Annotated in this window: 39 protein-coding genes (1 of these 39 only partly in view); 31 read left to right on the forward strand and 8 right to left on the reverse strand. The window is 58.0% G+C overall.

Annotation, left to right across the window (positions count from 1 at the left end; all coding sequences use genetic code 11):
- The 28 genes from ACQR3R_RS12680 to ACQR3R_RS12815 all read left to right on the forward strand — a co-directional run.
- Positions 1–1,399: the 3' portion of an NADP-dependent isocitrate dehydrogenase gene (locus ACQR3R_RS12680; RefSeq protein WP_428272545.1), read on the forward strand. Its footprint begins 827 nt before the window's first position; the window shows 1,399 of its 2,226 coding nt (coding positions 828–2,226); the start codon falls outside the window, past its left edge; the stop codon is at positions 1,397–1,399.
- Positions 1,400–1,616: 217 nt separating this feature from the next.
- Complete coding sequence (locus ACQR3R_RS12685) at positions 1,617–2,063, forward strand: NUDIX domain-containing protein (RefSeq protein WP_428272547.1); 447 nt, start codon at positions 1,617–1,619, stop codon at positions 2,061–2,063.
- 59 nt (positions 2,064–2,122) lie between these two features.
- Positions 2,123–3,268 carry a tRNA 2-thiouridine(34) synthase MnmA gene (mnmA, locus tag ACQR3R_RS12690; RefSeq protein WP_428272548.1) on the forward strand — a complete coding sequence of 382 codons (1,146 nt, stop codon included), beginning with the start codon at positions 2,123–2,125 and terminating at the stop codon, positions 3,266–3,268.
- Positions 3,265–3,888 carry a high frequency lysogenization protein HflD gene (gene hflD, locus ACQR3R_RS12695; RefSeq protein WP_428272549.1) on the forward strand — a complete coding sequence of 208 codons (624 nt, stop codon included), beginning with the start codon at positions 3,265–3,267 and terminating at the stop codon, positions 3,886–3,888. The genes mnmA and hflD overlap by 4 nt, the downstream gene beginning before the upstream one ends.
- Before the next feature lie 126 nt (positions 3,889–4,014).
- Entirely contained in the window at positions 4,015–5,385 is a 1,371-nt protein-coding gene (purB, locus tag ACQR3R_RS12700; protein ID WP_428272550.1) for an adenylosuccinate lyase, read from the forward strand.
- Positions 5,386–5,471: 86 nt separating this feature from the next.
- Positions 5,472–6,641 (forward strand): JmjC domain-containing protein, encoded by a 1,170-nt coding sequence (locus tag ACQR3R_RS12705; protein WP_428272551.1) that lies wholly within the window; start codon positions 5,472–5,474, stop codon positions 6,639–6,641.
- Positions 6,634–7,059, forward strand: a complete 426-nt coding sequence (locus ACQR3R_RS12710; protein ID WP_017339601.1) for a GNAT family N-acetyltransferase — start codon at positions 6,634–6,636, stop codon at positions 7,057–7,059. Before ACQR3R_RS12705 ends, ACQR3R_RS12710 begins: the two co-directional genes overlap by 8 nt.
- A gap of 266 nt (positions 7,060–7,325) precedes the next feature.
- Entirely contained in the window at positions 7,326–8,087 is a 762-nt protein-coding gene (locus ACQR3R_RS12715; protein ID WP_428272552.1) for a secretin N-terminal domain-containing protein, read from the forward strand.
- A 476-nt stretch (positions 8,088–8,563) separates the two neighbouring features.
- Positions 8,564–9,889, forward strand: coding sequence for an isocitrate lyase (aceA, locus tag ACQR3R_RS12720; protein WP_428272553.1), 1,326 nt, complete (start codon positions 8,564–8,566; stop codon positions 9,887–9,889).
- Positions 9,890–10,518: 629 nt separating this feature from the next.
- Positions 10,519–10,932 carry an NADH-quinone oxidoreductase subunit A gene (locus ACQR3R_RS12725; protein WP_027616013.1) on the forward strand — a complete coding sequence of 138 codons (414 nt, stop codon included), beginning with the start codon at positions 10,519–10,521 and terminating at the stop codon, positions 10,930–10,932.
- 10 nt (positions 10,933–10,942) lie between these two features.
- On the forward strand, positions 10,943–11,617 hold the full coding sequence (locus ACQR3R_RS12730) for a NuoB/complex I 20 kDa subunit family protein (protein ID WP_008146035.1): 675 nt from the start codon (positions 10,943–10,945) through the stop codon (positions 11,615–11,617).
- A 72-nt stretch (positions 11,618–11,689) separates the two neighbouring features.
- Positions 11,690–13,474: an NADH-quinone oxidoreductase subunit C/D gene (gene nuoC / locus ACQR3R_RS12735; RefSeq protein ID WP_428272554.1), complete on the forward strand. Its 1,785-nt coding sequence runs from the start codon at positions 11,690–11,692 to the stop codon at positions 13,472–13,474.
- Positions 13,475–13,476: 2 nt separating this feature from the next.
- Positions 13,477–13,974 carry an NADH-quinone oxidoreductase subunit NuoE gene (gene nuoE / locus ACQR3R_RS12740; protein ID WP_008020715.1) on the forward strand — a complete coding sequence of 166 codons (498 nt, stop codon included), beginning with the start codon at positions 13,477–13,479 and terminating at the stop codon, positions 13,972–13,974.
- Positions 13,971–15,326: an NADH-quinone oxidoreductase subunit NuoF gene (gene nuoF, locus ACQR3R_RS12745; protein ID WP_428272555.1), complete on the forward strand. Its 1,356-nt coding sequence runs from the start codon at positions 13,971–13,973 to the stop codon at positions 15,324–15,326. The genes nuoE and nuoF overlap by 4 nt, the downstream gene beginning before the upstream one ends.
- A 137-nt stretch (positions 15,327–15,463) precedes the next feature.
- Positions 15,464–18,178 (forward strand): NADH-quinone oxidoreductase subunit NuoG, encoded by a 2,715-nt coding sequence (nuoG, locus tag ACQR3R_RS12750; protein ID WP_428272557.1) that lies wholly within the window; start codon positions 15,464–15,466, stop codon positions 18,176–18,178.
- The gene (gene nuoH, locus ACQR3R_RS12755; RefSeq protein ID WP_428272558.1) at positions 18,175–19,182 is read left to right on the forward strand and encodes an NADH-quinone oxidoreductase subunit NuoH; all 1,008 of its coding nucleotides are present in this window, start codon (positions 18,175–18,177) and stop codon (positions 19,180–19,182) included. The genes nuoG and nuoH overlap by 4 nt, the downstream gene beginning before the upstream one ends.
- 12 nt (positions 19,183–19,194) lie before the next feature.
- On the forward strand, positions 19,195–19,740 hold the full coding sequence (gene nuoI, locus ACQR3R_RS12760) for an NADH-quinone oxidoreductase subunit NuoI (protein ID WP_178076584.1): 546 nt from the start codon (positions 19,195–19,197) through the stop codon (positions 19,738–19,740).
- Positions 19,741–19,749: 9 nt separating this feature from the next.
- The gene (nuoJ, locus tag ACQR3R_RS12765; protein WP_428272560.1) at positions 19,750–20,253 is read left to right on the forward strand and encodes an NADH-quinone oxidoreductase subunit J; all 504 of its coding nucleotides are present in this window, start codon (positions 19,750–19,752) and stop codon (positions 20,251–20,253) included.
- A 3-nt stretch (positions 20,254–20,256) separates the two neighbouring features.
- Positions 20,257–20,565, forward strand: a complete 309-nt coding sequence (gene nuoK, locus ACQR3R_RS12770) for an NADH-quinone oxidoreductase subunit NuoK (RefSeq protein WP_203481540.1) — start codon at positions 20,257–20,259, stop codon at positions 20,563–20,565.
- Positions 20,562–22,415, forward strand: a complete 1,854-nt coding sequence (nuoL, locus tag ACQR3R_RS12775) for an NADH-quinone oxidoreductase subunit L (protein ID WP_428272562.1) — start codon at positions 20,562–20,564, stop codon at positions 22,413–22,415. The genes nuoK and nuoL overlap by 4 nt, the downstream gene beginning before the upstream one ends.
- A 40-nt stretch (positions 22,416–22,455) precedes the next feature.
- Positions 22,456–23,988 carry an NADH-quinone oxidoreductase subunit M gene (gene nuoM, locus ACQR3R_RS12780; protein WP_428272563.1) on the forward strand — a complete coding sequence of 511 codons (1,533 nt, stop codon included), beginning with the start codon at positions 22,456–22,458 and terminating at the stop codon, positions 23,986–23,988.
- 7 nt (positions 23,989–23,995) lie between these two features.
- On the forward strand, positions 23,996–25,459 hold the full coding sequence (nuoN, locus tag ACQR3R_RS12785) for an NADH-quinone oxidoreductase subunit NuoN (protein ID WP_428272564.1): 1,464 nt from the start codon (positions 23,996–23,998) through the stop codon (positions 25,457–25,459).
- Between the two features lie 233 nt (positions 25,460–25,692).
- Complete coding sequence (locus tag ACQR3R_RS12790; RefSeq protein WP_428272565.1) at positions 25,693–26,892, forward strand: colicin E3/pyocin S6 family cytotoxin; 1,200 nt, start codon at positions 25,693–25,695, stop codon at positions 26,890–26,892.
- A 16-nt stretch (positions 26,893–26,908) separates the two neighbouring features.
- Positions 26,909–27,160 (forward strand): pyocin S6 family toxin immunity protein, encoded by a 252-nt coding sequence (locus ACQR3R_RS12795; protein WP_428272566.1) that lies wholly within the window; start codon positions 26,909–26,911, stop codon positions 27,158–27,160.
- 71 nt (positions 27,161–27,231) lie between these two features.
- Positions 27,232–27,615 (forward strand): colicin E3-like toxin immunity protein, encoded by a 384-nt coding sequence (locus ACQR3R_RS12800; RefSeq protein ID WP_428272568.1) that lies wholly within the window; start codon positions 27,232–27,234, stop codon positions 27,613–27,615.
- 11 nt (positions 27,616–27,626) lie between these two features.
- Positions 27,627–27,884 carry a colicin E3-like toxin immunity protein gene (locus ACQR3R_RS12805; RefSeq protein WP_428272569.1) on the forward strand — a complete coding sequence of 86 codons (258 nt, stop codon included), beginning with the start codon at positions 27,627–27,629 and terminating at the stop codon, positions 27,882–27,884.
- Positions 27,885–27,916: 32 nt separating this feature from the next.
- Positions 27,917–28,126 (forward strand): hypothetical protein, encoded by a 210-nt coding sequence (locus ACQR3R_RS12810; protein ID WP_428272570.1) that lies wholly within the window; start codon positions 27,917–27,919, stop codon positions 28,124–28,126.
- On the forward strand, positions 28,072–28,599 hold the full coding sequence (locus ACQR3R_RS12815) for a pyocin S6 family toxin immunity protein (protein ID WP_428272571.1): 528 nt from the start codon (positions 28,072–28,074) through the stop codon (positions 28,597–28,599). The genes ACQR3R_RS12810 and ACQR3R_RS12815 overlap by 55 nt, the downstream gene beginning before the upstream one ends.
- Positions 28,600–29,635: 1,036 nt before the next feature.
- Here the strand turns inward: ACQR3R_RS12815 and ACQR3R_RS12820 are convergent.
- Genes ACQR3R_RS12820 through ACQR3R_RS12845 form a run of 6 tightly spaced genes read right to left on the reverse strand, consistent with a single transcriptional unit; the run spans position 29,636 to position 35,573 of the window.
- Positions 29,636–31,378 (reverse strand): hypothetical protein, encoded by a 1,743-nt coding sequence (locus tag ACQR3R_RS12820; RefSeq protein ID WP_428272573.1) that lies wholly within the window; start codon positions 31,376–31,378, stop codon positions 29,636–29,638.
- A 48-nt stretch (positions 31,379–31,426) separates the two neighbouring features.
- The gene (locus ACQR3R_RS12825) at positions 31,427–31,699 is read right to left on the reverse strand and encodes a DUF2160 family membrane protein (protein WP_428272574.1); all 273 of its coding nucleotides are present in this window, start codon (positions 31,697–31,699) and stop codon (positions 31,427–31,429) included.
- 10 nt (positions 31,700–31,709) lie between these two features.
- The gene (locus ACQR3R_RS12830) at positions 31,710–32,510 is read right to left on the reverse strand and encodes an ABC transporter permease subunit (protein ID WP_428272575.1); all 801 of its coding nucleotides are present in this window, start codon (positions 32,508–32,510) and stop codon (positions 31,710–31,712) included.
- An 8-nt stretch (positions 32,511–32,518) separates the two neighbouring features.
- Positions 32,519–33,385, reverse strand: a complete 867-nt coding sequence (locus tag ACQR3R_RS12835; RefSeq protein WP_428272577.1) for an ABC transporter permease subunit — start codon at positions 33,383–33,385, stop codon at positions 32,519–32,521.
- Positions 33,382–34,479, reverse strand: a complete 1,098-nt coding sequence (locus tag ACQR3R_RS12840) for an ATP-binding cassette domain-containing protein (protein WP_428272578.1) — start codon at positions 34,477–34,479, stop codon at positions 33,382–33,384. The genes ACQR3R_RS12835 and ACQR3R_RS12840 overlap by 4 nt, the downstream gene beginning before the upstream one ends.
- Positions 34,479–35,573 (reverse strand): ATP-binding cassette domain-containing protein, encoded by a 1,095-nt coding sequence (locus ACQR3R_RS12845; RefSeq protein WP_428272579.1) that lies wholly within the window; start codon positions 35,571–35,573, stop codon positions 34,479–34,481. Before ACQR3R_RS12845 ends, ACQR3R_RS12840 begins: the two co-directional genes overlap by 1 nt.
- Before the next feature lie 429 nt (positions 35,574–36,002).
- On the opposite strand from ACQR3R_RS12845, the gene ACQR3R_RS12850 reads away from it, so the two are divergent.
- Entirely contained in the window at positions 36,003–37,841 is a 1,839-nt protein-coding gene (locus tag ACQR3R_RS12850) for a sigma 54-interacting transcriptional regulator (protein WP_428272580.1), read from the forward strand.
- Positions 37,842–38,385: 544 nt separating this feature from the next.
- Here ACQR3R_RS12850 and cysS read toward each other — a convergent pair.
- Both cysS and ACQR3R_RS12860 read right to left on the reverse strand, forming a co-directional pair.
- Positions 38,386–39,768: a cysteine--tRNA ligase gene (gene cysS / locus ACQR3R_RS12855; protein ID WP_428272582.1), complete on the reverse strand. Its 1,383-nt coding sequence runs from the start codon at positions 39,766–39,768 to the stop codon at positions 38,386–38,388.
- A gap of 17 nt (positions 39,769–39,785) precedes the next feature.
- On the reverse strand, positions 39,786–41,483 hold the full coding sequence (locus tag ACQR3R_RS12860) for a glutamine--tRNA ligase/YqeY domain fusion protein (protein ID WP_428272583.1): 1,698 nt from the start codon (positions 41,481–41,483) through the stop codon (positions 39,786–39,788).
- A gap of 267 nt (positions 41,484–41,750) precedes the next feature.
- Between ACQR3R_RS12860 and ACQR3R_RS12865 the strand changes: the two genes are divergently transcribed.
- Entirely contained in the window at positions 41,751–42,254 is a 504-nt protein-coding gene (locus tag ACQR3R_RS12865) for a peptidylprolyl isomerase (RefSeq protein ID WP_428272584.1), read from the forward strand.
- 2 nt (positions 42,255–42,256) lie between these two features.
- Positions 42,257–43,003 (forward strand): UDP-2,3-diacylglucosamine diphosphatase, encoded by a 747-nt coding sequence (gene lpxH / locus ACQR3R_RS12870; RefSeq protein ID WP_428272585.1) that lies wholly within the window; start codon positions 42,257–42,259, stop codon positions 43,001–43,003.
- Positions 43,004–43,247 lie beyond the last annotated feature (244 nt).

A 43,247-nucleotide genomic window follows, 5' to 3' on the forward strand; every position in this document is an offset into this window, starting at 1 on the left:
AGACGCATTGGCCAAGCACGCTGACGTGCTGGCTCAGATCGGCTTCAACCTGAACAACGGCATCGGCGATTTGTACGCTCGGATCAAGGCGTTGCCTGCCGATCAACAAGCGCAAATCGAAGCGGACATCCAGGCGGTCTATGCCGCTCGTCCTTCGTTGGCCATGGTCAACTCCGACAAAGGCATCACCAACCTGCACGTGCCGAGCGACGTTATCGTCGACGCCTCGATGCCGGCAATGATCCGTGACTCCGGCAAGATGTGGGGCACCGACGGCCAGTTGCACGACACCAAGGCTGTGATCCCGGATCGCTGCTACGCCACCATTTACCAGGCAGTGATCGAAGACTGCAAGGCCAACGGCGCTTTCGATCCGACCACCATGGGCAGCGTACCTAACGTTGGCCTGATGGCTAAAAAAGCCGAAGAGTACGGCTCGCACGACAAGACCTTCCAGATCAAGACCAATGGCGTGGTTCGGGTGACCGACAGCGCGGGTCGCACCCTGCTGGAACAGTCGGTTGAAGCCGGCGATATTTTCCGCATGTGCCAGACCAAAGACGCGCCGATCCAGGACTGGGTCAAACTGGCCGTCAACCGTGCCCGCGCAAGCAGCACCCCGGCGATTTTCTGGCTGGACCCTATGCGCGCTCACGATGGCGTAGTGATCGAGAAAGTTCAGGCTTACCTGAAGGATCACGACACCAGCGGCCTGGACATCCGCATCATGTCGCCTGTCGACGCGATGGCTTTCACCTTGGGTCGTACTCGCGAAGGCAAGGACACCATCTCGGTGACTGGCAACGTACTGCGCGACTACCTGACCGACCTGTTCCCGATCATGGAACTGGGCACCAGCGCCAAGATGCTGTCGATCGTGCCGCTGATGAATGGCGGCGGTTTGTTCGAAACCGGCGCTGGCGGTTCGGCACCGAAGCACGTCCAACAGCTGCTGGAAGAGAACTTCTTGCGCTGGGATTCCTTGGGCGAATTCCTGGCCCTGGCCGCCTCCCTCGAGCATCTGGGTGTGACTTACAACAACCCTAAAGCGCTGGTATTGGCCAAGACTCTGGACCAGGCCACCGGCCAGTTCCTGGACAACAACAAGTCGCCATCGCGCAAAGTCGGCAACATCGACAACCGCGGCAGCCACTTCTACCTGGCGCTGTACTGGGCTCAGGCTCTGGCTGCCCAGACTGAAGACACTGCACTGCAAGCGCAGTTTGGTGAGCTGGCCAAGAACCTGACCGAGAACGAAGCAACCATCGTTGCCGAGCTTAATGCCGTTCAGGGCAAGCCAGTGGACATCGGCGGTTACTACCACGCCAATGCCGACTTGATCAGCAAGGCCATGCGCCCAAGCAACACCTTCAACGCCGCGATTGCTGCGCTGGTTTAAGGTTGTAAGGATGCAAAGAAGCCCCGGCCCAGTGCCGGGGTTTCTATTTGTAGATGCCACACAGATTTATCTGCAGAAACCGAATCCATTGTGGGAGCGAGCCTGCTCGCGATAGCGGATTATCATTCAACATTGATATTGACTGATCTACCGATATCGCGAGCAAGCTCGCTCCCACAGGGTCCGTGTTTCACTATTCAGAATTCGAGGAAGCTTTATGGACTGGAAACCCCACATCACCGTCGCCACCATCGTCGAAGACAACGGCCGTTTCCTGATGGTCGAAGAATCAAAGGGCGGACGAGCGGTGCTTAACCAGCCTGCCGGGCACCTGGACCCAAACGAAACCCTGATCGAGGCCGCCGTACGCGAAACCCTCGAAGAAACTGGCTGGGATGTCGAGCCAACGGGCGTGGTGGGCATTTACCTCTATACCGCCCCCAGCAATGGCGTCACCTATCAACGGGTTTGCTTCACCGCAAAACCGCTTAAACATCACCCGGACTATCAGCTGGACGACGGCATCCTCGGCGCCAAGTGGCTGACCCGTGACGAATTAATGCAACAACGTGCAAACTGGCGCAGCGAGTTGATCATTCGCTGCATCGATGATTATCTGGCAGGCAATCACTTCGGTCTCGAACTGATCCGCCCTTCTCTTTAGCCTTGTGGCCTTGGGCCTGCTAGAATCGCGTCCTTTTTCAAGACACTCGTTGAATCCCTATGCGTGATCCAGCCCCTTCTGACACACAAAAGAAGCGCGTCATTGTCGGCATGTCCGGCGGCGTGGACTCCTCCGTTTCCGCTCTCCTGCTGATCGAGCAGGGCTATGAGGTGGAAGGCCTGTTCATGAAGAACTGGGAAGAAGACGATGGAACGGAATACTGCACCGCCATGGACGACCTGGCGGACGCCCAAGCTGTTTGCGACAAGATTGGCATCAAGCTGCACACCGCCAACTTCGCAGCCGAGTACTGGGACAACGTGTTCGAGCACTTCCTGGCCGAATACAAGGCCGGTCGCACCCCAAACCCGGACATCCTCTGCAACCGCGAAATCAAGTTCAAGGCGTTCCTCGACTACGCCATGATGCTCGGCGCCGACCTGATCGCTACCGGCCATTACGTGCGTCGCCGCGACATCGACGGCCGTACCGAACTGCTCAAGGGCCTGGACCCGAACAAGGACCAGAGCTACTTCCTGCACGCTGTAGGGGGCGAACAGATCGCCAAGACACTGTTCCCGGTCGGCGAACTGGAAAAACCCGAAGTTCGCGCGATTGCTGAAAAACACGACCTGGCCACCGCGAAGAAAAAGGATTCCACCGGCATCTGCTTCATCGGCGAACGCCGCTTCAGCGACTTTCTCAAGCAGTACCTGCCTGCCCAGCCGGGCGAGATCAAGACCACCGAAGGTGAAGTCATCGGCCGCCACCATGGCTTGATGTACCACACCATCGGCCAGCGTCAGGGCTTGGGCATCGGCGGCCTGAAAGATGCCGGCGACGAGCCTTGGTATGTGCTGATCAAAGACCTGGAGCACAACGAGCTGATCGTTGGCCAGGGCAATGACCATCCTTATCTGTTTTCTCGGGCCCTGCTGGCTTCGGACATCTATTGGGTTAATCCGGTGGATTTGACCGAGCCGCGCAAACTGACCGCTAAAGTGCGATACCGCCAAAGCGACCAGCCCTGTACCTTGGAAAAAACCGCCAGCGGTTACCGCGCGACCTTCGACGACCCGCAACGCGCGGTCACCCCGGGCCAATCGGTGGTGTTTTACGACGGCGAAATCTGCCTCGGCGGCGGCGTGATAGAAGTGGCGGAACCGTGGACCAGCAAAGGCACTTCAACAGGCCAGCCACAATGAGCCCGACTCAGGAACAACTGACGGCGCTGGGGGGTGTATTCCTCGCCGCCGTATTGGTCGACAAGATCGCCAAGACCGGCCAGACCACCGAAGCAGGCCTGACCTGCATGCTCGGCAGCCTGTTGATTCGCGACCCCAAGGACACGCTGGAAGTGTACGGAGGCGACGACATCAATTTGCGCGAAGGTTATCGCGCATTGATCGGCGCCCTGGAACGCGACCCGAACACCCTCCAACGCGAGCCACTGCGTTACGCGCTGGCGATGCTGGGCCTGGAACGTCAATTGGCCAAGCGCGGCGAGATGCTGGAAGTGATCGGCAAACGCTTGCCGCAGATTCAGTCGCAGGTTGAACACTTTGGCCCAAGCCACGAAAACGTGATTGCGGCTTGCGGTGCGCTGTATCAAGACACCTTGAGTACCTTGCGCCAGCGAATTCAGGTTCACGGCGACATGCGCAACCTGCAGCAACCAAGCAACGCCTCGAAAATTCGCGCGCTGTTGCTGGCCGGAATTCGTTCGGCGCGGTTGTGGCGCCAGTTGGGTGGTCATCGCTGGCAACTGGTGATCAGCCGTCGCAAGTTATTGAAAGAGCTTTATCCGCTGATGCGCAGCAGCTGAACCGCGCCTGCAAGACTTTTTGTAATCTGTAACGCGTAATACGCTGGTCAGTTGGCAACGGACCCGCGAATTTTTTCATGTATGATACGCGCCCCATTTCGTTGCCCGACTGTCCGAGAACACCCCATGCAGCTTTCTTCGCTCACTGCGGTTTCCCCTGTTGACGGCCGCTACGCCGGCAAAACCCAGGCCCTGCGCCCAATTTTCAGCGAATACGGCCTGATCCGTGCTCGCGTTCTGGTTGAAGTGCGCTGGCTCCAGCGCCTGGCCGCTCACCCTGGCATCAGCGAAGTGCCGGCGTTCTCTGCCGAAGCCAACGCGGTGCTGAACACCTTGGCGGACAATTTCGCCCTGGAGCACGCCGAGCGCGTAAAAGAGATCGAGCGCACCACCAACCACGACGTAAAAGCCATCGAATACTTGCTTAAAGAGCAAGCGGCCAAGCTGCCGGAACTGGCCAAGGTCAGCGAATTCATCCACTTTGCCTGCACCAGCGAGGACATCAACAACCTGTCCCACGCCCTGATGCTGCGCGAAGGCCGTGATGATGTGATGCTGCCGCTAATGCGCCAAACTGCCGAAGCCATCCGCGAATTGGCGATCCGTTTCGCCGACGTGCCAATGCTGTCGCGCACCCATGGTCAACCGGCGTCGCCGACCACCCTGGGCAAAGAACTGGCGAACGTGGTTTACCGTCTGGAGCGTCAAATCGCCCAGGTCGCTGCCGTTCCGCTGCTGGGCAAGATCAACGGCGCTGTCGGCAACTACAACGCACACATCTCTGCCTACCCTGAAATCGACTGGGAAGAAAACGCCCGCGCCTTCATCGAAGACGAACTGGGCCTGGGCTTCAACCCTTACACCACGCAGATCGAACCGCACGACTACATTGCCGAGCTGTTCGACGCGATTGCACGCTTCAACACCATCCTGATCGACTTTGACCGTGACATCTGGGGCTACATCTCCCTGGGCTATTTCAAACAGCGCACCATCGCTGGCGAAATCGGTTCGTCAACCATGCCGCACAAGGTCAACCCGATCGACTTCGAAAACTCCGAAGGCAACCTGGGTATCGCCAACGCACTGTTCCAGCATTTGGCGAGCAAGCTGCCAATCTCCCGCTGGCAGCGCGACCTGACCGACTCCACCGTCCTGCGCAACCTCGGTGTCGGCTTCGCCCACAGCGTGATCGCGTATGAAGCCAGCCTCAAAGGCATCAGCAAACTCGAGCTGAATGCTCAGAAAATTGCAGCTGATCTGGACGCTTGCTGGGAAGTCCTGGCCGAGCCGATCCAGACCGTAATGCGCCGCTACAACATCGAAAACCCGTACGAGAAGCTGAAAGAATTGACGCGCGGCAAGGGCATCAGCCCAGAAGCGTTGCAGACTTTCATCGACGGCTTGGACATGCCTGCCGCCGCGAAAGCCGAACTGAAACTGCTGACCCCGGCGAACTACATCGGCAACGCCGTGGCACAAGCCAAGCGCATCTGATCGACCGCTGCACCCGTTTGAGACGCCCGGCAGCGCCGGGCGTTTTTATTCCCGTCTGAAAAGTGCATTTTTTCAATAGGTTACACATGAATCCTGATATTCCTCTTCAACTTCTGGGTGGCATCACGGCGCGCGAGTTCCTGCGTGATTACTGGCAGAAAAAGCCGTTGCTGATCCGCCAGGCAATTCCTGATTTCGAAAGCCCGATCGATGCCGACGAACTGGCCGGCCTGGCGCTGGAAGAAGAAGTTGAATCGCGCCTGGTGATCGAACACGGCGAGCGCCCTTGGGAATTGCGCCGCGGCCCGTTCGCCGAAGACGAATTCAGCAAGTTGCCAGAAACCGAGTGGACCCTGCTGGTTCAAGCGGTCGACCAATTTGTGCCGGAAGTCAGCGAACTGCTGGAAAACTTCCGTTTCCTGCCGAGCTGGCGTGTCGATGACGTGATGATCAGCTATGCCGCTCCCGGTGGCAGCGTCGGCCCGCACTTCGACAACTACGACGTTTTCCTGCTTCAGGGTCACGGCAAGCGCAACTGGAAAATCGGCCAGATGTGCGATTCCGAAAGCAAGCTGCTGCAACATGCAGACCTGCGCATCCTCGCCGACTTCGACGCCACTGAAGAGTGGATTCTGGAACCGGGCGACATGCTGTACCTGCCACCGCGCCTGGCCCATTGCGGTGTTGCGATCGACAACTGCATGACCTACTCGGTAGGCTTCCGCGCGCCAAGCGCCGCCGAAGTGCTGACTCACTTTACCGACTTCCTCAGCCAGTTCCTGACGGACGAAGAGCGCTACACCGATGCCGACGCCTTGCCGGCGGTAGACCCTCATCAGATCCAGCACGATGCGCTTGATCGCCTGAAGAGCTTGCTGGCCGAGCACATGAGCGACGAACGCCTGCTGCTGACCTGGTTCGGCCAGTTCATGACCGAACCACGCTACCCGGAACTGGTAGTGGGCCCGGAAGAAGTCGAAGAAGAAGACCTGCTCGCCAGCCTGGAAGAAGGCGCGGTGCTGATTCGTAATCCGAGCGCGCGCCTGGCCTGGTCCGAAGTCGATGACGACCTGCTGCTGTTCGCCAGCGGCCAGAGCCGTTACCTGCCGGGTAAATTGCGCGAGTTGTTGAAACTGATCTGCGCCGCAGACGCCCTGCACACCGACAACCTCGGCGACTGGCTGAGCGACGAAGACGGCCGCGGCCTGCTGTGCGAACTGGTCAAGCAAGGAAGCCTGGGGTTTGCTGATGAATAAAATCCACGTTCGTGTCGCAGACTGGCAAAAGGATAACGCCGAGATCCGGCGCATTCGTGAGACGGTGTTCATCGCCGAGCAATCCGTTCCACCAGAGTTGGAATGGGATGCTGATGACGCGACAGCGGTGCATTTTCTGGCCTTCGAAGGCGACTTTCCGATTGGCACCGCTCGCTTGCTGCCCGACGGGCATGTTGGCCGGGTATCGGTACTGAAAGACTGGCGCGGCTTGAAAGTCGGCGATGCGCTGATGCAAGCGGTGATCGGTGAAGCCGAAAAGCGTGGCTTGAAGCAGCAAATGTTGAGTGCTCAGGTACAGGCCACGGCGTTCTATGAGCGCTTGGGTTTTAGCCTGGTCAGCGAGGAGTTCCTGGAAGCAGGAATTCCACACGTGGACATGGTGCGGCACTCGGCATAACACCGAGGTGCTGCCATCGCGAGCAGGCTCGCTCCCACACTTAATCTCCCACAGGGAGGCCGGGCGGGGTTCTCCCACACTTAATCTGTGAACGACGCAGAACCAGTGTGGGAGCGAGCCTACTCGCGATGGGGCACTGAAGTACACCCCAAAACGCCCCGCCATCACCCGATGCCGGGGCGTTTTGCTGTCCGTGATTCAACTTGCACCACGCGGGGCCGACAAACTGGCAATATCAACATTTCATGTTGTCGGAGATAACGGATATGTCCCTACGCACCCTGCTCACCACGCTGCTGCTGACCTGCAGTTTTTCGGTCATGGCGGCCACCGAGATCGTGCCCCTCAACTACCACACCAGCGCCGATATGCTGCCCATGGCACAAGACTTTATCGGCAAGGACGGCCAGGTCAGCGCCTATGGCAACCAACTGATTATTAATGCGGATCAAAGCAAGATCAACGAACTTAAGGCACTTATTGCCCAACTTGATACGCAACCCAAACGCCTGCTGATCACCGTCGACACCAACGAAAACAACTTCCAGGGCGACCAGGGATATTCGGTAAACGGCGCCAAACCGAGCCAGACCCGAATCATCAACCGCAGCACCGAAAGCCGTGATGGAGGCATTCAGCAAGTTCAGGCCAGCGAGGGTGCGCCGGCACTGATTCAGGTCGGCCAAAGCGTACCGCTGACCAGCACCCAAACCGACTCCTACGGCGACCCGCGCAGCCAGACTGAATACCGCAACGTCACGCAGGGCTTCTACGTCACCGCCAGCGTTACGGGCGACATCGTTCACCTTTCCATCAGCACTAACCGTGATCGGATGAGCCAGGAACGTCCGGATGTAGTGAATGTGCAAAGCACCGACACAACTGTCACGGGACGCCTCGGCGAGTGGATCACCCTGGCCGGCGTGAATCGTCAAACCCAAGCCGACAAACAAGGCTCGACCCGCAGTTACTCTACTCAGGGCCGCGACGACATGACGCTGCGGGTGAAAGTCGACACTTTGGACTAAACCACCAAAAACTGACTGACAAGTCGTATTAGACCAAAGATGTAGTGCCTGAAAAAAAGCACTACAAAATGTTTGACGAGCCAAAAAAGCAAAGGCATGATGGCCTCGCTCCCGCTAATCAGGGGCCCTGGCAAGGGCCTTCGAGGCGATGCTCGCACCTACCCCGCGAGCCGCTTCGTGTCTGTACCGCCCACAAGGTGTGTTTGACGAGGTTGCCGACTGGAACGAAGTTGTCCCGAGGGACGGAAGCGTATTTAGGTAAACCCGGCACCACACTGAAGTTCGCACTGAGGCCCACGACGCCCGAATGCGCTCGCCAGTTCGCCCTTACCTGCTCACTTCCCCTCGAGCCCATCGTTCATCCCGTCGCCATCCCCGCTGAACCCGACCTGACCCAATAAGCTTCTGGTCAGCGAGCGCATGAATTTTCCAACCAAGAACGACTTTTCATACAAGACGCGACGAGGTTTACTCCCATGGCACTGACACGCGAACAGCAAATTGCAGCCCTCGAAAAAGACTGGGCTGAAAACCCGCGCTGGAAAGGCGTGACACGCGCTTACTCCGCTGCTGACGTCGTCCGTCTGCGTGGCTCGGTTCAACCAGAGCACACCTTTGCAAAACTGGGCGCCGAGAAGCTCTGGAACCTGGTCACCCAGGGCGCCAAGCCTTCCTTCCGTCCTGATAAAGATTTCGTCAACTGCATGGGCGCCCTGACCGGCGGCCAGGCTGTACAACAAGTAAAAGCAGGCATCCAGGCGATCTACCTGTCGGGATGGCAAGTCGCTGCGGACAACAACTCCGCCGAATCGATGTACCCAGACCAATCGCTGTACCCGGTGGATTCGGTTCCAACCGTGGTCAAGCGCATCAACAACTCGTTCCGTCGTGCTGACCAGATCCAGTGGAAAGCCGGCAAAGGCCCGGGCGACGAAGGCTACATCGACTACTTCGCACCCATCGTGGCTGACGCTGAAGCCGGTTTCGGCGGCGTACTGAACGCTTACGAACTGATGAAAAGCATGATCGAAGCAGGCGCCGCCGGCGTTCACCTCGAAGACCAACTGGCCTCCGTTAAAAAATGCGGCCACATGGGCGGCAAGGTACTGGTTCCAACTCAGGAAGCTGTACAGAAGCTGACCGCTGCTCGCCTGGCTGCTGACGTTGCCGGTACGCCGACCATCATCCTGGCCCGTACCGACGCTAACGCTGCGGACCTGTTGACTTCCGATTGCGACCCGTACGACCAGCCATTCGTGACTGGCGAACGCACCCAGGAAGGCTTCTACAAAGTACGCGCCGGCCTGGACCAAGCCATCGCTCGCGGCCTGGCTTACGCGCCGTACGCCGACCTGATCTGGTGCGAAACCGCCAAGCCAGACCTGGATGAAGCTCGTCGCTTCGCCGAAGCGATCAAAAAGGAATACCCGGACCAACTGCTGTCTTACAACTGCTCGCCTTCCTTCAACTGGAAGAAAAACCTGGACGACGCGACCATCGCCAAGTTCCAGCGCGAATTGTCCGCCATGGGTTACAAGCACCAGTTCATCACCCTGGCCGGCATTCACAACATGTGGCACAGCATGTTCAACCTGGCGCACGACTACGCCCGCAACGACATGACTGCCTACGTGAAACTGCAAGAGCAAGAGTTTGCTGACGCCTCCAAGGGTTACACCTTCGTGGCTCACCAGCAGGAAGTGGGCACCGGCTACTTCGATGACATGACCACCGTGATTCAAGGTGGCTCGTCTTCGGTAACCGCGCTGACCGGTTCGACTGAAGAAGAACAGTTCCACTGATCTGAGCAAACGACCGTTGTCGATTGATTGAAAAGCTAACCACAACGTCGCACATCTGACGCCCCGACTGGTTCGGGGCGTTTTTTTGCCTGCAATCCAACAAACACCGCAAACCCCTGTAGGAGTGAGCCTGCTCGCGATGAGGCCGGCACATTCAGCAAAGATGTCACCTGACAGACCGCTATCGCGAGCAGGCTCGCTCCCACAGGGGACAGTGGCGCCTGTAGCAAATCATTGACCCAAGCGCCATCGCGATCAGAAAAACACGGTAAAAACTCTTCGCCCGCTACTTACAGTATCCGCTATATAAGACAACTTCCTGCGCACCCGCCCATTAAACAGTTTAAAAACCAACACAAACACTATTGATTATCATTTAGCACTCACTATGTTCGTTACATTCCCTACAAAACAATATTGATGAAAAACAGCCTAATGCCCGCAACGCATGGGCTGCGACGCTGTGAAGGCTCGCCATGTCCTTATTCCATTAAATAATTTCGCTATCTGAATTTTACTTGCTGGGTGTTTAGCCATAAAATCAGCAAGATTGATTGCTGCGACATATCGTCACTGCGTTGTTACTTTTCAAGCTCAGAGACCTTTGATCTCTGTTAAGGATTACCAGCATGCCCGAAGCGACAGGACTCATGGCCCACAACTGGGGCTTTGCCATTTTCCTTCTGGGCGTTGTCGGCCTCTGCGCCTTCATGCTCGGCGTCTCCGCCCTCCTCGGGTCAAAAGCCTGGGGCCGCAGCAAAAACGAACCGTTCGAATCCGGCATGCTACCTACAGGTGGCGCCCGATTGCGGCTCTCAGCCAAATTCTATCTGGTCGCGATGCTCTTCGTGATCTTCGATATCGAAGCCCTATTTCTCTTTGCCTGGTCTGTGTCCGTCCGCGAAAGCGGCTGGACCGGATTCGTCGAAGCTCTCGTTTTCATAGCAATTCTGTTGGCAGGTCTTGTCTACCTGTTCCGAGTGGGCGCCCTTGACTGGGCTCCGGAAGCGCGGCGCAAGCGGCAGGCGAAGCTGAAACAATGAGGCTTTGGCAATGCAATACAATCTCACCAGGATCGACCCCGATGCTCCTAACGAGCAGTATCCGATTGGCGAACGGGAAACCGTTTCCGATCCGTTAGAAGATCAAGTTCACAAAAACATCTTCATGGGCAAACTCGAAGACGTGCTTAACGGCACGATCAACTGGGGGCGCAAGAACTCCCTGTGGCCGTACAACTTCGGTCTTTCGTGCTGCTACGTGGAAATGACCACCGCCTTCACGGCGCCCCACGACATCGCGCGCTTTGGCGCCGAGGTTATCCGGGCATCGCCGCGTCAGGCGGATTTCATGGTTATCGCCGGTACCTGCTTCATCAAGATGGCGCCGATCATTCAGCGTCTCTACGAGCAAATGCTCGAACCTAAATGGGTTATCTCCATGGGTTCGTGCGCCAATTCCGGTGGCATGTACGACATCTACTCAGTCGTTCAAGGGGTGGACAAGTTCCTGCCCGTGGACGTCTACGTGCCTGGCTGCCCGCCCCGTCCTGAAGCTTTTCTGCAAGGCTTGATGCTGTTGCAGGAATCGATTGGACAGGAGCGTCGTCCGCTTTCCTGGGTCGTCGGCGATCAAGGCGTATACCGCGCCGAGATGCCTTCGCAAAAAGAACAGCGCCGCGAACAGCGAATCGCAGTCACCAACCTGCGCAGCCCCGACGAAGTCTGATCCAGATCCGCTTCTTTAATAGAACGAGACACTGGCTTCATTCTTTACGTTGACCGAAAGCGATAAATAACCATGACTACAGGCAGTGCTCTGTACATCCCGCCTTATAAGGCAGACGACCAGGATGTGGTCGTCGAACTGAACAACCGTTTTGGCCCCGAGGCGTTCACCGCCCAGCCTACCCGCACCGGCATGCCGGTGCTTTGGGTTGCCCGAGCCAAACTCGTCGAAGTCCTGAGCTTCCTGCGCAACCTGCCCAAGCCGTACGTCATGCTCTATGACCTGCACGGCGTGGACGAGCGTCTGCGCACCAAGCGTCAAGGACTGCCAAGCGGCGCCGACTTCACCGTGTTCTATCACTTGATGTCGATCGAACGTAACAGCGACGTGATGATCAAGGTTGCCTTGTCCGAGAGCGACCTCAGCGTACCGACCGTTACCGGCATCTGGCCGAACGCCAACTGGTACGAGCGCGAAGTCTGGGACATGTTCGGCATCGACTTCCCCGGCCACCCGCACCTGACCCGCATCATGATGCCGCCGACCTGGGAAGGTCACCCGCTGCGCAAAGACTTCCCGGCGCGCGCCACCGAGTTCGACCCGTTCACCCTGACCCTGGCCAAGCAACAGCTTGAGGAAGAAGCTGCGCGCTTCAAGCCTGAAGACTGGGGCATGAAGCGTTCAGGTGCGAACGAGGACTACATGTTCCTCAACCTCGGCCCGAACCACCCTTCTGCTCACGGTGCCTTCCGCATCATCCTGCAGCTGGACGGTGAAGAAATCGTCGATTGCGTGCCGGACGTTGGCTACCACCACCGTGGTGCCGAGAAGATGGCCGAGCGTCAGTCATGGCACAGCTTCATCCCGTACACCGACCGTATCGACTACCTCGGCGGCGTGATGAACAACTTGCCGTACGTGCTCTCGGTCGAGAAGCTGGCCGGCATCAAGGTGCCCGAGAAGGTCGATGTCATCCGCATCATGATGGCCGAGTTCTTCCGGATCACCAGCCACCTGTTGTTCCTGGGGACTTACATCCAGGACGTCGGCGCCATGACCCCGGTGTTCTTCACGTTCACCGACCGTCAAAAGGCGTACACGGTGATCGAAGCCATTACCGGTTTCCGTCTGCACCCGGCCTGGTACCGCATCGGTGGTGTCGCTCACGACCTGCCACGCGGCTGGGAAAAACTGGTGAAAGACTTCGTCGAGTGGATGCCAAAGCGTCTGGACGAATACCAGAAAGCCGCGCTGGACAACAGCATCCTCAAAGGCCGGACCATCGGCGTTGCGGCCTATAACACCAAGGAAGCCCTGGAATGGGGCGTCACCGGTGCAGGCTTGCGTTCCACCGGTTGCGACTTTGACTTGCGTAAAGCGCGTCCGTACTCCGGCTACGAGAACTTCGAATTTGAAGTGCCGCTGGCAGCCAATGGCGATGCCTACGACCGCTGCATCGTACGCGTCGAAGAAATGCGCCAGAGCATCAAGATCATCGAGCAGTGCATGCGCAACATGCCGGAAGGCCCGTACAAGGCGGATCACCCGCTGACCACGCCGCCACCGAAAGAGCGCACCCTGCAGCACATCGAGACCCTGATCACGCACTTCCTGCAAGTTTCGTGGGGCCCGGTCATGCCGGCCAACGAATCCTTCCAGATGATCGAAGCGACCAAGGGCATCAACAGTTATTACCTGACGAGCGATGGCGGCACCATGAGCTACCGCACCCGGATTCGCACCCCAAGCTTCCCGCACTTGCAACAGATCCCTTCGGTGATCAAAGGCGAGATGGTCGCGGACTTGATTGCGTACCTGGGTAGTATCGATTTCGTTATGGCCGACGTGGACCGCTAAGCATGAACAGCACGCTTATCCAGACAGACCGTTTCACCTTGAGTGAAACCGAGCGCTCGGCCATCGAGCACGAGTTGCATCACTACGAAGACCCGCGCGCGGCGTCTATCGAAGCCCTGAAAATCGTTCAGAAGGAACGTGGCTGGGTGCCTGATGGTGCTCTGTACGCCATCGGCGAGATCCTCGGCATTCCAGCGAGCGACGTTGAAGGCGTGGCGACGTTCTATAGCCAGATCTTCCGTCAGCCAGTGGGCCGTCACATCATTCGCGTCTGCGACAGCATGGTCTGCTACATCGGCGGCCACGAGTCCGTGGTCAGCGAAATCCAGAGCAAACTTGGCATCGGCCTGGGTCAAACCACCGCCGACGGTCGTTTCACCCTGTTGCCGGTCTGCTGCCTCGGCAACTGTGACAAGGCGCCGGCGTTGATGATCGACGACGACACTTTCGGTGATGTGCAGCCTGCCGGCGTTGCCAAATTGCTCGAGGGCTACGTATGACCCTGACTTCCTTCGGCCCAGCCAACCGCATCAAGCGGTCGGCCGAGACTCACCCGCTGACCTGGCGCCTGCGTGACGACGGCGAAGCCGTGTGGCTCGACGAGTACCAGGCCAAGAACGGTTACGCCGCTGCGCGCAAAGCCTTCGCCGACATGGCCACGGACGACATCGTCCAGACCGTGAAAGACGCAGGCCTTAAAGGTCGCGGCGGTGCAGGCTTCCCCACTGGCGTTAAGTGGGGCCTGATGCCCAAAGACGAATCCATCAACATCCGCTACCTGCTGTGCAACGCGGATGAAATGGAACCCAACACCTGGAAAGACCGCATGCTGATGGAGCAACTGCCCCATCTGCTGATCGAAGGCATGCTGATCAGCGCTCGCGCGCTGAAAACCTACCGCGGCTACATCTTCCTGCGCGGCGAATACACCACCGCCGCCAAGCACCTGACCCGTGCCGTGGAAGAAGCCAAGGCAGCGGGCCTTTTGGGCAAGAACATCCTGGGCAGCGGCTTCGATTTCGAGCTGTTCGTGCACACCGGCGCCGGGCGTTACATCTGCGGTGAAGAAACCGCACTGATCAACTCCCTCGAAGGCCGCCGCGCCAACCCGCGCTCCAAGCCGCCCTTCCCAGCAGCCGTTGGCGTGTGGGGCAAGCCAACCTGCGTGAACAACGTTGAAACCCTGTGCAACGTGCCGGCGATCATTGCCGACGGCGTGGACTGGTACAAATCGTTGGCTCGCGCGGGCAGTGAAGACATGGGCACCAAGCTCATGGGCTTCTCCGGCAAGGTCAAGAACCCGGGCCTGTGGGAATTGCCATTCGGCGTCACCGGCCGTGAGTTGTTCGAAGACTACGCCGGCGGCATGCGCGATGGCTTCAAGCTCAAGGCCTGGCAGCCAGGCGGCGCCGGTACCGGTTTCCTGTTGCCGGAACATCTCGACGCACAAATGTATGCCGGCGGCATCGCCAAGGTTGGCACCCGTATGGGTACTGGCCTGGCCATGGCGGTGGACGACAGCGTCAACATGGTGTCCCTGCTGCGCAATATGGAAGAGTTCTTCTCCCGCGAATCCTGCGGTTTCTGCACGCCGTGCCGTGATGGTTTGCCGTGGAGCGTCAAGCTGCTGCGTGCCATCGAGAACGGTGAAGGGCAAGCCGGCGATATCGAGACCCTGCTGGGTCTGGTCGGTTTCCTCGGCCCGGGCAAGACCTTCTGTGCTCACGCACCGGGTGCCGTGGAACCGTTGGGCAGCGCAATCAAATACTTCCGCTCGGAGTTCGAAGCCGGCATCGCGCCTACCAGCGCCGCCGTCCCGCCTCTGGCAAGGCCGATCGTAGTCGGCGCGTAAACGCTTAAAAAAACGAAGGGTCCGTGCCCTTCGTTTTCTCGTGTGATGACGCCTTTAACGGCTGTGTTGATTCACGCGAATAACAAGATTCCATTAGCCACGCCCGCTGACACCGGGCCAACGAAGACCTTTGAACCATGGCCACTATCCACGTAGACGGCAAAGAGCTCGAAGTCGATGGGGCAGACAACCTGTTACAGGCGTGTCTGTCGCTAGGCCTCGACATCCCTTATTTCTGCTGGCACCCAGCCTTGGGCAGCGTTGGCGCTTGCCGCCAGTGCGCGGTCAAGCAGTACACCGACGAGAACGACACCCGTGGTCGCATCGTCATGTCCTGCATGACGCCTGCTACCGACGGCAGCTGGATCTCCATCGAAGACGAAGAAGCGAAAGTGTTTCGCGCCAGCGTCGTCGAATGGCTGATGACCAACCATCCTCACGACTGCCCGGTCTGTGAAGAGGGCGGCCACTGCCACCTGCAAGACATGACGGTAATGACCGGCCACAACGAGCGCCGTTACCGCTTCACCAAACGCACTCACCAGAACCAGCAACTGGGCCCGTTCATTTCCCATGAAATGAACCGCTGCATCGCTTGCTACCGCTGCGTGCGTTTCTACAAGGATTACGCCGGCGGCACCGATCTTGGTGTGTTCGGCGCCCACGACAACGTGTACTTCGGTCGCGTTGAAGATGGCGTGCTGGAAAGCGAGTTCTCCGGCAACCTCACCGAGGTCTGCCCGACCGGTGTGTTCACCGACAAGACTCACTCCGAGCGCTACAACCGCAAGTGGGACATGCAGTTCTCGCCGAGCATCTGCCATGGCTGCTCCAGCGGTTGCAACATCTCCCCGGGCGAGCGCTACGGTGAACTGCGTCGGATCGAAAACCGTTTCAACGGTTCGGTAAACCAGTACTTCCTGTGCGACCGTGGCCGTTTCGGCTACGGCTACGTCAACCGCGAAGACCGCCCACGTCAGCCATTGCTGGCCAACGGCGCCAAGCTCGGCCTCGACGAAGCACTGGATAAAGCCGCTGACCTGCTGCGCGGTCGCAACATCGTCGGTATCGGTTCGCCGCGTGCCAGCCTCGAAAGCAACTACGCGTTGCGCGAACTGGTGGGCGCCGAGCACTTCTACTCCGGTATCGAAGCGTCTGAACTGGAACGCATTCGCCTGGTGATGCAGGTGCTGAAAGACAGCCCGCTGCCGATCCCGAACATGCGCGACATCGAAGATCACGACGCCATTTTCGTCCTCGGTGAAGACCTGACCCAGACCGCTGCCCGCATGGCGCTGTCCCTGCGTCAATCGGTCAAAGGCAAAGCTGAAGACATGGCCGACGCCATGCGCGTTCAGCCTTGGCTCGACGCCGCCGTGAAGAACATCGGTCAGCACGCGCTGAACCCGCTGTTCATCGCCAGCCTGGCTGAAACCAAGCTCGACGACGTCGCAGAAGAATGTGTACACGCAGCGCCAGACGACCTGGCCCGCATCGGTTTCGCCGTGGCTCACGCCCTCGACGCCAGCGCCCCGGCCGTTGAAGGTCTGGACGCTGAAGCACTCGACCTGGCCAAACGCATCGCCGACGCCTTGCTTGCGGCCAAGCGCCCATTGATCATCGCCGGCACCTCGTTGGGTTCCAAGGCACTGATCGAAGCCGCGGCGAACATCGCCAAGGCCCTGAAGCTGCGCGAGAAGAACGGTTCCATCAGCCTGATCGTGCCTGAGGCCAACAGCCTCGGCCTGGCCATGCTCGGTGGCAACTCGGTCGACGAAGCACTGCAAGCCGTGATCGACGGTAAGGCCGACGCCATCGTCGTGCTGGAAAACGATCTGTACACCCGCACCGACAAAGCCAAGGTCGATGCTGCCCTGACAGCCGCGAAAGTGGTAATCGTTGCTGACCATCAGAAAACCGCTACCAGCGATCGCGCGCACCTGGTTCTGCCAGCCGCCAGCTTCGCTGAAGGCGACGGTACGCTGGTCAGCCAGGAAGGTCGCGCCCAGCGCTTCTTCCAGGTCTTCGATCCGAAATACCTGGACGCAAGCATCCTGGTTCACGAGGGCTGGCGCTGGCTGCATGCCCTGCGCGCAACCCTGCTGAACCAGCCGATCGACTGGACCCAACTGGACCACGTCACTGCTGCCGTGGCATCGAGTACGCCGCAACTGGCGCGCATCGTTGATGCTGCACCGTCTGCCGCGTTCCGCATCAAAGGCTTGAAACTGGCTCGCGAACCGCTGCGTTACTCCGGTCGTACCGCTATGCGCGCTGACATCAGCGTGCACGAACCGCGTACTTCGCAGGACATCGACACCGCGTTCTCGTTCTCGATGGAAGGTTATTCGGGTTCGGTTGAACCGCGTCAGCAAGTGCCATTCGCCTGGTCTCCGGGCTGGAACTCGCCGCAAGCCTGGAACAAGTTCCAGGATGAAGTCGGTGGTCACATCCGCGCTGGCGACCCGGGCACCCGCCTGATCGAAAGCACCGGTGACTCGCTGAACTGGTTCGCCAGTGTTCCGCGCGCGTTCAACCCTGCGCCGGGTACCTGGCAAGTCGTGCCGTTCTTCCACTTGCTGGGCAGCGAAGAAAACTCTTCCAAAGCCGCGCCGGTTCAAGAACGCATTCCCGCCGCTTACGTCGCCCTGGCCAAATCCGAAGCCGACCGTCTGGGTGTCAACGAAGGCGCCCTGCTCAGCTTGAACGTTGCGGGCCAGACCTTGCGTCTGCCGCTGCGCATCAATGAAGAGCTGGGCGCTGGCCTGGTCGCTTTGCCTGCGGGCATTGCCGGTATTCCGCCAGCCATTTTCGGCAAATCCGTTGACGGTCTGCAGGAGGCAGCTCAATGACCTGGTTCACGCCTGAAGTGATCGACGTGATCATCGCGGTGGTCAAGGCCATCGTGATTCTGCTCGCCGTGGTGGTGTGTGGTGCTCTACTGAGCTGGGTCGAGCGTCGTTTGCTCGCCCTCTGGCAGGACCGTTACGGTCCGAACCGCGTCGGCCCGTTCGGCGCGTTCCAGATCGCGGCCGACATGATCAAGATGTTCTTCAAGGAAGACTGGACGCCACCGTTCGCCGACAAGATGATCTTCACCTTGGCACCGGTCGTGGCCATGAGCGCCCTGCTGATTGCCTTCGCGATTATCCCTATCACCCCGACCTGGGGCGTGGCGGACATCAACATCGGCATCCTGTTCTTCTTCGCCATGGCCGGTCTGTCGGTGTATGCCGTGTTGTTCGCCGGTTGGGCGAGTAACAACAAGTTTGCCCTGCTGGGCAGCTTGCGGGCCTCGGCGCAAACCGTGTCGTACGAAGTGTTCATGGGCCTGTCGTTGATGGGCATCGTGATCCAGGTCGGCTCGTTCAACATGCGCGACATCGTCGAATATCAAGCCCAGAACCTGTGGTTCATCATTCCGCAGATCTTCGGTTTCCTGACCTTCTTCATCGCCGGCGTCGCCGTGACTCACCGTCACCCGTTCGACCAGCCGGAAGCGGAACAGGAACTGGCCGACGGTTACCACATTGAATACGCCGGCATGAAATGGGGCATGTTCTTCGTCGGTGAGTACATCGGCATTGTGTTGATTTCGGCGCTGCTGGTGACGTTGTTCTTCGGTGGCTGGCACGGTCCGTTCGGCATTCTGCCGCAGATCCCGTTCATCTGGTTCGCGCTGAAAACCGCGTTCTTCATCATGATCTTCATTCTGTTGCGCGCCTCGATTCCGCGCCCACGTTATGACCAAGTGATGGATTTCAGCTGGAAGTTCTGCCTGCCGCTGACCCTCGTCAACATGCTGGTGACCGCTGCGATCGTGTTGCTTAACACGCCCGCCGTCGCGGCTCAGTGAGGATAGAGAATCATGAAGTACATTTTTGACATCGTGCATGGCTTCTTCACCCAGCTTCGCAGCCTGGTGATGATCTTCGGCCATGCCTTCCGCAAGCGTGACACGCTGCAGTACCCGGAAGAGCAGGTCTACCTGCCGCCGCGCTACCGTGGCCGTATCGTCCTGACCCGTGACCCTGATGGTGAAGAACGCTGCGTAGCCTGCAACCTGTGCGCCGTGGCGTGCCCGGTGGGTTGCATCTCGCTGCAGAAAGCAGAAACCGAAGACGGTCGCTGGTACCCGGACTTCTTCCGCATCAACTTCTCGCGCTGCATTTTCTGCGGCCTCTGCGAGGAAGCCTGCCCGACCACCGCGATCCAGTTGACACCGGATTTCGAGATGGCCGAGTTCAAACGTCAGGACCTGGTGTACGAGAAAGAAGATCTGCTGATCTCCGGCCCCGGCAAAAACCCTGATTACAACTTCTATCGTGTTGCAGGTATGGCGATTGCCGGTAAGCCAAAAGGCGCCGCGCAAAATGAAGCCGAACCGATCAACGTGAAGAGCTTGCTGCCTTAAGGAAGAAAGATGGAATTCGCTTTCTATTTCGCATCGGGTATCGCTGTTGTGTCCACGCTTCGCGTGATCACCAACACCAACCCCGTGCACGCCCTGCTCTACCTGATCATTTCGCTGATCGCCGTGGCCATGACGTTCTTCGCCCTCGGGGCACCGTTCGCCGGTGTCCTGGAAGTGATCGCCTACGCTGGCGCCATCATGGTGCTGTTCGTGTTCGTGGTGATGATGCTGAACCTGGGCCCGGCCTCGGTTCAGCAAGAGCGCGTATGGCTCAAGCCCGGCATCTGGATCGGCCCGGTGATTCTCGGCGCTTTGCTGCTGGCTGAATTGCTGTACGTGTTGTTCAGCCATCCAAGCGGCGCCGCACTCGGTCACACCACTGTAGACGCCAAGGCCGTGGGCATCAGCCTGTTCGGTCCTTATCTGCTGGTGGTCGAACTCGCCTCGATGCTGCTGCTTGCTGCAGCCGTCACGGCGTTCCACTTGGGTCGTAACGAGGCGAAGGAGCAATAACTTATGCCTGCTATCCCCTTGGAACATGGCCTGGCGGTTGCCGGCATTCTGTTCTGCCTCGGTCTGGTCGGCCTGATGGTCCGCCGCAACATACTCTTCGTGCTGATGAGCCTGGAGATCATGATGAATGCCGCCGCACTGGCCTTCATCGTCGCCGGTAGCCGCTGGGGTCAGCCGGATGGACAGATCATGTTCATCCTGGTGATCAGCCTTGCGGCGGCCGAGGCCAGTATTGGCCTGGCGATTCTGTTGCAGCTGTATCGCCGCTTCCACACTCTCGATATCGACGCTGCCAGCGAGATGCGCGGATGAATCTTCTCTATCTGACTTTCGTATTCCCTCTCATAGGTTTCCTGCTGCTGTCGTTCTCACGCGGCCGCTTCTCGGAAAACCTGTCGGCGCTGATTGGCGTCGGTTCCATTGGCCTGTCTGCCATCGTCTCGGCTTACGTGATCTGGCAGTTCAAGGTCGCACCGCCTGAAGGTGGTCATTACACCCAGGTGTTGTGGCAGTGGATGGCGGTTGAAGGCTTCACGCCGAACTTCGCGCTGTACCTGGATGGCTTGTCGGTGACCATGCTCGGTGTGGTGGTTGGCGTCGGCTTCCTGATCCACCTGTTCGCCTCGTGGTACATGCGCGGTGAAGACGGCTACTCGCGTTTCTTCGCCTACACCAACCTGTTTATCGCCAGCATGCTGTTCCTGATCCTGGGCGACAACCTGTTGTTCCTGTACTTCGGTTGGGAAGGCGTGGGCCTGTGCTCGTACCTGTTGATCGGTTTCTACTACAGCAACCGCAACAACGGTAACGCGGCACTCAAAGCCTTTATCGTGACCCGTATCGGCGACGTGTTCATGGCCATCGGCCTGTTCATCCTGTTCCACCAACTGGGCACGTTGAACGTCCAGGAACTGCTGGTGCGTGCACCTGAGCACTTCAAGGTCGGTGACTTCTGGATTGTGCTGGCGACCCTGATGCTGCTGGGCGGTGCTGTCGGTAAATCCGCGCAACTGCCGCTGCAAACCTGGCTGGCGGATGCGATGGCCGGTCCAACCCCGGTATCGGCACTGATCCACGCTGCAACCATGGTGACCGCAGGCGTTTACCTGATTGCCCGTACGCACGGTCTGTTTGCACTGGCGCCGGACATCCTGCACCTGGTCGGCATCGTCGGTGGTGTGACCTTGGTGCTGGCAGGTTTTGCCGCACTGGTACAGACCGACATCAAACGTATCCTCGCTTACTCGACCATGAGCCAGATCGGCTACATGTTCCTGGCGCTGGGCGTTGGCGCTTGGGACGGCGCGATTTTCCACCTGATGACCCACGCCTTCTTCAAGGCGCTGCTGTTCCTTGCATCCGGTGCGGTAATCGTTGCCTGCCACCACGAGCAGAACATCTTCAAGATGGGCGGCCTGTGGAAGAAACTGCCATTGGCCTACGCAAGCTTCATCGTCGGCGGTGCGGCCTTGTCGGCCCTGCCACTGGTGACCGCAGGCTTCTACTCCAAAGACGAAATCCTTTGGGAAGCGTTTGCCAGCGGCAACCATGGTCTGCTGTACGCAGGTCTGGTCGGCGCGTTCATGACTTCGCTGTACACCTTCCGCCTGATCTTCATCGCCTTCCACGGTGAAGCGAAGACTGAAGCACACGCCGGTCACGGCATCGCTCACTGGCTGCCACTGTCGGTGCTGATCGTATTGTCGACCGCCATCGGCGCGATGATCGTTCCGCCACTGCACGGCGTGCTTCCTGAGAGCGTCGGCCATGCCGGCGGCGAAGCCAAGCACAGTCTGGAAATCGCCTCGGGCGCCATCGCCCTCGCCGGTATCCTGCTGGCCGCGCTGCTGTTCCTCGGCAAGCGTCGTTTCGTCACTGCAATCGCCAACAGCGGCATTGGCCGCTTCCTTTCGGCCTGGTGGTTCGCTGCCTGGGGCTTCGACTGGATCTACGACAAACTGTTCGTCAAGCCATACCTTGCGATCAGCCACGTACTGCGCAAAGACCCGCTCGACCAGACCATCGGTCTGATCCCGCGTATGGCCAAGGGTGGTCACACCGCCCTCAGCCGTACCGAAACCGGTCAACTGCGTTGGTACGCGGCATCGATGGCAGCCGGCTCCGTGCTGGTCATCGGCGCCATCGTGCTGGTAGCGGTCTGAATATGAACCTTGCGAACTTGCGAAAGGAATTGAGCCCGTCATGATTCTGCCTTGGCTAATCCTGATCCCCTTCATCGGCGGCCTGCTGTGCTGGATGGGTGAGCGCTTCGGCGCTACCCTCCCCCGCTGGATTGCGCTGTTGACCATGACCCTGGAACTCGCTCTCGGCCTCTGGCTGTGGGCCCACGGTGATTATTCATTTGCACCGGCGCCTGGCGCCGATCCGGTCTGGGCGCTTGAGTTCAAGCACATCTGGATCCAGCGCTTCGGCATCAGCGTGCACCTGGCCCTCGACGGCCTGTCGCTGCTGATGATCATGCTGACCGGTTTGCTGGGTATCCTCTCGGTACTCTGCTCGTGGAAAGAGATTCAACGTCACGTTGGCTTCTTCCACCTGAACCTGATGTGGATCCTGGGCGGCGTCGTCGGCGTGTTCCTCGCCCTCGACCTGTTCATGTTCTTCTTCTTCTGGGAAATGATGCTGGTGCCGATGTACTTCCTCATCGCGCTCTGGGGTCACAGTTCTTCGGACGGCAAGAAAACCCGTATCTACGCGGCGACCAAGTTCTTCATCTTCACTCAGGCGTCCGGCCTGATCATGCTGGTGGCGATCCTGGGTCTGGTGCTGGTCAACTTCAACAGCACCGGCGTGATTACGTTCAACTACGCCGACCTGCTGAAAACCAAGATGTCGCTCACCACCGAGTACATCCTGATGCTCGGCTTCTTCATTGCCTTCGCGGTGAAGCTGCCGGTCGTACCGTTCCACTCCTGGTTGCCTGACGCTCACGCCCAGGCGCCAACCGCAGGTTCGGTCGACTTGGCCGGTATCTTGTTGAAGACTGCGGCTTACGGTCTGCTGCGTTTCGCCTTGCCGCTGTTCCCGAATGCTTCGGCCGAGTTCGCGCCGATTGCCATGACCCTGGGTCTAATCGGGATTTTCTACGGCGCGTTCCTGGCCTTCGCCCAAACCGATATCAAGCGCCTGATCGCCTTCTCGTCCGTTTCCCACATGGGCTTCGTACTGATCGGCATCTACTCCGGCAGCCAACTGGCGCTGCAAGGCGCCGTGATCCAGATGCTGGCGCACGGTGTTTCGGCCGCGGCACTGTTTATCCTCAGTGGCCAGTTGTACGAGCGCACCCACACCCGCGACATGCGTGAAATGGGTGGTTTGTGGTCGAAGATTGCCTACCTGCCGGCGATCAGCCTGTTCTTCGCTGCTGCGTCGCTGGGCTTGCCGGGCACCGGTAACTTCGTCGGCGAGTTCCTGATTCTGATCGGCACCTTCGCCGCAGCACCATGGATTACTGCGATTGCCACGTCGGGCCTAGTGTTCGGTTCGGTTTACTCGCTGATCATGATTCACCGTGCCTACTTCGGCCCGTCCAAGTCGGACGCGGTGTTGCACGGCATGGATGCTCGCGAACTGATCATGGTGGTCGGTCTGGCGGTGCTGCTGATTTACCTCGGCGTGTACCCACAACCGTTCCTCGACACTTCTGCCGCAACGATGCATGGCGTGCAGCAGTGGCTGAGCACCGCCTTCACTCAACTCGCTTCGGCCCGGTAAGAGCGCTATGGAATTCACAACTCAACACTTTATCGCGCTGGCGCCGTTGCTGATCACCACCGTCACGATCATCGTGGTGATGCTGGCAATTGCCTGGCGCCGCAACCACTCGCAGACCTTCCTGATTTCCGTGGCGGGCCTGAACCTGGCGTTGCTGTCGATCCTGCCAGCCTTGAAGGTCGCGCCTCTGGCCGTGACCCCGCTGCTGCAAGTCGATAACTTTGCCCTTCTGTACATGGCGCTGATCCTGGTTGCCACCCTCGCTTGTGTAACCCTCGCCCACGCCTACCTCGGCGATGGCGGCTCGGGTTACCCGGGCAACCGCGAAGAACTGTACCTGCTGATCCTGATGTCTGCCCTCGGTGGGCTGGTTCTGGTCAGCGCGCAACACCTGGCCGGGTTGTTCATTGGCCTGGAACTGTTGTCGGTGCCGGTCTACGGTCTGGTGGCGTATGCCTTCTTCAACAAGCGCTCACTGGAAGCCGGCATCAAGTACATGGTGCTGTCGGCCGCCGGTTCCGCGTTCCTGTTGTTTGGTATGGCCCTGCTCTACGCCGACTCCGGCAGCCTGAGCTTTGTCGGTATCGGTCAAGCCATGGCGGCCACCGGCCTGCCAACTTCCTTGGCGCAAATGGGCTTGGGCATGATGCTGATCGGTCTGGCGTTCAAGCTGTCGCTGGTACCGTTCCACCTCTGGACCCCAGACGTTTACGAAGGTGCTCCAGCACCGGTGGCCGCGTTCCTGGCCACGGCGTCGAAAGTCGCGGTGTTCGCGGTGATGGTGCGTCTGTTCCAGATCTCACCGGCGGCGAGCAGCGGTGTACTGAGCGACGTGCTGAGCGTTATCGCAGTCGCGTCGATCCTGTTCGGTAACCTGCTGGCGCTGACCCAAAGCAACCTCAAGCGTCTGTTGGGTTACTCCTCCATCGCGCACTTCGGTTACCTGCTGATCGCCCTCGTGGCGAGCAAAGGCTTCGCCATGGAAGCCATCGGCGTCTACCTGGTCACCTACGTCATTACCAGCCTCGGCGCATTCGGCGTGATCACGCTGATGTCTTCGCCGTACAACGGCCGTGACGCCGACGCCCTGTACGAATACCGCGGCCTGTTCTGGCGTCGTCCGTACCTGACCGCCGTACTGACCGTGATGATGCTGTCGCTGGCCGGTATCCCGCTGACTGCAGGCTTCATCGGCAAGTTCTACATCATCGCTACCGGCGTCGAGTCGCACCAATGGTGGCTGGTCGGCGCCCTGGTACTGGGCAGCGCCATCGGCGTCTTCTACTACCTGCGCGTGATGGTCACCCTGTACCTGATCGAGCCAAACCTGCGTCGCCACGATGCACAACTGCATTGGGAACAGCGTGCAGGCGGCGTCATGCTGCTGGCCATCGCACTGGTCGCTTTCTTCCTCGGCGTGTATCCACAACCGTTGCTGACGCTGGTGCAGCAGGCTGTGCTGGCAGGTTGATCGCTTGAACGGTAATCGGTAGAAAACAACAACGGCACCTTCGGGTGCCGTTTTTCGTGGTGGGAGCGGGTTGCTCGCGAAAACAGTAGGCCAAATAAATACGCAAACGGCACCTGCAAAACAGAAAACGCCTATACCCATTCAAGATCTGTCCTACAGCCTTGATCACCCACGCTGGTTAGTGTCGCGCAGCCCCTTTAGGGCCTGTCGATGGACGAGCGAAAGGATGATCAGTGGCTGGCAACAAGGATATTCCCTGGGTTAAAAACCCACCCGCAGGCGACGGACATCACCTCTCCAATCGCCTCATGACCGCCACCGAACTGGCGGCGCGTGACGCCAGACAAACCGCCTATGAGGCGATGCTTGCAAGGCAACAAGCCTTCGAAGACAGCCTTCGGCTGCCTGAGCAAAAAGAGCAAATCGCCCGCAACGGCTGCGTCTTCGCCAAGTCCTGCAACCTGCCGGACGCCATCATCGATTACGCACATCCTTCAGGCAGGGTGCCCACCGAGAGCCTGAAGGATTACGGTGAAATCGCTTGGCTGGGGGCTCGCGAAGCAGACGATGCCGGCCTGCTGAACCTGGAAAAGATCGACGGCAATATCGCCGCACTCGGCATGGGCGCCCTCGCCCTGCGCGCACCGGCACTTGCAGCGCCAGCCATCGGATCAGGCACCGCAATCGGCGTTGCCGGCGCCACCGCACTGGCTGCGGTGGTCGCTGTGTTCTGGACGCCAAGCCTTGCGGACAGCGCCCTCTATTCTGAAGAACAGTTACGCGCCCTCAACCAGGCCCGTACTCGCGTTCGGCTGAATGTCGAACAGCAAGCCGACGGCAGTCTCAAGGGTTACGCGTTCTACACCGGAAAAAACCGCAGCTGGGAAATGGTAGATGTCGTGCAGTTCACTTTGCGCGGCACTCAGCAAGTGGCGAACCTTGGTGAAGGCGTCGAACTGATCTGGACGCCGGCCGTGGACGGCTCCGACATCCTCGGCATTCCAGCGTTGCAAGCTGTACCACAAGCACCGCGTATCTGGGTTTATCCGCCCACAGAACTCGCTGACAGCCTCATCGTTAATCCGATTCACCCGCCTGAGTACAAGGATTTCATTCTTGTGTTTCCGGTGGGTTCGGGGGTTAGGCCGGTTTATGTTGTTGTTAGCATGCCGGGAGATCATAAGTACTACGATATTCCGAAAACACTACCCGCTTATCCAGACACCTATAGTGTTAAATCAAAGGCTTCGGTTCAGGGTGGTGGAAAAAAGCGCGCGCGATGGCTAGATCGCAAGGGCCGGATTTATGAGTGGGACTCAAAGAGCAATGCTGTAGAGCGATATGACAAATTAGGGAACCATCTAGGAGAGTTCAATCACATTACGGGCGAACAAACAAAACCGGCAAAGCCGGGCAGAACGACCCCAAGATAACTGAAGAGAGAAAAACATGCGCCACCTATCCATCACCGGTTTCTATCCAGACGAAAAACAAGACGACTCATTACAGTTTGAGTTGACGATAACGGACCCCGCGTTAAATCAAGCACTTGCTCAACTGACGGAGTCAAAATCTTTAGAAGAAATAGAACCAGGCGAGCTTGAGCTCACGGACAGCCAAGTGAATCAAATTTCAAAACTCCTCAACGTGAACTTCCCTGAAGGCCTGGAGTACTTCATCGGCGCTCGCGCGCCATCCTGAATGCCTTAAGCCACAAAACGACATATGGCGTAGCCTTTTGAAGCCTTCCCGTCCGTACCAGCCGTCATGCGATGGCCGCACCTGATCATCATTTATGGGAGTTGTTAGCCCTTTTAACATCTTCGCGGGTATTCTCAACACCAAAGCAACAACCCCGGCCAAGAAGGATCGCAACATTAAAAAATATTTGTGAGGACGCTATGGGACTAAAAATCAGCTTGGAGTGGTACGACAAAGAATCCGAGTTGGGCGTCGGGGAGGAGATGTCGGAAGACTTTGGCGAGGACCCGGTTGTGTTGGATGCGCTAGGCATCCCCATTAAGAACAACATAAACAACGGGGGATTTAATGTCGAAGAAGATTGGGTCGCTCATCTTCAGCCTCATTTTCACCATGCCATCGACTTATCTGCCTACGACTATCAGGTAGCTTTTGTTTATCGTGACGTCTGGTAACGGGAGCAACAATGGGAATAAAAGTCAGATTGAACTGGTACGACAAGGAAACGGAAATAGGGGTTGGCAAGGAATTCTCCGTAGACCTCGGCGATGACGGCTCTGTAATCGAAGCATTGGGACTCATGTCGGAACCTGAGATCTACGACGGAGGATTTGACGTCTTAGCCGCATGGATTCCTGAGCTTCAACCTTTGTTCAACCATCACATTGATCCTGCCGTTTTTGATTACCAAGTCTCATTTAGATATCGTCACGTATGGCAGTAAACCGGGTTGATTTGAAAATGAGGTATTTAGTAATGGGTGTTCCGGAAGGCGAAGACTTCCCTACATTTGAAAAAGAAATCCCTATTGCGCTTACTGAGCTCGTGTTGATCATGGGTTGGAAAAATGATGAGGACCCATTGCATGATTACCTGCTAACAACACAACACATTGCCGGTATAGAAAAGGCATGTTTGATGGATCTTCCGAAACATCTCAATTTTTTCCTGACATCATTCGGCTGATGAGTATCGAAAACGGTGCTGCCAACCGGTGCGCCTCAACAGAAATACAGCGCCGTCGTAATCCAGCTGAATGCACTTCAGTTCGGATACTGCTTTGCATCGCGCGGCTTCAGATCAAAAGATCGCAGCCTGCGGCAGCTCCTACAGGGGCAACATTGCCTATCCGCGCTAACCCTCGAATGGAGGCTGCTGACGGCATCAGTGAATCTTTAAAGGAACACATGCGCTACCTATCCATCACCGGGTTTTACCCGGACGACAAACAAGACGACTCATTACAGTTTGAGCTGACGATAAAGGAACCCGCATTAAACGAGGCACTTGCTCAGCTGACTGAATCAAAATCTCTGGAAGATATAGAACCTGGAGAGCTTGAGTTGACGGGCAGTCAAGTGGCTCAAATTTCAAAAATCCTCAACGTGGACTTTCCCGAAGGCCTGGAGTACTTCATCGGCGCTTGCGCGCCATACTGAATGCCCCAACCACAAACCGGCCTTGTACCGAGATGCTCAACATGCATATTGTGGTCGGCCGATGAAATTCGGCGACTGAACTGACCTCATCGCTAGCAGGCTAGCTCCCACAGTAGATCTCTATTGCTCACAAAACCTGCCTTGCCCAGCTCCCACAGTAGATTTTTTGTTGCTCACAAAACCTGTGCCTTGCCCAGATTCAATGTGGGAGCTGGCCTGCCAGCGATGGGAACACCTCGGTCTGTCAGGAATCCTTGTTGAATGGGCGGGCCTCTTCGCTAGCAGGCTAGCTCCCACAGTAGATCTCTATTGCTCACAAAACCTGCCTTGCCCAGCTCCCACAGTAGATTTTTGTTGCTCACAAAACCTGTGCCTTGCCCAGATCCAATGTGGGAGCTGGCCTGCCAGCGATGGGCACACCTCGGTCGGTCAGGAATCCTTGTTGAATGGGCGGGCCTCATCGCTAGCAGGCTAGCTCCCACAGTAGGTCTCTGTTGCTCACAAAACCTGCCTTGCCCAGCTCCCACAGTAGATTTTTTTGTTGCTCACAAAACCTGTGCCTTGCCCAGATCCAATTGTGGGAGCTGGCCTGCCAGCGATGGGAACACCTCGGTCGGTCAGGAATCCTTGTTGAATGGGCGGGCCTCTTCGCTAGCAGGCTAGCTCCCACAGTAGATCTCTGTTGCTCACAGAACCTGCCTTGCCCAGCTCCCACAGTAGATTTTTGTTGCTCACAAAACCTGTGCCTTGCCCAGAACCAATTGTGGGAGCTGGCTGCCAGCGATGGGAACACCTCGGTCTGTCAGGAATCCTTGTTGAATGGGCTGGCCTCTTCGCTAGCAGGCTAGCTCCCACAGTAGATCTCTGTTGCTCACAAAACCTGCTGTGCCCAGCTCCCACAGTGGCTCCGCCGTGAGCACAAAACCTGAGTACGGCTACAAATCCTTGTGGGAGCTGGCTTGCCAGCGATGGCGCCGGAACAGGCACCATAAAAAACGGCACCTCACGGTGCCGTTCGCCTTTCACAGTTCAGCGCTTACTTACGCGCATCCGCCCACGATTTCAGCAGTTCGTTGTAGCTTACGGTTTCGCCTTTAGGCTTCTCGTTCGCCAGTTTAGGCTTTGGTGCGCCCGGTTGATCGAACCAGTATTGCGCGTCGCGTTCCGGGTTCATTTTCGGGCCGCACACCGGTTGCGCCTTGGAGCGTTCAAGCCGCGTCATGATTGCGTCCTGATCTTTCGCCAAGCCGTCCAGCGCCTGTTGCGGGGTTTTCTCGCCGCTGGCAGCTTCGGCGATGTGGCTCCACCACAGTTGTGCCAAGCGCGGATAGTCCGGCACGTTGGTCCCGGTCGGGGTCCATTGTACGCGGGCCGGGCTGCGGTAGAACTCCACCAGACCACCGAGTTTCGGCGCCAGGTCGGTCATGGCTTGCGAATTGATGTCCGACTCGCGAATCGGCGTCAGGCCGACAATGGTTTTTTTCAGCGATACGGTTTTCGAGGTCACGAACTGCGCGTACAGCCAGGCCGCGAGTTTCTGTTTCTCAGGCGTGGATTTCATGAACGTCCACGAGCCCACGTCCTGATACCCAAGCTTCATGCCCTCTTCCCAATACGGGCCGCGCGGTGAAGGCGCCATCCGCCATTTCGGCGTGCCGTCGGCGTTCATCACTGGCAGGCCAGGTTTGGTCATGTCGGCGGTAAACGCGGTGTACCAGAAAATCTGCTGGGCGATGTTGCCTTGGGACGGCACCGGTCCTGATTCGGAGAACGTCATGCCCGCCGCTTCCGGTGGCGCATAGGCCTTCATCCAGTCGACGTATTTCTGCGTCGCAAACACCGCCGCCGGGCCGTTGGTGTCACCGCCACGGGTCACGCTGGAACCGACCGGGTGGCAGTCCTCGACGCGAATGCCCCATTCGTCAACGGGCAAACCGTTAGGCAAGCCTTTGTCACCGCCGCCCGCCATCGAAAACCAGGCATCGGTGAAGCGCCAGCCCAGTGATGGGTCTTTCTTGCCGTAGTCCATGTGCCCATAGATGCGTTTGCCGTCGATTTCCTTGACGTCCTCACTGAAAAATTTGGCGATGTCTTCATAGGCGGACCAGTTCACCGGCACGCCAAGGTCATAGCCGTATTTTTCCTTGAATTTGGCTTTCAGCTCAGGCCGTTCGAACCAGTCTGCACGGAACCAGTAAAGGTTGGCGAACTGCTGGTCAGGCAATTGATAGATCTTGCCGTCGGGCGCGGTGGTGAAGGAAATGCCGATGAAATCCTTGATGTCCAGGGTCGGCGAAGTGAAGTCTTTGCCTTCATTGGCCATCAGGTCGGTGATCGACTCGGTCTTGCCGTAGCGGAAGTGCGTGCCGATCAAATCCGAGTCGTTGACCCAGCCGTCATAAATACTCTTGTCCGACTGCATCACCGTTTGCAGCTTCTCCACCACATCGCCTTCTTGCAGCAGGTCGTGGGTCAGCTTGATCCCGGTGATCTCGGTGAAGGCCTTGGCCAGCACCTTGGACTCGTATTCGTGGGTGGTCAGGGTTTCCGAGACCACTTTGATGTTCATTCCGCGAAATGGCTCGGCCGCTTTGATGAACCACTTCAACTCCGCCAATTGCTGTTCTGGCGTGAGGGTGGACGGCGTGAACTCACTGCCAATCCATTTCTTCGCGGCATCTTCATAGGCATCCGCCCAAGCTGCAGCGCTCAACCCGCTGAGTGCCAGCATGGCTGCCAATGAAACGCTATGTCGCAGCTTATTGTTTTTGTCGAACATAGAGACCTCCTATTTGAGTTTGGGAGCAACATTGCCGATCGATGTCGACTAGCCCCAGCGCATCACAGCCAACAGCCACACCAGGGACAACGCGGACGCTACCCAGATGCTCCAGTCGGTGGCGCCGATCACCAGTAAATGCAGGTAGGCGCTGCCGAGAAGACCGATAAACAGCCGATCGCCACGGGTGGTGGCAATCGGCAACAAACCTCGCCGAAGGATGCTTGGCGAATACAATTCCCAGGTCGTCATGCCCACCAGAATCAGGCCAATGACGATGAAGAACACTGCAGTGGGGACCGTCCAGCTCATCCATTCCATCATCTGTTCCTCAGACCCGGCCCAGGGCAAAGCCCTTCGCCACGTGGTTACGAACAAACCAGATCACCAGCACGCCGGGCAGGATGGTCAACACCCCCGCCGCCGCCAGTACGCCCCAGTCGATACCCGACGCCGACACTGTGCGTGTCATCACCGCCGCAATCGGTTTGGCGTTGACCGACGTCAGCGTTCGCGCCAGCAACAATTCGACCCAGGAAAACATGAAGCAGAAAAACGCCGTAACGCCGATCCCCGAGCCAATCAGCGGGATGAAAATCTTGACGAAAAACTTGGGAAAGCTATAGCCGTCGATGTAGGCCGTTTCGTCGATTTCCTTGGGCACGCCGGACATGAACCCTTCAAGAATCCACACCGCCAACGGCACGTTGAACAGGCAATGCGCCAATGCCACGGCGATGTGCGTGTCGAACAGACCGATCGAGGAATACAGCTGAAAAAATGGCAGCAGAAACACCGCCGGCGGCGCCATGCGGTTGGTCAGCAGCCAGAAGAACAAGTGCTTGTCGCCCAGGAAGCGATACCGCGAAAAAGCGTACGCCGCCGGCAGCGCCACGCTCAGCGAGATCACCGTGTTCAGGCTCACGTAGTACAGCGAATTGAGGTAGCCGTTGTACCAACTCGGGTCAGTGAAAATCACTTTGTAGTTGGCGATGGTGAAGTTCTGCGGGAACAGCGTCAGGCCACTGAGGATTTCGGTGTTGCTCTTGAACGACATGTTCAGCAACCAATAGATCGGCACCAGCAGGAACAGGATGTAAATCAGCAGCGGAATCAGCTTTCTTTTGCTCATGGCGGACCTCAGCGGTTGGCGTCAGAGTGAGTCATGGCGGTGAAGAACAGCCAGGACACCAACAGGATGATCAGGAAGTACACCAGCGAAAAAGCCGCCGCCGGGCCGAGGTCGAATTGCCCTACAGCCATCTGGGTCAGTGTCTGACTCAGAAACGTGGTGGCATTCCCCGGGCCACCGCCGGTCAGCACGAACGGCTCGGTGTAGATCATGAAACTGTCCATGAACCGCAGCATCACCGCGATCACCAGCACGTTTTTCAGCTTGGGCAACTGAATATGGCGGAACACCGCCCAGCTCGACGCGCGATCAATTCTCGCCGCCTGGTAATACACATCCGGAATTGCCCGCAGGCCGGAGAAACACAACAACGCCACCAATGAGGTCCAGTGCCACACGTCCATCACCAGCACGGTGACCCAGGCGTCCATCGTGTTGGCCGCGTAGTTGTAGCTGATGCCCATCGCGTTCAGGCTTGACCCGAGCAGGCCAATGTCGGCCCGGCCGAAAATCTGCCAAATCGTGCCGACCACGTTCCACGGGATCAGCAGTGGGATCGCCAGAATGATCAGCACCAGCGACGACCAGCGGCCCTTGGTCGGCATGGTCAGGGCGATGCCGATGCCCAGCGGAATTTCGATCAGCAGTACGCAGCCGGAATAGATGAACTGGCGCAGCAAGGACTCTTGCAAGCGAGGGTCCAGCAGCACCTGTTTGTACCAGTCGGCGCCGACAAAGTAGCGGCTCGACTGGTCGAAGATGTCCTGCACCGAGTAGTTGACCACGGTCATCATCGGGATCACCGCACTGAACGCCACCAGCAGAAAAACCGGCAACACCAGCCACCACGCCTTGTTGTTTTGCACCTTGTTCATGGCTGCACCTCCATCAAGTAATCATCGGCGTAGACCATCAACCACTGAGCCGGAAAACTGATGTACGCCGTGCCTGCTGGCACCGGTTTGTCTTCGGCCAGGCGCACTTTGAGCGGTGCACCGTCCAGGTTCAGGGTCATGATCTTGTAGGTACCGAGGTCCTCGACGTGTACGACCTGTGCCTTCATCGCGTCGTCAAACGGTTCGTCCCACACGTGCACGAACTCCGGACGGATGCCGACTTTCAAGGTTTTCCACGCCGAGGCGGCGATGCATTGCTGCTGCGCTTCAGACAGTGGCAAATGAGTCGACGCGAAGCCAACGCCACCCGGTTGCGGCTGCACCTCGATCAGGTTCATGCCGGGGCTGCCGATGAAATAGCCGACAAAGGTGTGGCTGGGGCGCTCGAACAGTTCACGCGGTGTGCCGAACTGCACGATCTGCCCGCCATACATCACTGCGATCTTGTCGGCAAAGGTCGACGCCTCCAGTTGATCGTGGGTGACGTAGACCATGGTGATGTTGAACTGCTCGTGAATCTGCTTGAGCTTGCGCCGCAACTTCCACTTCAGGTGCGGGTCGATCACCGTCAGCGGCTCATCGAACAGGATCGCCGAGACGTCATCGCGCACCAGGCCCCGGCCCATCGAGACTTTCTGTTTTTCATCCGCGGTGAGGTTGCGAGCCTTCTTGCTCAACAGGTTCTGCAGGTCGAGAACTTCGGCGATTTCCTGCACTTTGCTGTGAACCTTGGCCTCGCCCATGCCCTGATTGCGTAACGGGAACGCCAGGTTGTCGAACACCGTCATGGTGTCGTAGACCACCGGAAACTGAAACACCTGGGCGATGTTGCGTTTCTCCGGGGTCAGGTCATTGACCACTTTGCTGTCGAAAAGCACCTGGCCTTCAGAAGGGCTGAGCAGCCCGGAAATGATGTTGAGCAACGTCGATTTACCGCAGCCCGAAGGCCCGAGCAACGCATAAGCGCCGCCCTGCTCCCAGACATGGTTCATCTCGCGGATTGCATAATCCTCAGGTCCGCTCGGGGTGCTGGTGTAGCTGTGGGCGAGGTGTTGCAAACGAATTTCGGCCATCAGGCAACCCTCGCGATACGCCGGCCGGGCGCCTGGACCAAACGGCCCTGCGCGTCGAACACAAACAGTTTATGGGTTGGGATATAGATGCGGATCGGCGCATCGACGTCGTACTCGTGAACGCCGGGCAGGTGAAGCACCAACAGAAAGTGTTCGTTGCGCACGTGGAGGAAGGTTTCCGAACCGCTGATCTCGGCCACCTCGACCGTTACCGCCAGTTCGAGGTCATCGTCATTGCTTGGCACCAGCGAGATATGACTTGGCCGAACGCCAAACCGAAACTCGCCCTCGCCCACCGGCCGCAGGTCCACGTTTAACGGGAAGTGCACAAAATTGGCAAAACTGACTTCGTTGCCGGCGATGCGCCCCGGCATCAGGTTGATCGGCGGCTCGGAGAATAACTCTGCGGCCAGCACGGTTTGCGGCTGGTGATAAACCTCCGAGGACTTGCCGCTTTGAATCACCCGGCCTTCATGAAGAATCGTCGTGGTGCCGCCCAACGCCAGTGCTTCGTTCGGCTCGGTGGTGGCGTAAATGGCAATGGTATGGCGCGCCTTGAACAGCTCACGCATTTCCTGACGCAGTTCTTCGCGCAACTTGTAATCGAGGTTCACCAACGGCTCGTCGAACAGGATCAGTTCGGCGTCCTTGACCAGCGCGCGGGCCATGGCCGTGCGCTGCTGTTGACCACCGGAAAGTTCGAGGGGATGACGCTGCAGGAATTTTTCGATGCGCAGCATCTTCGCGGTTTCCAGCACTTTGCTCTGGATTTGTTCATTGGACACACCGCCCTGACGCAACGGCGAGGCGATGTTTTCAAAGACAGTCATGGTCGGGTAATTGATGAACTGCTGATACACCATCGATACGTTGCGCAAGCGCACCGGGCGTTGAGTGACATCAACCCCGTTCATCAGGATGCGGCCACTGTCAGGCTTATCCAGACCCGCCATCAGGCGCATCAAACTGGTCTTGCCGGATAACGTACGCCCCAGCAAAACGTTGAACGAACCGGGTTCAAAACTCAGGCACGCATCGTCGATCCAGTTCTGGCCCTCAACGGTACGGCTGACGTGCTCCAGGGTTAACGACATGGCTCGGCCTTTTTATTATTGGAGTCAAGCGACCGGAGCTACAGAGCGACATTCGTGCCAGAAATCGCAAGCCTTTGAACTGGCTTGAAAATCGTTGAAACCGAGGCAAAAGTACTTTCGATGATGAACAGAAATGAACAGCCGAGACTGAACAATTGAACACCTCGTCGGTTGACAATGAACAATTGTGAACAACACTCAATGGACTGTTGATGGCGCTCACGTAACGGGCTAAATCCCCGCATGGGTGGTTCGAACGCTAACCCTGCAGGAAACCGGTTTGCCGGTGATGGCGATTTCGATGACGCCATGTCCGGCCTTCCGGGCTCCTCCAGGGTTTCGGCGTATGAGCAACACCGGGGGCGCGATTCGATGTGAAAGTGAAATACCCATAACAACAATAAAAAGCTTGCTCAGAGATCGACTGCCATGGCCGTACCTGCCCCGCCGCTCTCCCACGACGCCATCATTCAGGACTCATGGTCTCGATGCCGTGCATTCGGCCTCAGCCATCAAAGCGCTCCGGCATTCGATCAACTGCCCGCTGGCGATATTGCACACTTGCTGGAGAGCCAGCATTCGCTGGTGCAAACCACGCATCAGGAAGTGCTGCCGTACTACGAGAACATCCTCAGCAACTCCAATTGCCTGATCATGCTCGCCGACAATCAAGGCCAGGTGCTGACGTCTTGGGGCACCCAGCGTTTTATCGAGCCAAAACTGACGCACGGCTTCAGTGCCGGCGCAAGCTGGATGGAGCGCAGCAGCGGCACCAATGCCATCGGCACTGCGCTGGCCTGCGAGCAGGCAGTGCACATCGAGCACGATGAACACTTCCTCAAGGCCAACCGGTTCATGACCGGTTCCGCCGCGCCAATCTTCGATGCCGAACGTAAAGTGATCGCGGTGCTGGACGTGTCCAGCGACAGTTACTTGCCGCCCTCCCACACGCTGGGGATGGTCAAGATGATGAGTCAGACCGTCGAAAACCGGCTGATCCTCAACCTGTTTCACGGCCAGCATTTTCAATTGACCTTCAACACCGGACTCAACAACCTCGACAGCCAATGGGCCGGGTTGCTGATTTTCGATGAAACCGGCCAAGTGCTCTCCGCCAATCGCCGGGCCGATAATCTGCTGGGCATCAGCCTGTCGCGAGTCAGTGTCGAAAGCCTGTTCAAGGTGTCGCTGCTGGAACTGCTGAATCAACCCGATGGCCTGCCCTTCGCCCTCCAGGCCTCTGGGCGTAACCGTTTTCAGTGCCTGTTGAAACGGCCGAGGCAGGTACCGATTCAGCCGCGAGTGTTTGCTGAACCGGCGGCACGGGCGCCGGCGGCCGATGGGATCAGCCTGCACACCTTGCATTTCGGTGACAGCCGCGTGGAAAAAGCCGTGCGTCAGGCCGAGCGATTACTGGAAAAGGACATCCCGCTGTTGATTCACGGGGAAACCGGGGTCGGCAAAGAAGTATTCGTCAAAGCCCTGCATCAGGCGAGCTCCCGAAGCAAACAGGCGTTCATTGCCGTGAACTGTGCAGCGATCCCCGCCGAACTGGTTGAATCTGAGCTGTTTGGCTACGAAAAAGGCGCATTTACCGGCGCCAATCAGAAAGGCAGCATCGGGCTGATCCGCAAGGCCGATAAAGGCACACTGTTTCTTGATGAGATAGGTGACATGCCGTTGCCGACCCAAGCGCGCTTGTTGAGGGTTTTGCAGGAACGCTGTGTGCAACCGGTGGGCAGCAGCGAGCTATTCCCGGTGGACATTCGCATCATCTCGGCGACCAATCGATCATTGCGCGAGCAAGTTCAGTTGGGGCGATTTCGGGAGGACTTGTACTACCGCATCGGCGGTTTGACCCTGGAGTTACCGCCGCTGCGAGAGCGCAGCGACAAACAGGCACTGTTCAAGCGGTTGTGGGAACAACACCGCGAACCGGCGCAATGGGCTGGGTTGAGTCGTGAAGTGATCGAGCTGTTCAGCCGTCATCCGTGGCCTGGCAATTTGCGTCAGGTCAGCAGCGTGATGCAGGTGGCATTGGCCATGGCCGAAGAACAACCGGTCCGCCCGGAGCATTTGCCGGATGATTTTTTTGTCGACCTGGAGATGGAACCGGTGGAAGCGTCGGAAACGCTGATGGTGGATGTCAATGATGCTGAAGATTTGAATCGGCAGTTGGCGGCCGCCGGGGGGAATATTTCGCACTTGGCACGAAGGCTTGGGGTTAGCCGTAATACGCTTTACAAGCGGTTGCGCCAGGCTGAGTGACGAGTAAACCGCGCTGGCGGTGTTCGGCTTCAGACCTTCGCTAGCAGGCTAGCTCCCACAGGGGATTGGCGTCGTACACAACATTCAAACATCACGAAAATACAATGTGGGAGCTAGCTCCCACAGGGGATTGGCGTCGTACACAACATTCAAACATCACGAAAATACAATGTGGGAGCTTGCTTCCACAGGGAATCGGCGTCGTACGCAACATTCAAACATCACGAAAATACAATGTGGGAGCTAGCTCCCACAGGGGATCGGCGTCGTACGCAACATTCAAACATCACAAAAATACAATGTGGGAGCTAGCTCCCACAGGGGATCGGCGTCGTACGCAACATTCAAACATCACGAAAATACAATGTGGGAGCTAGCTCCCACAGGGGATCGGCGTCGTACGCAACATTCAAACATCACGAAAATACAATGTGGGAGCTAGCCTGCTAGCGATGGCGTCAGGTCCGTCGACCAAGAATCCTGAGATCACCCAAAAAACAAAAACCCGCACAAGGCGGGTTTTGTTTTGTAGCGAATCACATGATCAGTCAGCCAGACGCCAGGTCGTACCGCCCTTGCCGTCTTCCAGCACCACGCCCATGGCGGTGAGCTGGTCGCGGATGCGGTCGGATTCGGCCCAGTCTTTACCAGCACGTGCCGCCAGACGCGCGGCAATCAGCGCATCAACCTGCGCCGCATCAACCCGGCCTTCAGCGCCAGCCTGCAGGAAGTCATCTGCCTCAAGCTGCAACACACCCAGCACACTGGCCAGCTCTTTCAAGCGAGCCGCCAGACCTGCCGCCGCATCGATATCGCTCTCGCGCAGACGGTTGATCTCGCGAACCATCTCAAACAGCACCGCGCAGGCTTCTGGCGTGCCGAAGTCGTCGTTCATCACCTGAGTGAAGCGCTCGACAAACGCTTCGCCACCGGCCCGTGCCACGTTCGGCAAGCCTTTCAACGCGTGGTAGAAACGCTCGAGTGCGCCTTTGGCGTCCTTGAGGTTGTCTTCCGAGTAGTTGATCGCGCTGCGGTAATGGCTCGACACCAACAAGTAGCGCACCACTTCCGGGTGGTATTTTTCCAGCACGTCGCGAATGGTGAAGAAGTTGTTCAACGACTTGGACATCTTCTCGCCATTGATGCGAATCATGCCGCAATGCATCCACGCGTTGGCGTAGGTCTTGCCGGTGGCCGCTTCGCTCTGGGCGATTTCGTTTTCATGGTGCGGGAACTCGAGATCGCTGCCGCCACCATGAATATCGAATGTCTCACCCAGGCAGCAGGTCGACATCACCGAGCACTCGATGTGCCAACCCGGACGGCCAGCGCCCCAAGGCGATTCCCAACTTGGCTCGCCCGGTTTAGTGGCTTTCCACAGCACGAAGTCCAGCGGATCCTGTTTGGACTCGTCGACTTCGATACGCGCGCCGATGCGCAGGTCTTCGATCTTCTTGCGCGACAGCTTGCCGTAGCCCATGAACTTGGCGACACGGTAATACACGTCGCCATTGCCCGGTGCGTAGGCGTAACCCTTGTCGATCAGGGTCTGGATCATGCTCAGCATGCCCGGAATATGATCGGTGGCGCGCGGTTCCATGTCCGGCTTGAGGATATTGAGGCGCGCCTCGTCCTCATGCATCGCAGTGATCATGCGCTCGGTCAACGCGTCGAACGGCTCGCCGTTCTCCTTCGCCCGATTGATGATCTTGTCTTCGATGTCGGTGATGTTGCGCACATAAGTCAGGTTGTAACCGCTGAAGCGCAACCAGCGGGTCACCAGGTCGAATGCCACCATGCTGCGGCCGTGGCCAATGTGGCAGTAGTCGTACACGGTCATCCCGCAGACGTACATGCGCACATTGTTGCCATCCAGCGGTTTGAAGACTTCTTTGCTCTTGGTGAGCGTGTTGTAAATCGAAAGCACGTTAGAGGTTCCTTGAATCACTGGCCCCACGAATCACGCAAGGTCACGGTACGGTTGAATACCGGAGCGCCCGGTTTCGAGTCCTTGATATCCGCGCAGAAGTAACCTTCGCGCTCGAACTGGAAACGGTCTTCCGGCTGTGCATTGCCAAGCGATGGCTCTGCACGACAACCCGTGAGAACTTGCAGCGAGTCAGGGTTGATGTTGTCCAGGAAACTGGCGCTGTCTTCGGCCTTTTCAGGGTTGGCCGAACGGAACAGGCGATCATACAAACGCACTTCACACTCGACGCTGGCCGCGGCCGGCACCCAGTGCACCACGCCTTTGACCTTGCGGCCTTCAGGGTTCTTGCCAAGCGTTTCCGGATCGTACGAGCAACGCAGTTCGACGATGTTGCCATCGGCGTCCTTGATCGCTTCGTCGGCACGAATCACGTAGCTGCCACGCAGGCGCACTTCGCCGGCAGGCTCCAGACGCTTGTAGCCTTTTGGCGGCTCTTCCATGAAGTCTTCACGGTCGATGTAGATTTCACGGGCAAATGGCAGAACACGCACGCCCATGTCTTCTTTCGGGTGGCACGCCAACTCCAGGTTCTCGACCTGGCCTTCCGGATAGTTGGTGATCACGACTTTCAGCGGACGCAACACGCACATGGCGCGCGGGGCGCTGTGGTCGAGATCGTCACGGATGCTGAACTCGAGCATGCCGAAATCGACCACGCCGTCGGAACGGTTGGTGCCGACCATTTCGCAGAAGTTACGAATCGATTTCGGCGTGTAGCCACGGCGGCGGAAGCCCGACAGCGTGGACATGCGCGGATCGTCCCAACCCTGTACGTGCTTTTCATCGACCAGTTGCTTGAGCTTGCGCTTGCTGGTGATGGTGTAGTTCAGGTTCAGGCGGCTGAACTCGTACTGACGCGGGTGCGCCGGTACCGGCAGGCTGTCCAGGAACCATTCGTACAACGGACGGTGGCTTTCAAATTCCAGGGTGCAGATGGAGTGGGTAATGCCTTCGATGGCGTCCGACTGACCGTGGGTGAAGTCGTAGTTCGGGTAAATGCACCACTTGTCACCCGTCTGGTGGTGATGCGCATGCCGGATGCGGTACATGATCGGGTCGCGCAGGTTCATGTTCGGCGAGGCCATGTCGATCTTGGCCCGCAGTACACGTGCGCCGTCCTGGAATTCGCCGGCCTTCATGCGGGCGAACCAGTCGAGGTTTTCTTCGACACTGCGATCACGGAAGGGGCTGTTCTTGCCCGGCTCGGTCAGCGTGCCGCGGTATTCCTTGGCCTGTTCCGGGCTCAGGTCGTCGACGTAGGCCTTGCCAGCCTTGATCAATTCCACCGCCCAGTCGAACAACTGATCGAAATACTTGGAGGCATAGCGCACTTCACCGGACCATTCGAAGCCCAGCCACTTGATGTCGCTTTCGATGGCGTCGATGTATTCCTGGTCTTCCTTGGCCGGGTTGGTGTCGTCGAAGCGCAGGTGCGTGACACCGCCAAATTCCTGGGCCAGGCCGAAGTTCACGCAGATCGACTTGGCGTGACCGATGTGCAGGTAACCATTGGGCTCAGGCGGAAAACGAGTAACGATCTGCGTGTGCTTACCCGAGTCCAGGTCCGCCTGGATGATCGGGCGCAGGAAATTGACCGGCACGGCAGGGCCGGTCTTGGAATTCGAGGTAGGGTCGACAGTGGGCTTGCTCATAGGATCCTTGAACGTACAAGTGCGCGGCCGCAGGTGAGGGCCTGACAAAACAAAGCCGCTATCATAGCCGATGCCGTCAAGCGCCTGACAGAGTGCGCTTGCAAACGGTCGTATTTAATCGGTTGCAAATGAAAAACAGCCTCGAAATTCACGCTCGGCACGCTAAACTGCGCAACTGGATTGATACAGACCAGATCGGTTGCGGGCCGTAATGCCCCGAAACCCACGAATTCATATAAAACGCATCTCCCAAAAGAGTCCACGATCATGACCCAAGTCAAACTGACCACCAACCATGGCGACATCGTCCTGGAACTGAACGCTGAAAAGGCACCGATCACCGTTGCCAACTTCATCGAATACGTTAAGGCCGGCCACTACGAAAACACCGTTTTCCACCGTGTGATCGGTAACTTCATGATCCAGGGCGGCGGTTTCGAGCCAGGCATGAAAGAAAAGAAAGACAAGCGTCCAAGCATCCAGAACGAAGCTGACAACGGTCTGCCGAACGAGAAGTACACCGTGGCCATGGCCCGCACCATGGAACCGCATTCGGCTTCCGCCCAGTTCTTCATCAACGTAGCTGACAACAGCTTCCTCAACCACAGCGGCAAGACCACTCAGGGCTGGGGCTACGCAGTATTCGCCAAAGTTGTATCCGGCACTGACGTTGTCGACAAGATCAAAGGCGTTTCCACCACCATGAAGTCTGGCCACCAGGACGTTCCAGCAGACGACGTGATCATCGAGAAAGCCGAGATCATTGAGTGATATTGCTGATTTCAGATTTACATCTGGAAGAGGAGCGCCCGGACATTACCCGGGCGTTTCTGGATTTGCTCGCCGGACGCGCCCGCTCGGCGAGTGCGTTGTACATCCTGGGCGACTTTTTCGAGGTGTGGATTGGCGATGACGCCATGACGCCTTTCCAGCGTTCCATCTGCCAGGCCCTGCGCGATCTCAGCGACAGCGGCACGGCGATCTTTCTGATGCATGGCAATCGCGACTTCCTGCTCGGCAAGGCCTTCTGCAAACGGGCCGGCTGTACGCTGCTGAAGGACCCGAGTGTGGTGCAGTTCAACGGCGAGCCAGTGCTATTGATGCACGGCGACAGCCTGTGCACCCGCGACGAGGCTTATATGAAGCTGCGTCGCTACCTGCGCAACCCGATTACCCTGTTCATCCTGCGCCACCTGCCGTTGCGCACTCGCCATAAACTGGCCCGCAAGCTGCGCAGTGAAAGCCGCGCGCAGACGCGGATGAAGGCCAATGACATAGTGGATGTCACACCCGAAGAAGTGCCGCGAATCATGCAGCAATATGGCGTGAAAACGTTGATTCATGGCCACACTCACCGCCCGGCCATCCATAAGTTGCAGATCGGCGAGCAAGCAGCCAAGCGCATTGTGTTGGGGGATTGGGATCGTCAAGGCTGGGCGTTGCAGGTGGATGAAAGCGGTTTTTCGTTGGCGCCGTTTGATTTCGCACCGCCACCGCAGTTGGCAGCCCCCGCTCACTGACAACCTGACGCGAATCCCTGTGGGAGCGAGCCCGCTCGCGATGGCGTTAATTCAGTCAACATCATCGTCGCTGTTAGACCGCTATCGCGAGCAGGCTCACTCCCACATGGGGTCCTGTTCCAGCCACAGATTCCGTGTACCACGTAATCCCCTGTGGGAGTTGGCAGCCCCCGCTCACTGACAACCTGACGCGAATCCCTGTGGGAGCGAGCCCGCTCGCGATGGCGTTAAATCAGTCAACATC

It is taken from the genome of Gordonia sp. IEGM753 (assembly GCF_050321825.1).
In the GTDB taxonomy this organism is placed as follows: domain Bacteria; phylum Pseudomonadota; class Gammaproteobacteria; order Pseudomonadales; family Pseudomonadaceae; genus Aquipseudomonas.

What these genes read in the sequence shown, in the direction of transcription:
- ACQR3R_RS12685 (WP_428272547.1), top strand. Translation starts at nt 1,617, where the DNA reads ATGGACTGGAAACCCCACATCACCGTCGCCACCATCGTCGAAGACAAC.
- mnmA (WP_428272548.1), top strand. Translation starts at nt 2,123, where the DNA reads ATGCGTGATCCAGCCCCTTCTGACACACAAAAGAAGCGCGTCATTGTC.
- hflD (WP_428272549.1), top strand. Translation starts at nt 3,265, where the DNA reads ATGAGCCCGACTCAGGAACAACTGACGGCGCTGGGGGGTGTATTCCTC.
- purB (WP_428272550.1), top strand. Translation starts at nt 4,015, where the DNA reads ATGCAGCTTTCTTCGCTCACTGCGGTTTCCCCTGTTGACGGCCGCTAC.
- ACQR3R_RS12705 (WP_428272551.1), top strand. Translation starts at nt 5,472, where the DNA reads ATGAATCCTGATATTCCTCTTCAACTTCTGGGTGGCATCACGGCGCGC.
- ACQR3R_RS12710 (WP_017339601.1), top strand. Translation starts at nt 6,634, where the DNA reads ATGAATAAAATCCACGTTCGTGTCGCAGACTGGCAAAAGGATAACGCC.
- ACQR3R_RS12715 (WP_428272552.1), top strand. Translation starts at nt 7,326, where the DNA reads ATGTCCCTACGCACCCTGCTCACCACGCTGCTGCTGACCTGCAGTTTT.
- aceA (WP_428272553.1), top strand. Translation starts at nt 8,564, where the DNA reads ATGGCACTGACACGCGAACAGCAAATTGCAGCCCTCGAAAAAGACTGG.
- ACQR3R_RS12725 (WP_027616013.1), top strand. Translation starts at nt 10,519, where the DNA reads ATGCCCGAAGCGACAGGACTCATGGCCCACAACTGGGGCTTTGCCATT.
- ACQR3R_RS12730 (WP_008146035.1), top strand. Translation starts at nt 10,943, where the DNA reads ATGCAATACAATCTCACCAGGATCGACCCCGATGCTCCTAACGAGCAG.
- nuoC (WP_428272554.1), top strand. Translation starts at nt 11,690, where the DNA reads ATGACTACAGGCAGTGCTCTGTACATCCCGCCTTATAAGGCAGACGAC.
- nuoE (WP_008020715.1), top strand. Translation starts at nt 13,477, where the DNA reads ATGAACAGCACGCTTATCCAGACAGACCGTTTCACCTTGAGTGAAACC.
- nuoF (WP_428272555.1), top strand. Translation starts at nt 13,971, where the DNA reads ATGACCCTGACTTCCTTCGGCCCAGCCAACCGCATCAAGCGGTCGGCC.
- nuoG (WP_428272557.1), top strand. Translation starts at nt 15,464, where the DNA reads ATGGCCACTATCCACGTAGACGGCAAAGAGCTCGAAGTCGATGGGGCA.
- nuoH (WP_428272558.1), top strand. Translation starts at nt 18,175, where the DNA reads ATGACCTGGTTCACGCCTGAAGTGATCGACGTGATCATCGCGGTGGTC.
- nuoI (WP_178076584.1), top strand. Translation starts at nt 19,195, where the DNA reads ATGAAGTACATTTTTGACATCGTGCATGGCTTCTTCACCCAGCTTCGC.
- nuoJ (WP_428272560.1), top strand. Translation starts at nt 19,750, where the DNA reads ATGGAATTCGCTTTCTATTTCGCATCGGGTATCGCTGTTGTGTCCACG.
- nuoK (WP_203481540.1), top strand. Translation starts at nt 20,257, where the DNA reads ATGCCTGCTATCCCCTTGGAACATGGCCTGGCGGTTGCCGGCATTCTG.
- nuoL (WP_428272562.1), top strand. Translation starts at nt 20,562, where the DNA reads ATGAATCTTCTCTATCTGACTTTCGTATTCCCTCTCATAGGTTTCCTG.
- nuoM (WP_428272563.1), top strand. Translation starts at nt 22,456, where the DNA reads ATGATTCTGCCTTGGCTAATCCTGATCCCCTTCATCGGCGGCCTGCTG.
- nuoN (WP_428272564.1), top strand. Translation starts at nt 23,996, where the DNA reads ATGGAATTCACAACTCAACACTTTATCGCGCTGGCGCCGTTGCTGATC.
- ACQR3R_RS12795 (WP_428272566.1), top strand. Translation starts at nt 26,909, where the DNA reads ATGCGCCACCTATCCATCACCGGTTTCTATCCAGACGAAAAACAAGAC.
- ACQR3R_RS12800 (WP_428272568.1), top strand. Translation starts at nt 27,232, where the DNA reads ATGGCCGCACCTGATCATCATTTATGGGAGTTGTTAGCCCTTTTAACA.
- ACQR3R_RS12805 (WP_428272569.1), top strand. Translation starts at nt 27,627, where the DNA reads ATGGGAATAAAAGTCAGATTGAACTGGTACGACAAGGAAACGGAAATA.
- ACQR3R_RS12810 (WP_428272570.1), top strand. Translation starts at nt 27,917, where the DNA reads ATGGGTGTTCCGGAAGGCGAAGACTTCCCTACATTTGAAAAAGAAATC.
- ACQR3R_RS12815 (WP_428272571.1), top strand. Translation starts at nt 28,072, where the DNA reads ATGTTTGATGGATCTTCCGAAACATCTCAATTTTTTCCTGACATCATT.
- ACQR3R_RS12820 (WP_428272573.1), bottom strand. Translation starts at nt 31,378, where the DNA reads ATGTTCGACAAAAACAATAAGCTGCGACATAGCGTTTCATTGGCAGCC.
- ACQR3R_RS12825 (WP_428272574.1), bottom strand. Translation starts at nt 31,699, where the DNA reads ATGGAATGGATGAGCTGGACGGTCCCCACTGCAGTGTTCTTCATCGTC.
- ACQR3R_RS12830 (WP_428272575.1), bottom strand. Translation starts at nt 32,510, where the DNA reads ATGAGCAAAAGAAAGCTGATTCCGCTGCTGATTTACATCCTGTTCCTG.
- ACQR3R_RS12835 (WP_428272577.1), bottom strand. Translation starts at nt 33,385, where the DNA reads ATGAACAAGGTGCAAAACAACAAGGCGTGGTGGCTGGTGTTGCCGGTT.
- ACQR3R_RS12840 (WP_428272578.1), bottom strand. Translation starts at nt 34,479, where the DNA reads ATGGCCGAAATTCGTTTGCAACACCTCGCCCACAGCTACACCAGCACC.
- ACQR3R_RS12845 (WP_428272579.1), bottom strand. Translation starts at nt 35,573, where the DNA reads ATGTCGTTAACCCTGGAGCACGTCAGCCGTACCGTTGAGGGCCAGAAC.
- ACQR3R_RS12850 (WP_428272580.1), top strand. Translation starts at nt 36,003, where the DNA reads ATGGCCGTACCTGCCCCGCCGCTCTCCCACGACGCCATCATTCAGGAC.
- ACQR3R_RS12860 (WP_428272583.1), bottom strand. Translation starts at nt 41,483, where the DNA reads ATGAGCAAGCCCACTGTCGACCCTACCTCGAATTCCAAGACCGGCCCT.
- ACQR3R_RS12865 (WP_428272584.1), top strand. Translation starts at nt 41,751, where the DNA reads ATGACCCAAGTCAAACTGACCACCAACCATGGCGACATCGTCCTGGAA.